Source organism: Ruegeria sp. BHSB064 (assembly GCF_059613205.1).
Genome location: NZ_JBXWSB010000027.1, coordinates 1 through 48,484 on the forward strand (window position 1 = coordinate 1; position 48,484 = coordinate 48,484).

Genomic DNA, 48,484 nt, shown 5'->3' on the forward strand with positions numbered 1-48,484 from the left:
CAAAAATTCGACAATTTAGTATATACATCACGTGCCCCAAGCGCCACGATCGAAAAAATTCCTGTTGATTTCCATGAATTCCCATGGCATCCCTTATGTATCCGATGAGGACGAGGCAGCAGGGGCACTAAACGACCCCGAACCAAAAATACAAATCAGGTTTCATACAGGCATCTCGCTTTCATCACTCAAGAGATCCGGCGCGCGGGCGAGCAGACATCCCCCCAGGTGGCGCGTGCAGCTGGACATCCCGCAAAGCGGGTCAATGCGGCGGGTTGATCAGTGGCAGCAGATCAACCCGCCGTTTTTCTTCCGGGGGGAACGTGAATTTGAGGTGGGGCGCAAGCGAAAGGGACAGTCGTCTTGGCGCGCAGGTTTAGAGGTGAAAGCCACCATAAGGTGGACACGAAGGGCAGGGTCTCGATCCCGGCCTCGTTTCGCCGTGTGCTTGAAGCCTCTGATCCCAACTGGCAGCCCGGTGACAATCCTGAGCTTGTGATTGTCTATGGCGACCACCGCCGTAAATACCTTGAGTGTTATACGATGCAGGCGATTGACGAGGTCGACGCCAAGATCGATGCGCTTCCTCGTGGCTCGATGGAGCGCAAGATGCTGCAACGCATGTTTCACGGTCAGTCTTTCCCGACCAACGTCGACGAAACTGGGCGTCTGGTCTTGCCTGCCAAGCTGCGCAACAAGATCGACCTTGAGAGTGAAGCTTTCTTTATCGCCGCTGGTGACACCTTCCAGATCTGGAAACCCGAGACCTACGAGGTCGAGGAATTGGCCAAGGCAGAAGAGTGGATGGACGATCTGCCCGACGATTTCGATCCGATGGTCTATCTCGATGGCGTCAGGGACGCGTGACGGCATGTCCGGCGCTGACTCCTCCTCCGATAAACCCCATATTCCCGTTTTGCTGCGCCCATTGCTGGACGTAGTATCTCCGGTATCCGGTATTTGGCTGGACGGCACCTTTGGAGCCGGTGGATACACGCGTGGGCTGCTGGATGCGGGGGCCGAAAAGGTCATCGGTGTGGACCGTGACCCACTGGCCTTTGAAATGGCCGCGGATTGGGCGGGCGAGTATGGCGACCGGCTGGTGATGCAGCCCGGTGTGTTCTCGCGGATGGACGAATACGCTCGGGATCTGGACGGCGTTGTTCTGGATCTTGGAGTGTCTTCGATGCAGCTGGACCAGGCCGAGCGTGGTTTTTCCTTCATGAAGGATGGTCCGCTGGACATGCGCATGAGTCAGGAAGGCGAAAGCGCGGCAGATCTGGTGAACACAGCAACCGAGGCGCAGCTGGCAGACATCCTTTTTCACTTCGGTGAAGAGCGCGCAAGCCGTCGCATCGCCAAGGCCATCGTCAAAGCGCGCGGCGAGGCGCCGATTGCCACGACCCTGCGTTTGGCCGAGATCATCGAGGCCTGCCTGCCACGCCCTAAGCCGGGGCAATCGCACTCTGCGACACGCAGCTTTCAGGGTCTGCGGATCGCGGTGAACGCCGAATATGAAGAGCTGTTTCAGGGTTTGATGGCTGCGGAACGTGCGTTGAAGCCTGGCGGGCAACTCGCCGTTGTGACCTTCCATTCCATCGAGGATCGGATGGTCAAACGGTTCTTTCAATCCCGCGCGGGCAAGACAGGGCGTGCAAACCGCTATGCGCCTGAAATCGAACAAGAGCAGCCGCAATTCACGTTAAAGACCCGCAAGGCCGTTGGGCCAGATGAGCGGGAATTGCAGGAAAACCCGCGCGCGCGGTCCGCAAAGTTGCGCGTGGCAATCCGAACCGAGGCTCCGGCAGGGGAAATTGATGCCCGTGCCATTGGGATGCCGCAACTGGGGGGAAGGGCAAAATGAAGAGTGTTTTGTATGTGTTGACCGCTCTGTCCGTTTTTGGATTGGCGCTTTGGGCCTATCAGGAAAACTACCGAACCCAGCAGGTGGTGAAAGAAACGCAGAAGCTCCAGCGCGAGATTGGCATGGCGCAGGTTCGGCTGGCCGTTCTGAATGCAGAATGGGCCTATCTGAACCGTCCGGACCGACTGCGTGAACTTGCAGATCTGAACTTTGAGCGTCTGGGCCTGTTGCCACTGCGCGCCGAACAGTTTGGGCGTGCCGATCAGATTGCCTATGCCGAAGACCCCGACCTGCCTATCGTTGACCCGATTGAGTTGCAGGCCATCACCGACATTCAGGCTTTGGGTGAGGTGCAGGTTCCATGACACGCACCCCCCTGCGACCGCTGGCCCGTATTCTGGATGCCCGTGCCCGTGGTGAAAACCCAAAGGCAATTGAGCGGGAGAACATTCGCAGACGCCATGAAGACATGAAAGACCGTGCCCGCGCCCGCGCCGAAGGGCGTCTGTTGGTGCTGGGGCTGTTCTTCTTCTGCGCCTTCTCGGTCGTTGGCGTCCGAATGGGTATGCTGGCCACATCCGAAGCGCAGGAACCTGTGGCAAACGCGCCGGGTGCCGCCATTGCCATGCAGCGGGCCAATATCGTCGACCGCGAAGGACGCATTTTGGCGACCAATCTGGACACCTATTCGGTCTATGCGCAACCGCCCCTGATGATCGACCCGATCGCTGCTGCAGATCAGTTGGTGGCAATCTTTCCCGATCTGGACAAAGAACGTCTGGTCAAGGATTTCACCGGCAAACGCAAGTTCCTGTGGATCAAGAAGCGTATTTCACCCGAACAGAAGCAGGCCGTCCACGACATCGGCGATCCTGGAATTCTGTTTGGTCCGCGCGAAATGCGTCTTTATCCCAACGGAAGGCTTGCTGCGCATATTCTGGGTGGATCCGGCTTTGGTCGTGAGGGCGTCAGTGCCGCTGAAGTGATCGGTGTGGCTGGTGTCGAGAAACAGTTCGACGACTATCTGCGAGACCCGGCCAACGGCAACAAACCGCTGCAATTGTCACTGGACCTGACCATTCAGGCGGCGGTGGAACAGGTGCTGTATGGCGGCATGAAGATCATGAACGCCAAGGGGGCCTCGGCGGTTCTGATGAACGCACACACGGGTGAGGTAGTCTCGGCCGCGTCTTTGCCTTCGTTTGATCCAAATGACCGTCCGCGCCCGCCGACTTCGGGTTTTGATCCGTCGGACAGCCCATTGTTCAACCGGTACGTACAAGGCGTGTACGAGCTGGGATCGGTCTTCAAGATTTTCACCGCCGCTCAAGCTGTGCAGCTGGGGCTGGTGAATTCCAACACCATCATCGACACGTCGGGTCCGATGAAGATCGGCCGCTTTCCCATCGGAGAGTTCAACGGCAAGAATTACGGCAAGATCAGTGTTGCGGATGTGATTGTCCACAGCTCGAACCGGGGTACAGGCCGTTTGGCGTTGCAGATCGGTGCGCAGCGCCAGCAGGATTTCCTGAACACGCTGGGCATGTTCGACCCAACGCCGTTTGAAATTGTCGAGGCCAAGGGTGGGGTGCCTCTTAAGCCCAAGAAGTGGGGCGAGTTGAGCACTGTGACCATTTCCTACGGTCATGGCTTGTCGACCAGTCCGATGCATCTGGCCGCCGGGTACGCGGCGATTGCCAACGGCGGGCACTATGTCAGCCCCACCATTCTGCGAAAAAACGGACCGCAATATGGCCCTCGGGTCATGTCGGAAAACACAGCGCGCCAGGCTCAGAAAATGTTGCGCAAAGTGGTGACGGATGGCACGGCCAGCTTTGCCGAGGTCAAAGGCTATGACGTGGCTGGTAAAACCGGTACGGCGGATAAACCCAAGCCGCGTGGCGGGTATTACGACGACAAGGTCATCGCGACTTTTGCGACGATCTTCCCGGCCTATGATCCGAAATACGTGCTGATCGTCACGTTGGACGAACCTTCGATTGTGGCATACGGCGAAAAGCGCCGCACTGCGGGCTGGACCGCCGTGCCTGTTGCCGCCGAACTCATTGGTCGCGTCGCGCCTTTGCTGGGCCTGCGTCCCCGGCTTGAGCCTGAGGCGGGCGCTGCTATAACGCTGACCTCAAACTAGGCTGTCCGGCAAGAGGTGGGTCATGGGCACAAGGACAAAGAAACTCAACCAACTGGCCCTGACCGCACGCGGGGGCGCAAACCCTAACATCACAGGTCTCGCTGTTGACAGCCGTGAAGTGAAAGACGGCTTCCTGTTTGCGGCCCTTCCCGGCACGCGGGTGCATGGCGGAGAGTTCATCCAGTTTGCCCTGCGCATGGGGGCATCCGCGATCCTGACAGACGCCGAAGGGGCCCAGATCGCCGAAGCCGAGCTTACCGACGCAGAAGCCGCGCTGATTGTGGTCGAAGACCCGCGTCAGGCGCTGGCCGGTGCCGCCGCGTTGTGGTTTGGCGCACAACCACAGACCATCGTTGCTGTCACCGGGACCAATGGAAAAACATCCGTTGCCACCTTTGTCCGCCAGATTTGGTCTGAATTGGACCACGCCGCTGTCAACCTCGGCACGACCGGGGTCGAGGGTGCCTGGACTGCACCGCTGGCCCATACCACCCCTGAACCAATCACCCTGCATCGCTGTTTGGCAGAGGCAGCTGAAAATGGTGTGACCCATGCCGCGATGGAGGCTTCCTCTCATGGCCTGGAGCAACGCCGTCTCGATGGCGTGCACCTGACGGCCGCCGGGTTTTCAAACTTCACTCAAGATCATCTGGACTATCACGAAACCTTTGAGGCGTATTTCGCCGCCAAAGCCGGTCTGTTCAACCGTGTGTTGCCAGAAGATGGCACGGCGGTCATCAACCTGAGCGACCCAAAAGGGGCTCAGGTCCAACGGACCGCCAAATCGCGCGGTCAGTCGGTTCTGACTGTAGGCTTGGGTGATGCTGATTTATGCCTGATCAATCAGCGGTTTGATGCCACAGGTCAGGACCTGCGCTTTTCGTGGCAAGGCCGAACCTACCAGACTCGTTTAAACCTGATTGGTGGATTTCAGGCCGAAAATATCCTGCTGGCCTGTGGGTTGGTCATCGCCGCTGGCGACAACCCCGAGCAGGTGTTTGAAACTCTGCCACATCTGACGACCGTACGGGGGCGGATGCAACTTGCCGCAACGCGCGACAACGGTGCAACGGTTTTTGTGGATTACGCCCACACGCCCGACGCCGTGGCGACAGCCCTCAAGGCGCTGCGCCCGCATGTCATGGGGCGTCTGATCGCTATCGTTGGGGCAGGCGGGGATCGCGACGCCACAAAACGCCCCCTGATGGGCAAGGCGGCAGTCAACCATGCTGATGTCGTGTTTGTCACCGATGACAACCCACGCAGCGAAGACCCGGCCACCATCCGCGCTGCCGTCATGGCGGGTGCGATTGAGGCCGCAGGTCAGGCCAGTGTGACCGAGGTCGGTGACCGCGCCGAGGCCATTCTGCGCGGCATTGACGCGCTGCAGCCGGGCGATGCGCTGCTGATCGCTGGAAAGGGGCACGAAACCGGCCAGATCGTCGGGGATCAGGTCCTGCCCTTTGATGACGTGGAACAGGCCAGTATTTCTGTGGCTGCGCTGGACGGGAGGGTTGCATGACGCTCTGGACTGCATCTGAGGCCGCCGAAGCGACGGGCGGTCAGGCGACGCGTGATTGGATCGCCAATGGCGTGTCCATCGATACGCGCACGCTCCAGCCCGGCGATCTTTTCGTGGCACTGAAAGCCGCGCGGGACGGTCATGGTTTTGTAGCGCAGGCACTGGAAAAAGGTGCTGGGGCCGCGCTGGTTTCTCACATTCCCGAAGATGTCCCAGATGGGGCACCGTTGCTAATCGTTGACGACGTGCAGGCGGGGCTAGAAGCTTTGGGTCAGGCGGCACGGGAGCGAACGGACGCACGTGTTGTGGGCGTAACAGGCAGTGTCGGCAAGACCTCGACCAAGGAAATGCTGGCGACGATCCTCGAAACACAAGGCAAGACCCATGCCAGCGTGGCCAGTTACAACAACCATTGGGGTGTACCGCTGACATTGGCGCGAATGCCGCGCGATACTGAATTCGCCGTGATCGAAATCGGCATGAACCACCCGGGTGAGATTGCCCCGCTGGCCATTCAGGCACGCCCGCATGTGGCACTGGTCACGACAGTTGCGGCGGTGCATCTGGAAGCCTTTGAATCTGTTGCAGGCATCGCCCATGAAAAAGCGGCCATCTTCGAGGGGTTGGAGCCCGGTGGAGCCGCAATTGTAAACGCAGACATCGAGCACGCAGACATCCTGCGCCAGACAGCTCAGAGCCGCGGGGCAGGGATCGTCGATTTCGGACGTAATTCCGCTGATTACCGTCTAGTGGACGTGCAGCAAGGTGCCAACGCGTTGAGCGCCCGAGCCATGGTTGGCGATCATCCTATCCGCTTTGACGTCAACTCTGCCGGCACCCATTTTGCCATGAACGCGCTTGGGGCTCTGGCCGCGTGCGTGGAACTGGGGGTCGATCTGGATCAGGCGATCGCGGGCTTGCGAGCGTGGTCGCCGGTCAAAGGGCGCGGCGTGCGCGAAAGCTTACCGCTGTCCGGCGGTGGCCAAATCGAACTGTTGGACGACAGCTATAACGCCAACCCAACTTCGATGGAGGCTGCGCTGGATGTACTGGCCGCCTCGCAAGCCACCCGCCGGATCGCATTTTTGGGTGATATGAAGGAACTGGGCCCGCAGGAAGAGGCAATGCACGCCGCGATGGCGGATGTTGCCGCCATGGGGAATGTGAATCAGGTGCATTGTATCGGCCCGCTGATGCAAGCCCTGCACAAGGCATTGCCCGATGACAAACGTGGGCTCTGGTTTGAAACCAGCGCTGAGATGGCCGAACACCTCCACGCTTTGATCCGCGATGGTGATACGGTTCTGGCCAAAGGGTCGCTCAGCATGGCTTTGGCGACGATTGTTGACGGTCTGCGCAAAATGGGGCAAGGGAGCGCGCTTGATGGGTGATCACGCCCAGCTGCCGCGTGTGAGAAAGGTATTGTCATGCTGTATTGGTTGACCGCCCTGTCGGACGGAGGGGACTTCTGGAACCTGTTCCGCTACATCACCTTCCGCGCTGGCGGTGCTTTCATGACGGCACTGATCTTTGGATTTCTCTTTGGGAAACCGTTGATCAACGTACTGCGCAAGAGGCAGGGAAAGGGTCAGCCGATCCGCGATGACGGCCCCGAGGGGCATTTTTCCAAGGCGGGCACACCCACAATGGGCGGTTTGCTGATTGTCGGCGCGCTCGTGACGTCGACCCTGATCTGGGCGCGGTGGGACAATCCCTATGTCTGGATGGTTCTATTTGTGACGCTGGCTTATGCCGCTATCGGTTTTGCAGATGACTATGCCAAGGTTTCGAAGCAAAACACCAAAGGTGTTCCGGGCAAGATGCGTTTGGCACTAGGCATTATCATCGCGGTCCTGGCATCGCTCTGGGCTTCATTGCATCATCCTGAAGCTTTGCAGAACCAATTGGCGGTGCCCGTGTTCAAGGATACTCTGGTCAATCTGGGCCTGTTCTACATCCCGTTTGCGGTTGTTGTGATCGTGGGCGCCGCCAATGCGGTGAACCTGACCGACGGGTTAGACGGGCTGGCCATCATGCCTGCCATGATCGCCGCAACAACCCTTGGGATCATCGCCTATGCGGTTGGACGCGTGGACTTCACCGAATATCTGGACGTGCATTACGTGCCCGGAACCGGTGAGATTTTGATATTTACGGCTGCCTTGTTTGGCGGGGGCCTGGGCTTCTTGTGGTACAACGCCCCACCCGCAGCGGTGTTCATGGGAGACACCGGTTCGCTGGCTCTGGGGGGCGCGTTGGGCGCAATTGCCGTCGCCACCAAGCACGAGCTTGTTCTGGCCGTGGTCGGCGGCCTGTTTGTGGTGGAAGCGCTGAGTGTGATCATTCAGGTCCTCTACTTCAAACGCACCGGCAAGCGGGTCTTCCTGATGGCCCCGATCCACCACCACTATGAGAAAAAAGGCTGGGCCGAGCCGACCATCGTGATCCGCTTCTGGATCATCTCGCTGATCCTGGCGATGATCGGTCTGGCGACGCTCAAAGTAAGGTAAAATAAGGAAAAAAATGTTAGTTTTTATGCGCGATCACAATGAATGGATCGCAAACAGTGGTCAGGCTTTGGTTGCGGCAATCGCGTGGACCGCGGGCTTTATGAAAGTAGCCTCTCTTCTGTCCGCAGCTGGGTTGGGCATCGGTCTAGTTGCCTTTGCTCTCATGGCACCCGTTTATGTAGTTCCGAGCTATGCATTCTCTGCACACGCAACTATTGTTGGGTTACGCGGCACAGGCATAATCGGCCAAGATGATGGATTTCGTGAAGTCGCCAAAATGGGTTGGGGAGCGCAGTTTTGCATGCTGATCGTATTTGCAATTGCTGTGTGCTTTGCAACTCCGCTGGCTTTGCCTGACGTACTTACCGGAAATTGGGTTTTGTGGTTGATCTCGTTTGGGTCATTAATGAGCATTTGTTTGACGTATACACTGTTTCTTGTATCCACAAAGCGAAGGGTTTCGCATTGATCCCGGTCAAAGGCTTTACAGGACAGAAAGTCGCCGTTCTGGGGTTGGGCCGGTCCGGTCTGGCAACCGCTCGCGCGCTGCGTGCAGGTGGGGCAGAACCGGTCTGCTGGGACGACAACCCGGCAGCTCGCGAAACCGCAGAAAGCGAAGGCTTTACTTGCATCGACCTGCGCAAGCACGGGGAATTTGATGACGTTGCCTCGCTGATCGTCTCACCAGGCATCCCCCATCTTTATCCCGAACCGAACTCCGTGGTCGCCGCTGCCTTGGACGCAGGCGTGCCGGTCGACAATGACATCGGCTTATTCTTCCGCTCCTTCGCGGGGCCGGAATGGAACAACTACGACACGCCGCCGCGCGTGATTGCGGTGACGGGCTCGAACGGGAAATCCACCACGGCGGCGTTGATCCACCACATCCTGACCGAGGCCGGGCGCGAGGCGCAGTTGGCAGGCAATATCGGACGTGGAGTTCTGGATATCGATCCTGGCGGTGACGGGTCGGTCGTGGTGTTGGAACTCAGCAGCTATCAGACAGAACTTGCCCGTGCGCTGACACCTGATGTGGCTGTATTCACCAACCTGTCGCCCGATCATCTGGACCGCCACGGCGGCATGGGCGGCTATTTTGCTGCAAAGCGGCGTCTCTTTGCCGAAGGCGGGCCAGACCGAGCGATCATCGGCATTGATGAGAACGAAGGTGCATTTCTGGCCGGGCAACTGTCCGAAGGGCCAACGGATGACCGGGTGATCCGCATTTCGGTTGCGCGAAAACTGACAGGCCCGGGGTGGCAGGTGTTTGCACGCAAAGGTTTCTTGTCGGAATACCGCAAGGGGCGGCAGGCGGGGTCTATCGACCTGCGTGCGATCAAAGGCCTGCCCGGTGCCCATAACCACCAAAACGCCTGCGCGGCCTACGCCGCCTGCCGTTCGCTGGGCCTTGCGCCGCGCGTGATCGAGGATGCGCTGCGTTCTTATCCGGGTCTGCCGCATCGCAGTCAGATCATTGCCGAAGCCGGTGGGGTTACTTACGTCAACGACTCCAAGGCGACCAATGTCGACAGCGCGTTGAAGGCGTTGAGCGCGTTCAAAAACATCCGCTGGATTTGCGGCGGGCTTGAAAAAGAGGGCGGTATCGCGGCCCTGAACGCGGCATCGGATCAGGTCATCAAAGCTTATGTGATCGGTCGCGAAGCGGCTGGCTTTGCGATGCAGCTAGAAGCGGACGCCCAGGTTTGCACCACGATGGAGGCCGCCGTGGCGCAAGCGATCGAAGACGCCGAAGTAGGTGACACGGTGTTGCTGGCACCGGCGGCAGCCAGTTTCGATCAATATGACAATTTCGAGCAACGCGGCGACGACTTTACCGAGCAAGTGCGCAAACGACTGACGTAAGGCGACGCTCTGCCGGTTGATCTGGACTTTTCCCAATCAGATTGACACTTTGTGGGAAGTAAGGTTGCGTCACCTTCAGTTCACAAAGAGGTAGCGGATATGTCTGCACGCAAAATTTTCTTCGCCCTTCCCGTGGTCGCGCTGGCCGGAGCCTGCGCCAATAGCGGGGCGAACTATGTCCCGATCATCGATGGGGCGGTAGGGCCCAACTATCAGTCTGATCTGGCCAATTGTCAGGCGCTGGCGCGGTCTCAGCCGACGCTCGACAGTAACACGGCGGGTGCCGCAGCCATCGGCGCGGCGGGTGCTGCGGCAACGACGGCGATCATCGACAACAGCGCCAGCGACCTGGGTCGCGCGGCGGCAGCCGGTGCGCTGATCGGTGCTGGTGCAAGCGCGATCAACAACACTCAGAACCAGGAAGTGATCGTGCGCAACTGTATGCGCGGACGCGGGTATAACGTCGTAGGCTAACGCCTGGCGGCAATGGCAACACCAGCAGCATGTCCTGATGACCATGCCCACTGAAAGTTGTAACCACCCAACCAGCCGGTGACATCCACTGCTTCACCAATCGCATAGAGGCCAGGGACATCCTTGGCCTCCATGGTTTTGGATGACAATCCGTCGGTATCGATGCCGCCCAGCGTGACTTCCGCCGTGCGATACCCTTCGGTTCCCGATGGCACCAACTGCCACGCGGACAAGGCTGAGGTCAGCTCAGCAAGTTTCGCATCTGACTGATCCGCAAGGTTCCCGGACATTGGAATAACTTTACTTAGGTAATCCACCAACCGGGCAGGCAGAAGATGGGCCAATTCGGTTGTCAAAGCCTTGCGGCCCGCGCTCTGACGCTGCGTACGTAGCAGATCGAAAAGCGGCAGATCAGGGATCAGATTGACCCGGATTGCTTCACCTTCCTGCCAGTAAGATGACAGTTGCAACACCGACGGCCCGCTGAGGCCGCGATGGGTGAACAGCAGCGCCTCGTCAAAGCTGGTACGGTCGTTCGATAGCCGAGCCGGAAGGGAGACACCGGACAAATCTTTGAACCGACCATCCGAGAAGGTGAACGGGACCAGCGCGGCGCGCGTGTCGGTCACGCCCAAGCCGAATTGCCCGGCGATGTCATAGGCCAATCCTGTCGCGCCCATCTTGGGGATCGACTTGCCGCCTGTGGCCAGTACCAGATTGGCGCAGGTCAGGTGTTGCCGTTGCCCGTCACGTTCGACCTCTAGTGCAAACCCGTTTTCGGTCTTGCGCAGATCGCGCAGAGACGTTTGCACCCACAGCTCTGCTTCGGCATCGCGCATCTCGTCCAGCAGCATCTGTATGATTTGTTTCGACGACCCATCACAAAACAGCTGACCCAGCGTTTTCTCGTGCCAGGCGATATTGTGACGCCCAACCAGATCGACAAAATCCCATTGGGTATAACGCGCCAATGCGGATTTGCAGAAATGCGGGTTTTGCGACAGGAAGTTGCTTGGGCTTGCGTACATATTGGTGAAATTGCAGCGCCCACCGCCCGAGATACGGATCTTTTCGCCCGGTGCTTTGGCGTGATCAATCACCAAAACGCGCCCACCGCAATGGGCCGCACACATCATGCCTGCGGCTCCCGCCCCCAATATGATCGTGTCGAACCTCATGCACCGCCATTGGCGCGGTTTCCGTGCAATGACAAGAGCGAAAGCCACGCCAGCTGTTGGGGCGTCAAAATTTCGTTGCAGTATTAACGATTCTCGGAGAACGACGGCGCATCAACGGCTGTGGTGTTGAGCAGGCAACAATGTTCCTAAGCCGTCATACAAAGCAGGAAGGGGCCATGTTGTGCGCCCTTGCCACTTCGAGCTTTGCCTTGGGTGGCAGTTTTTTCAACCGTTATAGTTGAGGCACGTGAGGGGTCCTCTGGCGCGGAACGATACTTGATGAGAACGTTGATTGTTCCTTTTGTTCACGTTGAGAAAGCCGCGTAACGCGATGAGTGTGCTGCGTTTTCAGGACGGGATGCGCAGTAGTTTGGGTTTGCGAACCAGCTGGTATGACGAACCTTCGGAGGCACCTGTTTTGCAACTATTCGCCAAGGGTCAGGTACTAACCACACGCCTTTAGCGAGAAGGACGCATGTTGCAAAGCCTTCGTCCAGTCAATCTTTGCGATCCGCTTATCCCCCTCAGATCGGTCAAACACAGCCTGGTCTGAGGGCGCGAAATAAAATTAAGTCGACGAAGGTTCATAAAACACATACAATAAGCTGCATTAGATTGAACTTAACACATTTTAGAAACCAAATCTTTCCGTCAGGCCGACTAGAGCCTTGTGAAGTCCATCAAGACCAAGGTCGGTCATGCGCAGCAAATGCAGCGTCGTCATGAGTACTGCTTTTTGATCTGCGCGATGCACACATCGGATGTAGCCTTATCATTTTAAGGGCGACGCATCCCAAATAGTTAAAGAAGTCAGAGTTACGATCATGGGATTAAATCTGAATCTATACAGGCCAACCGATTTGCCTAAGGCGCAGCTAAGAGCCATCCTGTTTCTGGATGCCTGCGACTATTCAGTTGAAGTACGCGAAGCCGAGATAGAAACACTCGCCACGATCCGCCGCGACTTGAATTGTGCCAGCGAACTTGTTCAAGGCTTTCGGGGTCGCGTAACGGGTCTGACAGGTGATGGCCTGTGCGCTGTGTTTCCAAGCGCGCGCGCTGCGGTGGAAACAGCGTTGGGGGTGCAAGAGGTGCTGACCCAAAGCGCTAAACGCTATGCCAAAGGGTATCGCATCGGTGTGCATCTGGGTGACACGTTTGAGGTCGATCAGCAGATCATTGGCGATGCTGTCAACACGGCGGCCCGGATCGAAAGCGTGGGCTCCCCCGGCGAAGTTCTGGTTTCGAGCGTTGTGCGCAACGCATTGCGCGGTCGAAACGACTTTCTTTTCAACTCTGTTGGCCGTCCCAAGCTCAAGAATATCGGCGCTTCGCTTGAGCTGTTTACTGTGTCGCGGGCGACGATAGAGGGCGCGCTTGAGCAGGCATCAGCAGCAGGCCCCATGCCTGTACCAACAAGCCAGCCTGCGCGAGTTTCACTTCCGTCGTCGATTGCCCACCCCCGTCCGAATTTTGTGGTTGGTCTTTTGTCTCCGGATGTGGGGGCAGGGTCCGAGACTGCCACTTTTGTCTCCAACATCGTCGCAGAACAATTGTCAAAATCGCTGATCGAGATCGAAGCGCTTGAAGTGCAGGATTACCGGGTGTCACAGATCCCGCTCCCGACCGATCCATTGACGACAGGACCTGATCTATTTCTGCAATGCCGGGCGGCGAGTTGCGGTGACATGCTGCAAGTGTCGGCCACTGCCATGAGGTCTGAAGACCGCAAAGTGATCTGGAGCCAGAACGTCGTGGCTGATCAGGGCGATTTTCTGGGGCAAAACTGTTCTGGCCTGACATCCTTCGTCAGCTATGCCACTGATGCATTGCTCACTGCTCTGCTCAACGGGCGTCATATGCGTGATCCGGCATCCCATCATGCTGCCAAAACGGCGGTTGCGGCGGTGCATCATCTGTTGACGATGAGCGGGCCGGGATTGGACGAATTGGAAGCCGACATCCTGGCCGCCTACGAGCTGGATCCCAAGCCGGTCTATCTGGCGTGGCTGGCCTATGTGACCACGTTCAAGGTCGGCGAGCGGTATGGCACATGGGACGCCACGCTTGAGGCGCAGGCGCGCGACCTGGCCCGCCGCGCGGTCGAGGCTGACCCAAACAATGGCACCGTTCTCGGCCTTGTTGCTCATGTGCACTCCTACGTGTTTCGCGAGTTTTCGGTTGCACAGGATCTGGTGGACCGCGCGTTGGAACTTAGCCCGTATCGCGCCATGAGCTGGGATTCGGCCGCAATGCTCTACTGCTACACGGACCGACCCGCGTTGGCGCGGGAAGCTGCACAGCAGGCTAGACTGGTTGGGCGTCACAGCCCGTATCGACACCTGTTTGACGGTGCGGCCTGCGTTGCATCGCTGGTCAGTGGCGATTTTGAGAAGTCCATCGAATTTGGTGAATCCGTGATGGAGGTGCAGCCGCAGTTCAAAACCGTCATGCGCTATCTCGCAGCGGCATACGGACATGCGGGAAACCGCCAGATGGGAGAACAGGCCCTGAAGCGTTTGATCAACTTGGAGCCGGACATGTCACTGGCCTGCATTCAGCAGGATCGTTTCCCGGTGCCGACCCGGTTCAGCGCGCATTTGATGGAAAGCGGCCTGTCACGGATCGGGTTGCCACAGCAGGTTTAAGAGTTTTGGAAGGGGGACAGTATGGACTACAAAGACACGCTAAACGCGTTTGGCATGCTTGCGCGACGTGGAGAATTGATTTCCTGCAAGGCGTTAAAACTCGCAAGCTTGGGTCAGGGCCAGGGGAATCCGCGCGCAGCGGTCGAAGCTGCGTTCTTTGCCGCCCAAAGTAAGAACGCTCTGATCTTTATTGAGGCGCTGAGCAAAGTTGAACCGGCATTGTTTACGTCAGAGACCCTCATGAAAATTCAAAGTATCTTTGACGAAAATGAAGTCGCGCGGTTGTTAGACGTCGGCGACATCAAGGATTTGGTTCAGAATGAACTCTTGAACAGATCCGCTTTTGGGGTCGCCGCACTATCGCTCAGCCAAAGCTCGGCCTTTGCGCTCAACCGAAATCGGAACAGAAATCGTAACCGGAACAGAAACCGGAACAGAAATCGCAACCGAAACCGAAATCGAAATCGGAACCGTGGTGATTTTGCCTTTGAAGGCAGCGAAGCTGCTTTCGGGTGGCGTGAAATGCGCGACCTATGCCAGATCGGCGTTCCGCTGGCAGATCAGCTTAAAGGCAAGATCTGGGAAAACATTGATCTGCTTCCACCGCCCGGGCCAGATGATAGTCTTGAGGAGACCAGCTATCTGCTCAAGCTGCAAGGCGCGTTGAAAGACCCTGACCAGGCGTTGCGCCGTGAAGAAATCGTAGCGCAGGCCAGTTTCGGGATCGATGACTACCTGTCGCCTCTGGGTATCGAAGACGACGGAGGCTTTGGTGCCACACGTGCGCTTATGGTGATCCTTCTGGAACTGACCAATGAGGTCGGGCTGACCTATAAGAACCGGTTCAGCCGACCGCGCCCGAACATTATCCAGCCTTTGATCCGGCCTTACATTGCGGTGCCGTATCACGCGGCATATCCTTCGAACCATTCCTTCCAGTCCTTTGCAATTGCCGAAATGTTCTCGCGTATCCTGCCCGAGCATCCCGGGACAATAGCCCTGTTCCATCGGGCGCAGCGTATTGCCGAAAACCGCGAATGGGCAGGGCTGCACTATCCCAGTGACACCGCAGCAGGGCGCGAACTGGCCCGCAAAACAGTCGCCTATATGGCCGAGGTTCTGGACGAGCTTATGGACGCCGCCCAGGACGAGTGGCTGGGTTGAGCTAGGGGAGGATTTGAGATGACCGACGGTCAGGAAAACTATGAACGTTTCTACTATCTTTGGCATCTGGTTGCGATAAACGCGATCACGGTACCGAACCCTCCGGCAAGCGGTGAGATTTGCCCGGAAATTGGCGATGTGGCCTGGGATTTCACCCCGCCGCCGGACAGCAAGGCACATATCGCTCTGATCGATATGGGGGTCGCGCCCTATCACCCGAATCTGGACGCACCAACAGGAGATGGACAGATTCTGTGGGACGACGCGCTTGATCTGGCCAGCCATCCTTACGGAGCGAAATACGATCTGCTGAGCTCATTCTTAGCGACGGACAAGCACCGGGAAGAAAAGGTGTCATTGCTGAGTGGTTTGCCCGCAGGCTCGACCATCGGAACGCTCACTTCGGCAGAAGAAAAGATCATCGACGAAATCCGGTCAGGGTGCGGTGTCAAACGGTATGTTCACGCCTATGATGACCGCTATGCCGCGCACGGGACCAGCTGCGCAGGTCTGACCAGTGGCACCTCATACGCGGCCGATCAGTTCGGTAACGCGGGCAACATCGCAACCTATTTCGGTGTCGACCCGCTCAGCAAAGTTCTGCCAATCACCACCTCGATCTCTCCCAGCCCGCGAGAATTGATTGCGGCATTCCTTTATGCCTTTTCAAAGAACGTCGAGGTGATCCTTTTCCCAAGGGATGTTGCGGACCCGAACCATTGGCCGGGGTATACTGAGCTGGATGAAGACGAAAAGACGCGGATTCACGAAACCAAGCCAGGTGAGCCGTCACAGGATGCACTTGGCATCAGCGCGGACTGGGCCCTTCTGAGGAAGGTCATCACATGGGTCAGCAAAAAAATCCCTGTGGTTTGCGCCGCGGGAAATGATGGCAGAAGCAAGTTGATCTACCCCGCCAGCCTGTCATCTGACTCGGATAACGGTGTCATATCTGTCGGAGCCGTGAGTTATCAGGCTTTTCGGTCTGGCTATTCAAACTATTCATCCGAAGACCACCTGACTGTTGTGGCCCCTTCGGATGATGGAGAGGTGTATAACCGGAACCAGATCCGCCTTGACCGGCAAGCCGCTTCAGCTGGCGATTTCCACGTCGATCACGAGCTGCACAAAAAACCGGGTTCTTGCACAGAAAACATTCCTTATGTTCCTTATTCACCCCAGCGGCTTGTCACGCTCGATGTGCCGGGTCCGCGTGGTTATGTCGAGGGAACCCTTGCGGGACCGGTGGCTGCCCGAGCAAAAGCAGGAGACGATCCGGCTGGGCTGTACACAGAGTTTGGTGGTACCTCGGGGGCTTGTGCTCTGGTCGCAGGCGCGATTGCATTGATGCAGCGAAAATCTGCGGTTCATTTGTCGGGAAAGGATATCAAAGATATTTTCGAAGGACTGAGCGCAAGCCCCACTCGGCACAGCGTCGCGCATTGGTATTGGTTGCCCATCGGAGTCGATGAGCTTCAGGTGGATGACGTAAACGGGAAAAAGAATGCCATGGGTGCTCCGGTTTTGCCCACCAAGGACGAGCTTTTTGGAAAAGCAGGTCTTCTCGACGTCGCGAAGCTGTTGGCGCTGGTCTGATCTTTCGCGCTGAACAACATGGGGGCTGAAAATCCGGTTTGGCCCTCATTCCACTAGCCCAAACACCAAATTGCATGTAGACTCTCAAACAGATCCCGAAAACGGGACGTTAACGAGGCAGAGAGTGGCGGTATCTCATGACTGAGATGGTGTATGGCGCGGTCCAGGACCAGCGCGGAGAACCGATTCTACCAAAGTGGTGGCGTACAATTGATCGCTGGACGATGTCCTGCGTATTGATCCTGTTCACAATCGGTTTGTTGCTGGGGTTGGCTTCATCGCCGCCCTTGGCTGGGCGCAACGGGTTCGATCCGTTTCACTATGTCGAGCGTCAGGCTCTGTTCGGCGGATTGGCGCTGATCGCGATGTTGCTGACATCGATGATGTCTCCGACGCTGGTGCGGCGTTTGGCCGTTCTTGGGTTTCTGGCGTCATTTGTGGCGCTGGTCTTTCTGCCTGTCTTCGGAACCGACTTTGGAAAAGGCGCGGTGCGCTGGTATTCGCTGGGCTTTGCCTCGCTGCAACCCTCTGAATTCTTGAAACCAGGCTTCATTGTTGTGGCGGCATGGTTGCTGGCCGCGTCGCAAGAGATTAACGGCCCTCCCGGACGGATCTGGTCCTTTGCGCTGTGCATGTCGATCGTCGGGATGTTGGTGATGCAGCCCGATTTCGGTCAGGCGTGCCTGATCCTGTTCGGCTGGGGCGTCATGTATTTCGTGGCCGGAGCCCCTATGCTTTTGCTCGTCGGCATGGCGGGCGCGGTCGTGTTGGCCGGTATGTTTGCCTATTCGAATTCCGAACACTTTGCCCGCCGCATTGATGGTTTCCTGAACCAAGAGGTCGATCCGACCACCCAGCTGGGCTATGCCACCAACGCCATCCGCGAAGGCGGGTTGTTCGGCGTCGGTGTGGGGGAAGGGCAGGTGAAATGGTCGCTGCCCGATGCCCATACCGATTTCATCATTGCTGTCGCGGCCGAGGAATACGGCCTGATCCTCGTGCTGATCATCATCGCGCTCTATGCGCTGATCGTCGTGCGTTCGTTGCTGCGGCTGATGCGCGAACGGGACATGTTCATTCGTCTGGCAGGCACCGGATTGGCCTGCATGTTCGGCGTTCAGGCGATGATCAACATGGGCGTCGCCGTGCGCCTGTTGCCCGCCAAGGGCATGACGTTGCCTTTCGTCAGCTATGGCGGGTCGTCCCTGATCGCGGGCGGTATTGCCATCGGCATGTTGCTGGCGTTTACCCGAACCCGCCCACAGGGCGAGCTTGGTGATATTCTGCGTGGACGAGGCTAATGGGGAAACCTTACCTTTTGATTGCGGCTGGCGGAACCGGGGGCCACATGTTCCCCGCTCAGGCCCTGGCCGAGGCTTTGCTTCGCAAAGGCTGGCGCGTGCGCCTGTCCACCGATGCACGCGGTGCGCGCTATACCGGCGCCTTCCCGGATGCGACCGAGATTACCGAGGTGTCCTCGGCCACCTTTGCGCGCGGCGGTTTGGCGGCCAAGGCACTGGTCGGTCCCAAGATCGTGGGCGGCGTGACCAGCATGTACTTCCAGATGATGCGGGATAAGCCCGACGTGGTTGTGGGGTTTGGTGGGTATCCGTCAATCCCTGCGCTGGGCGCGGCAACGCTGCTGAAAATCCCACGCATGATTCACGAGCAGAACGGTGTTCTGGGCCGCGTGAACAAGCTTTTCGCTACCCGTGTTGCGCAAGTGGCTTGCGGTGTCTGGCCAACCGATCTGCCCGAAGGGGCGCAAGGCATTCACACCGGCAATCCGGTACGCGCCGCCGTTCTGGACCGTGCCGCCGCGGGATACATTCCACCCGGCGATTACCCGATGTCGATATTGGTCATGGGCGGTTCACAAGGCGCGCGTATCCTGAGCGACGTGGTGCCCGAGGCCATTGCCGCCTTGCCTGAAAACATCCGTAGCCACATCCGCGTTTCGCATCAGGCCCGGGATGAGGACAGCGCGCGTGTCACGGCATTCTACAATGATCATGGTATCCGCGCAGAAGTTCAGACCTTTTTCGCTGATGTGCCCAGACGCATGTCGGATGCTCAGTTGATTATTTCGCGCTCAGGCGCATCAAGTGTCGCCGATATCTCGGTCATTGGACGACCCTCGATCCTGATCCCCTTTGCCGCCGCCGCCGGAGATCATCAAACCGCCAATGCGCGTGGATTGGTACAGGCAGGCGGTGCGATCATGATCCCTGAAAATGCGCTTGACGTTCGCGCCTTGACGCAGCAAATGACCACGGTTCTGACCAACCCCGAAGCCGCACAGAAAATGGCCCATGCCGCCCTTTCGACCGGTGCCCCCGACGCGACCGAGCGTCTTGTGCATCTTGTCGAACAGCTGGCGCAGAAGGAGACCGCATGAATCCCGCAACCAAACTGCCGCAGGACGTAGGACCGATTCACTTTGTGGGGATCGGAGGGATCGGGATGTCCGGCATCGCCGAGGTGCTTTTGAATCTGGGGTATCGTGTGCAGGGCTCGGACTTGAAGGCATCGAAGATCACTGACCGGTTGGCGGGGTTGGGGGCTGAAATCTTTGTCGGGCAGCGGGCTGATAACCTTGAAAACGCCGCTGTTGTGGTTGTTTCGACTGCGATCAAACCCGGCAACCCGGAATTGGATGAGGCACGCGCCCAAGGGCTGCCCGTTGTGCGGCGCGCTGACATGCTGGCCGAGCTGATGCGCCTGCGTTCGAATATCGCCATTGCGGGCACACACGGCAAAACGACCACGACCACGATGATGGCCGAGCTGATGGTGGCGGGTGATTTCGACCCGACCGTGATCAATGGCGGTATCATCCACGCCTATGGCTCGAATGCGCGCATGGGGCAGGGCGAATGGATGGTGGTCGAAGCGGACGAATCCGACGGCTCGTTCAACCGTCTGCCAGCGACCATCGCCATCGTCACCAATATCGACCCAGAGCATATGGAGCATTGGGGGGATTTCGACAGGTTGCGCGATGGCTTCCACGAATTCGTCTCGAACCTGCCTTTCTATGGTCTGGCCGTTTGCTGCACCGACCATGCTGAGGTGCAGGCTTTGGTCGGGCGCATCACGGACCGGCGCGTGCGCACCTATGGCTTCAACGCGCAGGCCGACGTGCGTGCCGAAAATCTGACCTATAAAGGCGGCGTTGCGCATTTCGACATTCACCTGCAATACGAAGACAAGGTGATCGAAGGTTGCACCCTGCCAATGCCCGGCGACCACAACGTCTCAAACGCATTGTCCGCTGTGGCGGTTGCCCGCCATTTGGGTATGAAAGCATCCGAAATCCGAGAAGCCCTGGCCAATTTCGGTGGTGTGAACCGCCGTTTTACGAAGGTCGGAGAAGTCGATGGTGTCACGATCATCGACGACTATGGCCATCACCCGGTTGAAATTGCCGCTGTTCTAAAGGCGGCGCGTCAAGCGACCGAAGGTCGTGTCATCGCTGTCCACCAACCTCACCGCTACTCACGCCTGTCTAATCTGTTCGACGACTTCTGCACGTGCTTCAACGACGCGGACGTGGTCGCCATCGCCGAAGTTTTTGCGGCCGGGGAAGACCCGATTGAAGGCGCCTCGCGCGATGATCTGGTGCAGGGCCTGATCCGCCACGGCCATCGGCATGCGCGGGCGCTGTTTGACGAAAACGACCTGGAGCGCCTCGTCCGAGAACAAGCCCGTCCCGGGGATATGGTTGTCTGTCTTGGGGCAGGTACCATCAGCGCATGGGCCAATGGTCTGCCAGAGAGGTTGCAGAGGAAACAAGCTGTTTGACGTGGCAAACGCTTGGGTGCACAACCCTGGGATGAAACCCTGATTCTGCCAATCGCCACCCTTCCAAAGGAGCGGAGAATGAACCTGTCGATCATATTTGCCATACTTTGGGTCATGTGTTCTACGGTCGTAGCCTTTTTGCCCATGCGATTGCAGTTTCCGCCCGGTATCGTATTGCTGGCCAGCGCGCCGCTTCTGATCCTTTGGCTCGGTTATGATTACGGCTGGTTTGTCGGGCTGCTGGCGTTTGCTGCGTTTGCCTCAATGTTCCGCAACGCCTTTCGGTATTTCTGGAACAAATGGGGCGGATCCAAGGCGGCAGAATGAGCTGGTCGATCGCACTAGCCGCGCTTTGGGGTGTCGCAGCAAATGTGCTGGCGATGATCCCCAGCAAAGATAATCATTGGACCCGCGCCTATGTCCTCATCGCGGTAGGTGTCCCTCTTTTGGGGTACGTCACCTATGAAAACGGCCCGTGGATCGGATTGCTTGTTTTGGTCATGGGCATGTCGATGCTGCGCTGGCCGGTGATTTACCTGACCCGTTGGACAAAAGCGAAAATGCAAGGCATGAAGGCGGCCAACAGGTAACGGCCATTTTCAGGAGGCCACATGGTCGACATTGCTACTTTCGCTTATTTGCCACTCATTTCTTTGATCCTTGGTGGCGTTGCCGGACTTATTGCCGGGCGCTGGATCGGTGTCAGAGGATTGCTTTGGCTCATCGGCCTGACTTCGGTTGTTGCGTTGGTGCTGATCGTGATGTTGGCGGGTGTCGGTACAGGGGAAGAGGAGCAAGCATTTGGTCCCTTTATCTGGTTGACTGGATCGGTCCTGCCGTTCCTGCTTGCGGTTATCGTGGGTGGTGTTGGCGGTCGTAGCCTGGCGAAAAAGTCAACCACATGAGCATCCTACCCGAAGTTCGGGGTCGCCTGACGCCGGCCCGCCCGCTGAACGATCTGACATGGCTCCGCGTTGGTGGCCCTGCAGATTACTTGTTCCAACCGGCCGACGTCGAAGACCTGCAAGTGTTTTTGCGGGGTCTTTCATCGGATGTTCCGGTTTTTCCAATGGGTGTCGGTTCAAACCTGATCGTGCGCGATGGCGGTTTGCGCGCTGTGGTGATCCGTTTGGGACGCGGTTTCAACGGGATCGAGATCGATGGAAACACGGTCACCGCAGGTGCGGCAGCGTTGGACGCGCATGTGGCGCGCAAAGCAGCGGATGCAGGAGTGGACCTGACCTTTTTGCGCACCATACCCGGTTCTGTTGGCGGAGCGGTGCGAATGAACGCGGGCTGCTATGGCAACTACACGGCGGATGTGCTGAAAACAGCCACCATTGTCACTCGGCAAGGTGATGTCATGGACCTGTCCCCCGATGACCTGAACTTCCGCTATCGCCAATCCGATCTGCCCGAAGGCGCGGTGCTGATTTCCGCCACGTTTGAAGGTGCGTCGGGCAATCCCGAAGATCTCCATGCCCGGATGGGCGCGCAGATCAAGAAGCGCGACGAGACGCAGCCAACCAAGGATCGCAGCGCCGGGTCGACCTTCCGCAATCCGGCGGGCTTTTCTTCGACCGGTCGGGCGGATGACGTGCACGACCTCAAGGCGTGGAAGGTGATCGACGATGCGGGAATGCGTGGTGCCACCCTGGGTGGCGCACAGATGAGTGCCAAGCACTCGAATTTCCTGATCAATACCGGCACCGCCACCGCCGCTGACCTCGAAGGGTTGGGCGAACAGGTGCGAAAAAAGGTTTACGAAACAAGCGGCATCACGCTAGAGTGGGAAATCATGCGGGTCGGTGATCCGCTGACAGAATAAAGCCCCAACCGTCAGACCATAACAGGCTAATTTAAGGCGACGGATCAAAGGCATAAACGCAGTACGGACCACCACATAAGGTCCGGGGACATTGAGGCGCACGTTGGGTATGTCGAGCAGGACAAACCCCAAAGTGGCGGTATTGATGGGTGGACCCTCGGCGGAACGCGAGGTGTCTCTCAGCTCTGGGCGCGAATGCGCAGCCGCCCTTGTGGGAGAAGGCTTTGAAGTGGTCGAACTGGACGCAGGTCCCGACCTCTATGCGCGTCTTTTGGATATCAAGCCAGATGTGGTTTTCAACGCCCTGCATGGCCGCTGGGGTGAAGACGGCTGTGTGCAGGGTCTGCTGGAATGGATGCGCATTCCCTACACCCATTCCGGTGTTTTGGCCTCGGCTCTCGCGATGGACAAGCAGCGCAGCAAAGAGGTGTACCAGGCCGAGGGCTTGCCGATTGTGCCCAGCGTGATTGTGCCGAAGGTCGAGGTCATCGAAATGCATGTGATGGAGCCCCCTTATGTGGCCAAGCCCAACAACGAGGGTTCCAGCGTTGGCATCTACATCGTGCACGAAAACGCCAATGGCCCGCCGCAGCTGGACGAAGCGATGCCCGATCAGGTCATGGTCGAAAAATACGTGGCGGGGCGCGAGCTGACCGTGACCGTGATGGGCGACCGCGCCCTGACCGTGACGGAAATCATGACCGATGATGGCTGGTATGACTACGACGCCAAGTACAAACCCGGTGGTTCTTGGCATGTTCTGCCCGCTGACATTCCGCAAGACATCTTTGATCGTTGCATGGATTACGCCGTACGCGCGCATGATGCGTTGGGGTGCAGGGGTGTCAGTCGTACCGATTACCGCTGGGACGACAGCATGGGCGCTGACGGTCTGTTTCTGCTGGAGACCAACACGCAACCCGGCATGACGCCCACGTCACTGGCCCCGGAACAGGCCGCCCATCTGGGCATGACCTTCGGCCAGCTTTGCGCCTGGATGGTGGAGGACGCCTCATGCGACCGCTGACCGCCAGCCGTTCACTGGAAATCCATCGCAGCAAGCCGCTTGCGGGGCCGGATGCCGATTTCGCCTCGGCAGACACGGAATCGCATGAGGCTGAGCCGCTTTTGCGCCTGCGCGGGGCGCGGGTGTTTTCCCGCACGGCACGTCGCAGCGATCCAGCGCCGTCGCGCCTGAGTTACCGGCTTCAACGCTGGATGCTTACGCCGGGCATTCGGATGGGTGTCAAAGTGGGCTTGCCAATCTGTGCCGTGGCGGCGGCTGTTGGGCTTTACTTCGCCTCGCAAGAACGGCGCGACGCTGTCACCGCCTTTGTCGCCGATATCCGTACTTCGATTCAGGAACGTCCCGAGTTCATGGTCAATCTGATGGCTATCGACGGGGCAGGCACCAGCTTGTCCGAGGATATCCGAGAGGTCGTGCCTCTGGATTTCCCGATCAGTTCCTGGGATCTGGATGTCGAACATATGCGCGATACGATCGCCGGGCTGGACCCGGTGAAATCAGCAACGGTGCGCATCCGCCCAGGCGGCATCCTGCAAGTGGACGTGGTTGAACGTCAGCCGGTGATTGTCTGGCGCACCCGGGACGGGCTGGAGTTGCTGGATGAAACCGGAGCCCATGTCAAAGAGACATCCTCGCGCAAGGATCATGCGAACCTGCCACTGATCGCGGGCAAGGGCGCTGATGTTCACGTGGCTGAGGCGCTTGAAATCTTTCAGACTTCGCGCAGTTTGGGCAATCGCGTGCGCGGGCTGGTACGCGTGGGCGAGCGGCGCTGGGATCTGGTTCTGGATCGCGGTCAACGCATCATGCTGCCGACTGAACGCCCGGTGCGCGCGCTGGAACGCGTTCTGGCGGTGAACGAAGTGCAGGACCTTCTGGAACGTGACGTGGCCGTGGTCGACATGCGTCTTGGCCAGCGTCCGACCATTCGAATGAGCAAAGCCGCCAGCGAAGACTGGTGGAATACAAAAGTGAACGTGAGTAACGGGCAGTAACGACCATGATGACCGATCTTTATCAGTCCCAACGCGCCATGCGGCAGATGCGGCGACAGGCTTTGCAACGCGGTGTGATTGCGATTTTGGATGTGGGTAGCTCAAAAATTGCCTGCCTTGTTTTGCGTTTTGACGGCACGGGTCGGCTGAGTGAAGACAATACCATCGGTTCGATGGCCGGTCAGACCGGGTTTCGTGTCATTGGCGCGGCGACCACACGTTCGCGCGGCGTACAGTTTGGCGAAGTCACCGCCATGCAGGAAACCGAACGCGCCATCCGCACCGCGCTGCAAGCGGCGCAGAAGATGGCCGATATGCGCGTCGATCACGTGATTGCCTGTTTCTCGGGGGCCAATCCGCGCTCTTACGGGTTGGATGCACAGGTGGATCTTGACGGTCAGCTTGTGACCGAGGCTGAAGTTGGCCGCGTTTTGAATGCTTGTGACGTGCCCGATTACGGCGAGGGGCGCGAAGTGTTGCACGCGCAGCCGGTGAACTTTGCGCTCGACAACCGTTCGGGTCTGATCGATCCCCGCGGTCAGATGGGGCAAAGCCTCGCGGTCGACATGCATATGCTAACCGTAGACGCGATGGCGATCCAGAACATTGTGCGTTGTATCAAGCGTTGTGATCTTGAGCTCGCAGGTATTGCCAACTCGGCATATGTGTCGGGTATCTCCGCTTTGGTCGAGGATGAGCAGGAACTGGGCGCGGCCTGTATCGACATGGGTGGTGGCACCACCAGCGTGTCGATCTTCATGAAAAAACACATGATCTATGCGGATTGCGTCGGCATGGGCGGCGATCACGTAACCAGCGACATCTCGATGGGTCTGGGTGTGCCTGCGGCTGTGGCCGAGCGGATCAAAACATTTAATGGGGGCGTCCACGCCACAGGGGCTGACGACCGGGATATGATTGACATTGGTGGCGACACCGGCGACTGGGAACACGACCGTCGCACCGTCAGTCGGGCCGAGTTGATCGGCATCATGCGCCCGCGCGTCGAAGAGATTCTGGAAGAGGTCCGCGTGCGTCTTGACGCCGCTGGGTTCGAACATATGCCAAGTCAACAAATCGTTCTGACAGGGGGTGGCAGTCAGATCATGGGGCTGGACGGGCTTGCCACCCGTATTCTGGGACAGCGCGTGCGTCTGGGTCGCCCGCTGCGCGTGCATGGCTTGCCGCAATCGGCAACGGGCCCTGCGTTTTCCTCTGCTGTGGGTCTCAGCCTGTTTGCGGCTCATCCGCAGGACGAATGGTGGGATTTCGAGATTCCGGTCGACACCTATGCTGCGCGCCCGTTCAAACGCGCAGTGCGGTGGTTCCGTGATAACTGGTAAGCACTTGCGCTGGGCTGCGCTGGGCGCTGCCCTGTTGCCAGGCTGGGCGTGGGCGCAGAGCATGATTACCCCGGACGCATTTCTTGATGCAGCCGTTGGCAAAACGCTTACCTTCCACGAGATTCGCAGCGGAGACCTTGTTGGGACCGAGCAATTTCTGAACCGCCGCGTCTCGGTTTGGCGGGAAGAGGGCCGGGGGTGCGTTTATGGGCAAATCACGACGCCAAACGGCCAGATCTGCTTTCTTTATGACAACGACCCGGACGGGATCCCGGTTTGCTGGTGGCCGTTCCTGCACGAAGGCCGTCTGATGGTGAGGCTGGCGTCATTTGCAGACGGAGAAATTCAGGAAGTGCGCAGTATCACGCAAAGCGACTTGAACTGTCCAAACGCCCCGACCAGTTGAAGATTTCGGTTGCGGAGCACAGTTTTATCCCTCAAGATATCCACAGGGCCCGTCAGAGGTCTCGCGGCAGGACCTGAGCAGTTTTCCGCAATGTAAAAGATGATCTGTCAGAGCGTGAAGGAAGAAAATGCCTTCGCGGCCTGCTGGGTGTCTTGTGATGGTCGCCGACGTTTCCGCTATATCTGGCAGCGCCTGCGAAATGCCGCCGGTTGCTGCCTTATTTCCTCCATATTTTGTGGCAAATCGCGATTTTTGACGTGACCTTTTCGCATCATCCGGCTAGAATCGACCAAGGATAGGTAAGAAAAACACCGCTTTGGCGGGACATAAATACAGGCGGACAGAGCATGACATTGAATCTTTCGATGCCCGGGCACGACGAACTGAAGCCTCGGATTACAGTATTTGGCGTTGGCGGCGCAGGCGGGAACGCCGTCAATAACATGATTGAGAAACAGCTTGACGGTGTCGACTTTGTTGTCGCCAACACCGACGCGCAGGCGCTGCAGCAAAGCCAATCTTCGGCACGCGTGCAATTGGGTGTGAAAGTCACCGAAGGTCTGGGTGCAGGGGCCCGTCCCACCGTGGGCGCAGCAGCCGCTGAAGAAAGCATCGAGCAGATCGTCGATCATCTGGCAGGCGCGCATATGTGCTTTATCACCGCCGGTATGGGCGGCGGCACCGGCACTGGCGCCGCACCGATCATCGCTCAAGCCGCCCGTGAACTGGGCGTGCTGACGGTGGGTGTTGTCACCAAGCCTTTCCAATTCGAAGGCGCCAAGCGGATGCGTCAGGCCGAAGACGGCGTTGAAGCACTGCAAAAGGTTGTCGACACGCTGATCATCATTCCGAACCAGAACCTGTTCCGTCTGGCCAACGAAAAGACCACCTTTACCGAAGCGTTCTCGATGGCGGATGACGTTCTGTATCAAGGCGTTAAGGGTGTAACGGACCTGATGGTTCGCCCGGGCCTGATCAACCTCGATTTTGCCGACGTTCGTGCCGTAATGGACGAGATGGGTAAGGCGATGATGGGAACCGGCGAGGCAACCGGCGAAGATCGTGCGGTTCAAGCGGCAGAAAAAGCCATTGCCAACCCGCTGCTGGACGAGATCAGCCTCAAAGGCGCGAAGGGTGTCCTGATCAACATCACCGGCAGCCACGACCTGACTCTGTTCGAACTGGACGAAGCAGCCAACCGCATTCGCGAGGAAGTGGACCCCGAAGCGAACATCATCGTCGGATCGACACTGGACACCGCAATGGAAGGCGGCATGCGTGTATCGGTGGTTGCGACCGGCATCGACGCCAGCGAAAAATCCGTGGATGTCCCGGTTGCGCGCCGCTCAATGTCCGAGCCGCTGACACGCACGGTTTCGGCGGAAGAGCACGCTCAGGAAGACGCTCCTGTTGCAGCGGAAATGGCGGAAACCGCGCCGCAGATGGAAGAACCTCGTGAGCCTTCGCTTTTTGAGGCCGCAGAAGAGACCGCGCAACCGCAGTTCCAGCCGCGTGACGAACGTGTCGAGGACGACTTGCCACCTCCTGCTTACCAGCCGCGTGTGGCGGACTTCGAGCCGCAGCCCGAACATGTCGAACCCGCGCCCGAAAGCTTTGTCGCCCCGCGCGGCCATGCCGCAGGCACCCCGTCGCCCGAGGCGCTGCAGCGCTTGCAGGCGGCTGTGCAAAAGGTTCCGTCAGCGCCGCAGCGCCCGGCAGCACCACGCCAGCCCGAAGCTGTTTCACAGCCGGAACCCGAAGAACGGTCGCGCTTCGGCTTCAATCGACTGATCGATCGGATGACCGGTCATGCAGCAGACACACCGGCGCAAACGCCGCGCCAGCAGCCCGTTCTGCGCCAGTCTGAAGCCACCGCACCGGTCCAGGACGAGGCCGATCCGGAACAGGATCGTATCGAAATTCCTGCCTTCCTGCGCCGTCAAGCCAACTGATCGCGGTAACAAAATCCACTCACAGGGCCGTTTCTTAGCGGCCCTTTATCATTTAGAAACATATAGTTAATAACATGTAAGCAGGGTTTTGCCGATCTGTTACATACATGTTTCATTCGGTTGCAAAGAGTGAGTTGAGCCTTGACGCAGGCTTCCTTAACTGAGTGACCAACACAGCCAACGCAGGCTGGACACCACTCACCGAGGCCCATTTTGCAACATACGCTCAAATCTCCGGTCACGTTTAAAGGCGTTGGGCTGCATGGCGGCCAGCCCGCGACCATGGTTCTCAAGCCTGCTGCGGCAGGTCATGGCATTTGGTTCAAACGGACGGATATTCAACTGGGCGATGCAATGATCCCTGCAATCTACCATGCGGTCGAGCGTACCCCGCTTTGCACCCGCCTGGTGAATGATTCAGGTGTATCGGTCTCGACCATCGAACATATCATGGCTGCATTGGCCGGATGTGGTGTACACAATGCGCTGATCGAGATTGATGGACCTGAAGTGCCGATCATGGACGGGTCTTCGATTGATTTCGTACGCGGTATCATGGCCAAGGGTGTGCGCCGTCAGGCAAGCCCGGTTCTGGCCTATGAGGTTCTGAAGCCCGTGACCGCGACACGCGAAGGCGCGGATGCCAGCATCGTGCCTGCCGACGGTTTGATCATCGACTTCTATATCGATTTTGAAGACAGCGCAATCGGCAGCCAGACCAAAACGCTGGACATGCGCAATGGTTCCTTTGCACGTGAACTCAGCGACTGCCGTACATTCTGTCGTCGTACTGACGTCGAAGCCATGCGGGCCAACGGGCTGGCCTTGGGCGGTACGCTTGACAATGCCGTTGTTGTTCAGGGCAGCGAAGTTCTGACGCCGGGTGGCTTCCGTCGCACCGATGAAGCTGTGCGTCACAAGATGCTGGATGCTCTGGGCGATCTCTATCTGGCGGGTGGTCCGATTCTTGGGCACTTTACAGGTAACAAGTCGGGCCATTCGCTGACCAACACCCTTCTGCGCAATCTGTTCGAAACTCCGGGTGCGGTGCGTCCGGTGCTGTGTACGCCGCAGCAGGCCGCGCGTCTGCCGGGGCAGGGGCTGATTGTAAACGAAATTCCTGAAGTCGCCTGATCTGATCAACTCTGACGACATTTGCGCCAGAAGTTGCATAAGGCGTTTTGCACCGGAATTTTCTGTGCTAGACCATGGCTCAATTCGGGGCGAACCCCATTAAGCAAGACGACAAGGATGGGCGGTATGGTTGGCAGCAAAGCGGCAGTCAGACTCGCAGGGGCGATTCTTCTGACAGCAGTTTTGGCGGCGTGTGGCAACGGTGGTCTTTTCGGCAGAAAAGGCGCGGACCGGGATCAGAACCTTGAAGGATTCACGCCGGAACAGATCTACACCCGTGGGGAATATGAACTGTCGCAGAATCGCTCGGACGATGCGGCATGGTATTTCTCGGAAGTTGAACGCCTCTATCCCTATTCAGATTGGGCCAAGCGCGCGCTGATCATGCAGGCGTTTTCGTTCCACGCGGACAAGAATTATGAAGAAAGCCGCGCAGCTGCGCAGCGATATATCGACTTCTACCCCACGGATGAAGATGCAGCCTATGCGCAATACCTGCTGGCGCTCAGCTACTATGACCAGATTGATGAGGTCGGGCGCGATCAAGGCCTGACCTTTCAGGCACTGCAATCGCTGCGCACCGTGATCGAGGTTTATCCTGACAGCGAATATGCCACTTCGGCGGTTTTGAAATTCGACCTCGCCTTTGACCATCTGGCAGGCAAAGAGATGGAAATCGGGCGTTACTACCTGCGTCAGGATCATTACATCGCGGCGATCAATCGCTTCCGCGTTGTTGTCGAAGATTTCCAGACAACTTCTCACACCGCTGAAGCGCTCTATCGTTTGGTCGAGGCTTATTTGTCTCTCGGCCTGCTGGACGAAGCGCAGACAGCCGGTGCCATCCTTGGCTATAACTATCAGTCCTCGGAATGGTATGACGATGCCTACAAGCTGCTGACATCGCGCGGCCTTGATCTTAAGAGCCGTGGTAACAACTGGCTCAGCACGATCTATCGTCAGACCATCAAGGGTGAATGGTTGTAATCGCCATGGCTTCTGGCTTGGGACGTTAAAGACCCGATGCTGCGCGCCTTAGATATCCGCGACATGCTCATCATCGACCGGTTGGAACTGACCTTCCAACCGGGCTTGAACGCTTTGACCGGGGAAACCGGGGCGGGCAAGTCAATCCTTCTGGATTCGCTTGGGTTTGTACTGGGCTGGCGCGGTCGTGCCGAATTGGTGCGGCAAGGCGCGGCACAGGGCGAAGTTGTCGCCGAGTTTGAACTTTCCGCCGACCATCCTGCTCATGCGATTCTGGCCGAAGCGGGCTTGCCGGGCGGCGAAGAACTGATCCTGCGTCGGGTCAACACTGCCGAGGGGCGTAAGACCGCCTGGGTCAATGATCGGCGGTGTTCGGGCGAAGTGCTGCGTGCATTGTCCGAAACCCTGATCGAACTGCATGGCCAGCATGACGATCGCGGGTTGCTGAACCCGCGCGGGCATCGGGCGATGCTGGACGATTTCGCGGGTGTATCGGGGCATTTGGCCAAAGTACGTGCAGCCTGGACCGAGATGTCCCGTGCGCGCAAGCTGTTAGCTGAGACCGAGATCGCACTTGAGGCTGTTCGCAGCGAGGAAGAATTCCTGCGTCATGCGGTGGCTGAATTGGATCAGCTTGATCCGCAACCGGGCGAGGATGCCGAACTGGATGCGCGCCGCCGCATGATGCAGGGGGCCGAGCGCATCCGGGATGATGTCGCCCGCGCCTTCGCGCTGTTGTCCGGGGATGGGGCCGAAGGCGCAATGTCTGACGCTATGCGCTGGTTGGAAGGCGTTTCAGACAACGCAGGCGGCCAGTTGGAAGAACCGATCGCTGCGCTTGGGCGTGCGATGATCGAACTGGGCGAGGCTCAGGATGGCGTGAATGCCTGCCTTCAAGCGCTGGATTTTAACCCGGCGGAACTGGAGCAGGTTGAAGAACGCCTGTTCGCCATCCGAGCGCAGGCGCGAAAGCATGATGTTTCGCCGGATGATCTGGGAACATTTGCCGACACCCTGCGCGACCGCCTGAACCGGCTGGAAGCGGGCGATGCCGATCTTGCAGACAAACGTGCCGCCGTGGTTGCGGCGCAGAAAGCTTATGACACCGCCGCTACAGCGCTGAGCGCAGCCCGCAAGGCAGCAGCCGGGCGACTTGATGCCGCCGTCATGACGGAACTGGCCCCGCTCAAGATGGAACGCGCCGTATTCCAAACTGAACTCGCCCTGGCTGAGCCGGGCCCTGAAGGCACTGACGCAGTGGCGTTCACCGTGGCGACCAATCCCGGCGCTCCGGCAGGTCCGCTGAACAAGATTGCTTCGGGCGGCGAACTCAGCCGCTTTTTGCTGGCGCTCAAGGTCTGTCTGACTGGCGATGACAGCGCGCGCACGATGATCTTTGACGAGATTGACCGGGGCGTTGGCGGTGCCACAGCCGATGCGGTTGGTCGCAGGCTGGCGTCATTGGCGCAGGGGGGGCAGGTGCTTGTCGTCACCCATTCGCCTCAGGTTGCGGCCCGAGCGGCGCATCACTGGCGTGTGCAGAAGCAGGTGACTCAGGGACAAACCCTGTCCACCGTGGTTCCCTTGGCAGAACCGGACCGCGTGGATGAGATCGCGCGTATGGTGGCAGGCGATACCATCACCGAAGAAGCGCGCGCTGCTGCCCGGGCCCTGCTGCAAGCCTGATGTGTAAAGGGCGTTCTGCGGTGCTCACACTGTCGCTATCCCACTTTTATATGGGCGCTCCGTGGCTTACTAAGGTGTAAGTGATGATCCCCGAGGGCCAATGACTCAGTCGACCCGCACCGTTCTGCGCAACCAGTTCAATCAGGCTCTGGCCGCGATCAAGGATGCGTGGCGGGTGATGCTGCGCCGGGGGCCAAGCCAGATCCAGTTCTGGTTCATCGCACTGGCCATCGGTATCGCGGCCGGGTTCATGGCGCTTGGCTTCCGCAAAGCGATCCGTTCCCTGCAAGCTTACCTTTATGACACAGATGACATTTTGCTGCTGCACAGCCATGCTGAGAAACTGCCTTGGTTCATGGTTCTGATCATTCCCATTGTCGGTGGTTTGCTGGTGGGCGTGATCCTGAACCGGTTTACCGATGACGGGCGTGTGCGATCTGTGGCTGATGTGATCGAAGGCGCCGCCGTGACAGACGGCCGGGTCGAGGTTAAGGCGGGGATTGCCTCATTCTTTGCTTCTCTGATCACGCTCAGTTCGGGCGGGTCAACGGGTCGGGAAGGGCCCGTGGTGCACATGGCCGGAGTAATCTCTACATGGGTCAGCAACCGTATCCACGCGGATGGGATCACAGGCCGCGACCTTCTGGGTTGCGCCGTGGCCGCTGCTGTTTCAGCCAGTTTTAACGCCCCCATTGCCGGGGCTTTGTTCGCGCTTGAGGTCGTGCTGCGCCACTTTGCCGTGCACGCCTTCGCGCCAATCGTTATCGCCTCGGTCGCGGGAACGGTGATCAACCGGCTGGAATACGGTGATGTTACCGAATTCACGCTGGATACTCCGGGATCGCTGCAATTCTATGTCGAGCTTCCGGCCTTCCTGATCCTTGGTCTGATCTGCGGCTTTGTTGCCCTGCTGCTGATGCGATCAATCTTTTTTGCCGAGGATATCGGCAGCCATATCCAAAGCCGTCTGTCCATTCCGGGGTGGCTGCGTCCGGCCGTGTCCGGGGCGATGTTGGGTCTGCTGGCAATCTGGTTCCCGCACATCATCGGCGTGGGGTACGAGACGACTATCCGTGCTTTGACCGGTGATCTGGTGTTGACAACCGCGATCCTGTTCGCCGTGGTCAAAACGGTTGCCGTTGCGATTACGATGGGTGGGCGTATGGGGGGCGGTGTCTTTTCACCGTCACTGATGATTGGCGCTCTGACCGGGTTGGCCTTTGGTTTGATTGCCACGGGATTGTTGCCGGATGTGTCCGGCACACACACGCTTTATGCCTTTGCCGGGATGGGTGCTGTGGCTGCGGCGGTGCTGGGTGCGCCTATTTCGACCACACTGATTGTCTTTGAGCTGACTGGGGATTGGCAGATCGGTCTTGCAGTGATGGTGACGGTTTCCATGTCCACCGCGTTGGCCTCGCGTCTTGTGGATCGGTCCTTCTTCCTCACGCAACTGGAACGACGGGATGTCCATCTTGCCGCCGGGCCGCAGGCATATCTGTTGGCCATGCTGCGCGCCGGGGCCGTGATGCGCCCAATCGGTGACCCGCGTTCGATCACCAAGGAAGAAGCGCAGGGACTGATCGAACAGGGCCTGTGTATTCAGGCCAGCGCCACACTGGAAGCGGCAATGCCTTATTTTGACCGTGCAGACATCCCCTGCATTCCGGTGATTGTTCTGGAAGACGATGGATCTGAAACGCCTGTTGGTGCGCTTTATCACGTTGATGCGCTCAAGGCCTATAACAGGGCGCTTGCGGCAACTGCCGCCGAGGAACACTCTTAAACCTTACCCGCCATAAACGCTGGCTGTGTCTCCAAGGTAGTTGTCCCAGGCAAACCAGTAAGAGATGTGCCCCGCCACCCGAGACAAGCGTGTGCCATCCGGTCCGATCAACGCGTCTTCGGTAACGGTCCAGCTTTGACCTTTGCCATCCTGCAAACCTGCTTGCGTTGTCTTGAATGTATAGCCTTTACGCTCATACGCGCGTACGCTGCGTTCCTTTGGATCCCCAATCAGAACCAGCGGTGTTTGGGCGATGGCGTCGTTAATCACCGGTTTGCGCTTGAATGCATCCAGCGGCCATGCGCGCGCGGCTCCGAACTGGCGCACGGCAAAGATGTAGTCTTTCTGCCGATGTCTGGACTGATCCACCACCGCCGGAAACATCAACTCGCTTGAGGCGAAATAGTCTCTATAGACAACGCCCGACCCATAGTTGCGCCGATGCCCCGTGTTCAGCGACAGGACGCGCGTTTTAGGGTGCGAGGTTTTCCAGCTGTCCCACGTTGCGATCACAACCGGGCGCTGTTTCAATGCGATCCCGCTGTTCACCAAGGGACCCACCACGGGTTTGCCGGTATACTGGTTCCAAAGCGAATGCGTCTCGCGGTCAAACATCAGCTTGTTCGACCGATAGAGGAACCCTGACGAACCGAAAACAAAAGGTTTCCGCCGTCCCGCCACTTGCGTTTCAAAAAGAATGCCCGACCCGCAGAGCGTGCAATAGGCCAGCGCCACAGGTACTCCGCCGATCACGTCATTGAACATCTCGTGCCAGCCCATGATCCGCAGAGGATAGGCGCGCTCATCCCCGTTGATTGCTACACCGAAGACCAGATCGTCGCCTTTCAGGTAACCGGCATTTGAAGGTGAAATCAGGGTCGGATTGTCCAAAGACGGAATACCATCCTTGTGCACGCCGCCCCATGCGATTTCTTCCAAACGGATCTTCATCCGGTCGCGTTGCAGGTAGTCGGGTTGCAGGAACACATCGAAATTCGGATCGATCCGCAGCAGAACCTCACGCTTGAACGGGATCAGCGAAGGATGAGGGATAATCTGGGGGTTCCGCTCCTGCCACAGCATCCACTCGAACCAGTCATTGCCATAGCGCTTCCCGGTCAGGGCTTCCATTACCTCGACAATCTCGTCCCGGCGCCGATCAGCGTAGCGCATTGCGGTCAATAGCCCTGGCACAACGTCCGGCTGCCCGCGATCCCTGAGGTAAGTCATATGCGCCTCAAACGCAGTACGGCGCCCCTCCAGCGTGCTACGCAAGGCTTCCAGCACAGGATCCTGCTGTGCCCACAGCACGCTGGGGGCAAGCGCACCCGCTCCGATCATTCCTGCAAAACCGCGACGTGAAATCGACATGGAAGCCTCCGGTGATACCCGGATGCAAGTTTGCCGTAATTGCCGCTCACATGCATTCCACAGCTGCGTGAGGCTGGGAATCGGCTAGTACCTTCGCTTCCAGAATCTACACCTCAATCAAAAAACGGGCCTTTCGGCCCGTCTGAATGCGCGAAAAAGTTTCAAAGCAAATACTAAATCTGCTCTACCTTCACGGATTCCACAGGATAAAATGCCAGGTGATCTTTGATCTCAGCCACGCTTGGGATTGGGTCCTCATAGCTCCAGACAGCATTTTCGGTCACGGATGACTTGTTGACGATGGAAAAATGCGTCGCGTTGCCCTTGCCAGGGCAATGGGTCACTTTGTCGGTGCGGTCCAGAAAAGCCATCGCAATATCGTTGCGCGGGAAGTAGATCACCGGATCCTTGTCGCCTTCGTGCAGTTCCAGCGCGTTGTTTGTCTCGCCCAGAATCGCACCGCCCGAGCGGACACTCCATTTGCCCGGCGCTTTTTGGATCGTGATCTCGGTCATTCCAGTTCCTTCCCTCGTCGTATTTGGGCCTCTCCTCTGCCCGTTCTATGTAACAGCCCGGTGTCAGACCGGCGCAGTTGCGGCATCCAACCACAGTTGCGCGTCATGTCCCAGCCTCGGGCGGATTTTTTCCGCAACGTCGCGGTGATAGGTATTCAGCCAGTCGCGTTCGTCGGGGGTCAACATATCGACCAGGATCAGCCTGCGGTCAATCGGTACAAAAGTCAGGGTACGCCAGTTCAACATCGCGCGTTCCGTGTCGCCGCCGGCAAGGGCAGGAGCCTGTTCCACCACGACAAGGTTTTCAATGCGGATGCCAAAGGCGCCTTCACGATAATATCCGGGCTCGTTCGACAGGATCATGCCGGGCTGCAGCGGCACATGGCTGACTTTTGACAAGCGCTGGGGTCCTTCGTGGACACTCAGATAAGCCCCAACCCCGTGACCGACCCCATGGTTGAAGTCCTGCCCCGCGGCCCACAGCGGCGTTCGCGCCACGCATTCGATATCGCGCCCTGCAAGACCCGCAGGCCAGCGCAACATCGACATGGCAATCATGCCTTTCAGGACACGTGTGAAACAGGTTTTCTCTTCATCGCCAACTTCGCCGATGGCAATGGTTCGCGTGATATCGGTTGTACCGTCCAGATATTGCCCACCACTGTCCAGTACCAGAATGTGACCATTTTCCAATCGGCTGTCGGTTTCTTCGGTCACCCGATAATGCATGATCGCACCGTTGGGTCCGGTTCCGGCAATGGTGTCGAACGATATGTCCTGAAGCGCATTGTCCTTGCGCCGGTTTTCTTCCAGGCGCGTGACCACCTGAGTCTCGGTCACACTGGCAGGGGCTTGCTTGTCCAGCCAGCAGAGGGTCTCGATCACGGCCACTGCATCACGCAGATGCGCTTCGGCGCTGCCCGCGATTTCGGCAGGGTTTTTGCAGGCTTTGGGCAGGGCACAAGGATCACCGCCTTCAGTCATCGCGGTCCCCAAAACATCCGCTACGATTTGCGGCAGCGTGCCAATGTCTACCTGAACCGGCCCCTCCAGTGTGCTGACCGTGTCGAGGAAAGTCTGCGGGTCATGCACCGTCACATTTGACCCCAGATGATCCCTGACTTCGATCAGCTTTTCGGCTGTCATGAACAGGTCGACCCTGCCATCTGCATGCAAGACAGCAAATCCATGCGCGACCGGGTTATAGGCGATGTCAGATCCGCGAATATTCAACAGCCACATTATGGAATCCGGCAGGGTGATTATCGCTCCACTACGCCCGTTCTGCTGCAGGTCTTTGGCGAGACGTGTAATTTTGCTGTCCGATGTTTCCCCAGCAAATTCAATCGGATGCACCTTGACCGGGTTCATCGGCGGTGCAGGTTGATCCGCCCAGATCCGGTCAACAAGGTTCTCACATCTCGCCAGCTCGATGCCACTACCGTCCAGGTCACGGACCAAATCGGAAATCTGTCCTACAGCGTGCAGCCAGGGGTCAAACCCCACCTTACCACCGTTGGGCAGTTGCTCTTTCAGCCACGCGCTCAGACTGACCTCGGGCCAGGGCACTGGCGTGAAGTCGTTGGCAACCTGCGCTTTGACCTGCGTACGATACCGTCCGTCAATGAACATCCCCGCGACATTACGCAGGGCGGTACAAAACCCGGCCGAGCCTGTAAAGCCCGTCAACCATGCCAATCTTTCGTCGCGTGGTGCTACATATTCTCCCTGATGCGCGTCCGCGCGTGGGACCAGAAACCCGTCCAAGCCCGTCTGTGTCATCTCTTCTCGCAACGCGGCCAGTCGCGGAGGTCCCTGTTCCGGGCGGGCAGTCACTTGAAAGGATTGGAACATGAAGGGCCTCATTGATTTTGGTACCGGCAAACCCTGAGGCGCAGTGGAAGAAATGTCCAGATCAGTATGATCCGAACAAAATGCCGATCCGAGACTTCATCTTTTCAAAAATACTCCCGCCGGAGGCAAGGCCAGCCTCAGCTGGCCTTTCGCATCCCCATCACACGCGCCCGGGCGCGTGGATCACTATCGAACAGGGCTGCCAATTGTTCGGTCATCGCACCCGCCAGCTGTTCCACATCGGTGATGGTCACGGCCCGATCATAATAGCGGGTCACATCGTGGCCGATCCCGATCGCCAACAGTTCGACCATCTTGCGCTTTTCGACCATGGCGATCACATCGCGCAGGTGTTTCTCCAGATAGTTTGCCGGGTTCACACTCAGCGTGGAATCGTCGACCGGAGCACCATCTGAAATGACCATCAGGATTTTGCGCGCCTCGCGCCGCGCCAGCATCCGCCGGTGCGCCCATTCCAACGCCTCACCGTCGATGTTTTCCTTCAGCAGACCCTCTTTCATCATCAGACCCAGATTGGGCCGGGACCGCCGCCACGGTGCATCCGCGCCTTTGTAGATAATGTGACGCAGATCGTTCAGGCGACCGGGTTGTTGTGGACGACCATCATTCAGCCACGCCTCGCGCGCCTGACCGCCTTTCCATGCCCGCGTGGTAAAGCCCAGAATCTCAACCTTCACATTGCAGCGTTCCAGCGTCCGTGCCAGAACATCCGCACAGATGGCCGCGATCGAGATCGGGCGGCCCCGCATCGAACCCGAGTTGTCCAGCAGCAGCGTTACCACTGTATCGCGGAACTCAGTGTCTTTCTCGACCTTGAAACTCAGCGGTGTGGTTGGGTTTGCAACAACGCGCGCCAGACGACCGGCATCCAGAATGCCTTCTTCGCGGTCGAACTCCCAGGATCGGTTTTGCTGCGCCTGCAACCGGCGTTGAAGTTTGTTGGCCAGACGCGATACCGCTCCTTTTAAAGGCTCCAGTTGCTGGTCCAGATAGGCGCGCAGCCGTTCCAACTCAGCCGGTTCTGCCAGATCCTCGGCAGCAATCTCCTCGTCATAGGCATCCAGATAAACCCGGTAATCCGGGTCAGCTTCGGATGCGGGCGGCGGTGCAGGCGGCTCCATCGGAGCCTCACCTTCAGGCATCTCCGCCTCATCCCCCAGCTCATCCTCGGCCATCTCATCCATCGAAACCTGGGCCTGAGACTGATCCTGTTGCTCTTCCTGGCTTTGCTCAGGTGTGGCGTCGGCGTCCTGCTCGTCTTGATCATCCTGACCAGTGCTGTCGGGATCGGGCTGTTCCTCGGCGTCTTCCTCGGCCTGATCTTCTTGTTCGTCGTCCAGTTCGTCAGGGTCATCCCCCAACTGATCGCCATAGCCCAGATCCTTGATAACCTGACGCGCAAATTTGGCAAACTCGGCCTGATCCGAAAGAATTTCGTCCAGATTCTCCAGCGTTCCTCCGGCCTGCTCCTCGATGAAACCGCGCCAAAGGTTCATGATGTTCTCGGCTGCAGGCGGCAGATCGCGCCCGGTGGCCAGATGCCGGATCAGATAGCCTGCTGCCACGGCCAGAGGTGCATCGGCAGGCTGTTTGCATTGGTCATAGCCACGCCGGATCGCCTCATGCCCGATCTTGACGTCAATATTGCTGGCAGTGCCGGGCATATCCCGCGCGCCCATCGCTTCACAGCGGGCGGTCTCCATCGCCTCGTAAAGATCGCGCGCCATATCTCCTGGAGGGGCATAGCGTGCATGCGTGGCATCGTCGTGATATTTACGCTGCAAGGCCAGAGCGTCGGCAGTACCGCGTGCCAGAAGCACCTCTTCGCGCGTCATTCGGCGCGAGACCTGAGGCAAACGCATCGACTCGCCGGACATGCCCGAAGGATCAACCGTGTAGGTTACGGACAACTCGGGGTCATCGGCCATGACCTTGGTGGCCTCGGCCAAAGCCTTCTTGAACGGATCAGCAGGGTTGTCGTTCTTCTGTGCCATGTCCCCAAGCCTTTCACATTGCCGCCCGAATTTCCATCAGCAGAGAAACCGGATCCGCCTTCATCTGGCTAAAAATACCTCCGCCAGAGGCATTGCGCCCGTAAACGGGCGCAATCCAGCGGATTAACCCAAGCTTACGCTTGCCGCGCTTTCTGGCAGCTCTTCGTCGAAGCAGCGCTGATAGAACTCGGCCACAGTCTGGCGCTCCAGCTCGTCACATTTGTTCAGGAAGGACAGGCGGAACGCATAGCCCACATCACGGAAAATCTCGGCGTTCTGAGCCCAGTTGATCACCGTACGGGGGCTCATGACGGTCGACAGATCGCCATTCATAAAAGCAGTCCGGGTCAGGTCGGCCACAGTGACCATCTGACTGACGGTCTTGCGGCCATCAGCTGTGTTGTAATGCGGCGCTTTCGACAGCACGATCATCGTTTCTGCATCGTGGCTCAGATAGTTCAGGGTCGAGACCAAAGACCAGCGGTCCATCTGTGCCTGGTTGATCTGCTGCGTGCCGTGGTACAGGCCCGTGGTGTCGCCCAGACCAACGGTGTTGGCGGTGGCAAACAGGCGGAAGTTCGGGTTCGGTGTGATGATCTCGTTCTGGTCCAGCAGGGTCAGTTTGCCGTCATGCTCCAGAACACGCTGGATCACGAACATCACGTCCGCGCGGCCCGCGTCATATTCGTCGAACACGATGGCGACCGGGTTACGCAGCGCCCAGGGCAGGATGCCTTCGTGGAACTCAGTGACCTGCTTGCCGTCGCGCAGCTTGATCGCGTCCTTGCCGATCAGGTCGATCCGGCTGATGTGGCTGTCCAGGTTCACCCGCACAGCAGGCCAGTTCAAACGCGCCGCGACCTGTTCAATATGAGTTGATTTGCCGGTGCCGTGATAGCCCTGGATCATCACACGACGGTTGTGGGCAAAACCCGCCAGAATGGCCAGCGTCGTTTCAGGGTCAAACTTATAGGTCGGGTCGATGGCCGGTACCCGGTCAGACGCCTCGGCAAAGCCTTTAACCTTCATTTCCGTATCAATGCCGAATACGTCGCGGACCGAGATATCTTCGGTTGGTTTTGCGTTTACGTCGATCGATCCGTCAGCCATTCGTCTTGTCCTTATCCTTTGGCCCGCCTTGCCGGGTCTGAACCCGTGTGTGGTGCAACATATTGCGGGCAAGGGCAAGGGAAAGAGGGCTACCAGAAAAGGTGACCAGGTTTTTCTTTCAAACTGGCTCTATCGAAACGAAGGGCAGGATTCTCAATCAGCGTTCTTCAAGAAACAACACGGATCCTACATCAGAGTGAAAACCAAAGCTCACCCTTCCGAAAGCCACCTTTCACAAGGCGATCTGTGTTCACCACATCCGGAAACTCATCAACCCAGTCCTTGAACCTGTCGTTTGTGACAATGCGTGCTTTGCTGTCTCGCGATGCCTGCAAAATCAAGGGATCTGCGGGCGTACCCTTGGGGGCGACCATCACCTGTTTGGTCCTCAAACCCAAAGCGCGGCTCAGCGCCCGGTCGTTCATGAATTTGCCCTCGATCTTGTAGCCGACATTCGCATCGAAAACGACGCCCGGTCTGAAACCGGCGCGCTTCAGGGCTGCAAGGACCAGACGCAAGGTGCCCAGATCCGGGTCACCTTCTTTCCAATGGATCACATTGGACCCGTCCACGATGACCCAGGTATTGGCTACGCGCCACCTGCGCCAGGCGCGCAGGCCCCAGATCAAGCTGATGACCATGCAAAGCAAGCTGAACGCTTGCACGTTTTCGTATTCTGCTGGCAGAAACGGGGCAGCAAAGAAGCCACCCAGCGAGACAAGGAACGCGATCAGTGGCAAACGCAATATTGTCGCTCCGTTGAGAATTCCGGTTTAAACCCTGTGACTATTGCGGGAATCGAAACGGGTTACCAGTGAGCCGACGCACAACCTTTTACGACTGTGTTATAAAACAGTCAGAAGGCTCGGTCTGAAATACGCAGCGGCTTTACTTGAAGTTCCGGCTGTCCTTGATCTGATCCCAGGCCCACACAACCTCTTGCAGCTGTTCTTCCTGAGATCGGTCACCGCCGTTCATGTCCGGGTGCAGAACCTTGATCAATTTTTTGTAGGCCTTACGTACCTCGGCTTTGGACCAGCTGTCATTGGCTTCCAGAATCTCGATGGCACGGCGCTCGGTGGGCGGTAGGCGACGGCCGCCGCCGCCCGACGTGCGGCCTTTGTTTTGTGTACTGTTGGCCCCCAGAACCTGATGCGGGTCCTCGATGCCCAGGCGGGCCCAGGCGCGTGCTTCAGGGTCACCCATTGGCTTGGTTTCGCGTTCCCACACTTTGTCTTTCGACCGCTGGGCATTCAGCTCAGCCTCGGTGGTGCCGTCGAAGAAGTTCCATTTCTGGTTATATTCGCGCACATGCTGCTGGCAGAACCAGTAAAAGTCGTCCAACACATCTGGAGCTTTGGGCGCGCGGAATTTGCCGGGCTCCTCGCATCCAGGGTGATCGCAAACTCGAGTCGACGTCTCGGACGCGCCCGACATGCCCCGGCGCCCGCGCGGATTCTTTTTCTTGGCGCTGGAAACGGACATATCGAATCCAAAGGGGTCTGATTTCGTCATGCTCTGATCCTCACGAACACATCTTTTCGACTCGGAGGCAGCAGTTTAGTCTAAGCAGCCGAAAGTAGAAGAGGGGAGCGGTAAAATTTTTGCCGCTGAGCGAAAAAATGAGCGTGACCGACGAGATCCGAACCTGCCTGCAAGCCGCCTTTGACCCGCGCGAGCTTGAGGTGATAGACGACAGCGAAAGCCACCGCGGCCACGCGGGGTTTCAGGAAGGCGGCGAGAGCCATTTCAACGTCCGCATTCGCGCCGCCGCCTTCGAAGGGCAATCTCGCGTCGCCCGACATCGTGCGGTTCACAAGGCTTTGGGCGATATCGTGCCCCGCATTCACGCGCTGGCGTTGGATATTGATACCTGAACGCGCCGGACGTCAGTCCGCGCTCATCTGCGCCGAAGGCGTAGAAGCCGAAATCGCGTATTCTTCTTCGGTCATGCCGTCTTCGATCCCCTCGAACAACGGGGTCGAAAGGTAACGCTCGCCGGTGTCCGGCAGCATGACCAGCATAACCGATCCTTCAGGGACGGTTTCGGCCATTTTCATCGCCACAGCAAATGTCGATCCGCCAGAAATCCCGGTGAAAATGCCTTCTTCCGAGGCAAGACGGCGTGACCATTCGATCCCTTCAGGTCCGGGCACAGGGATCAATGCGTCGTAATAAGAATTGTCGATCGCTTCCTGCAGCACCCATGGGATGAAGTCCGGCGTCCATCCCTGAATCGGATGTGGTTCAAACTTAGGGTGGCTTTCCGTGGGCTGATGATCATCGTTGCGGGTGTTGACGTAACCCGAAGATACGATAGCTGCATTGGCAGGCTCGGTCAGGATGATCTTTGTGTGAGGCCGCTCTTTCCGCAACATACGCGAGACACCTGAAACCGTTCCGCCAGTCCCGTAGCCCGTCACCCAGTAATCCAGCTGTTTGCCCTCGAAATCCGCCAGAATTTCTTGTGCTGTGGTGTTCTCGTGAATATCGGCATTGGCAGCGGTTTCGAATTGGCTGGCCAAAAACCACCCGTTTTCCTCAGCTAGCTCCTTGGCTTTGGTGTACATGCCAAACCCTTTTTGTGCCTTGGGGGTCAGAACGACCTTTGCGCCCAAAAACCGCATCAATTTGCGCCGTTCGACCGAAAAGCTCTCGGCCATTGTCACAACCAGAGGATATCCCTTGGCCGCGCAAACCATCGCAAGTCCGATGCCGGTATTGCCCGAGGTCGCTTCGACAACGGTCTGGCCGGGCCTCAACCGCCCCTCGCGTTCCGCCGCTTCTATGATATTCAGCGCCAGCCTGTCCTTGACCGAACCGGCCGGGTTGAACGCCTCGAACTTCACATAGACGGTCACATGATCTGGCGCGATCCGATTGACCCGGATGCAAGGCGTGTCGCCCACTGTGTCGAGAATGGTGTCATAAAGGCGCGCCCGCCCTTGCGTCTGCCGAATAGCCATTTTTGCTGTCCCTCCCGGTTGCCGTGTTAGCATGCCACAGATTTTCGGGGTGCGTATCCCTTTTTCAAATGGCGCGTACTGCTTGTGTTCAAGTCGTCGCCAGTTTTTTGACGCTTCTGTTCTTTTTCTGGCGAGATCACGCATTGGCAGGCGTCTGTTCCGGCCATTCGCGACCGAAGTGCGCTGGAACCCACACAGGATAAGCCAAGACGTGGGTGCTGCCGGGCAACCTGTGTTGAAGGCGTGGTAAAAGTTTAAAGATGTGGGAATTATCTCAAATTAGCGGGTGGCTTAGTGTCTTGATTCAGATACCCAAGCCTGCGACAAAGACTAGGTTTTTGACGTGTCACTGGCCTCGGATACTTCATCAGACCGTTTCAACGACAAAGGCGGTTCATCCGCTTCTGCCGCAATCGGTTTCGGCGCCTGAACCTCGTCAGGGCCTGGAACCGGCTGGGCCAAAGGGGTGCTGTCCGTATCTGGTGCTGTACCGACTTCGGATGCGTCTATTTCCTCTTCTACTGCCCGTCGGAACACAAGCACATTGCGCCAGTTCGTTGTCGATCCGGTCAGGCCCGCGCGTTCTTCGCTGGGCAAAAGCTCGGCGCGTTGGTATTCCCAACCGTCCTGACCCATCTGGTTCAGGACCTGTTCAACCGAGACCGCAAAGCGACCCTCGGGTGTTTTCACCCCTTTGGCTTTGACACCTTTTTGCGGGGCGGGGATCACCTTGTATTCGTAGCGCTGCATCAACTGTTCCTAAACACCTGTTCGCGCCAAACTAACACGCTGATCCCCGAGGGAAAGAGCCGTTGCCCAACCGGCGGATTTCAGCCCTGATGATTACCGCCTGCCTGTGCCGCCTTGGTCACAACCGACAGGCACAGTTCTGTGGCCAGCGCCATATCCTGTACTGAGATCCATTCCATCGGTCCGTGAATGCATTGCATCCCGGTGAACAGATTGGGGCAGGGGGTGCCGAACTCTGTCAGGCGCGACCCGTCGGTGCCGCCACGGATCGGAACGGACAGAGGCTCGATCCCCAACTCGCGGCAGGCATCGCGGGCGAGATCGACGGGTGTCATGTCATTTTCCAGCCAATAGCGCATATTGCGATACTGATGGCTGATCTCGCAGGTGATGGTCGCGCGCGGTTCCGTGGCCTGCACTGCGGCGCACACTTGACGCACGATGTTGCGCTGGGCTTCCAGTGCGTCCAGCTCGAAATCACGCAGTATCAGCTTGATCTCCATCTCGGACGAGCCGCCATTCATGTCGGTGACATGGATGAAGCCTTCTCGCCCATCGGTGGTTTCCGGGGTCATGGTGGCCTGAGGCAGCGTTTGAACGATCTTGGCCGCCAGATGTGCTGCGTTCACCATCTTGTCCTTCGCCAAACCGGGATGGATGGAAACACCTTCGATCCTGATCACCGCACGGTCGGCTGAAAAGCTTTCGTACTCGATCTCACCGACTTCCTGACCGTCCAGAGTATAGGCGAAATCCGCGCCAAGGTCCTTGGGAAGCTTCTCGGTCACTCCGCGCCCGATCTCTTCATCCGGGGTAAAGGCGAAGCGGATCGGTCCGTGCGGAATTTCCGGGTTTTCGATCAGGTGCCGCGCCATGGTCATCAGGATCGACACGCCCGCCTTGTCATCCGCACCCAGCAGGGTCGTGCCTGAAGCGGTGATCAGGTCATGGCCAATCTTCTTGGCCAGATAGGGGTTTTCTTCCGGCGACAGAACCAGATCAGGATCGTCGGGGAACGAGATATCGCCACCGTTGTATCCCTTGATTACACGTGGCTTGACTCCCGTGGCGTTGAACTGAGGGGCCGTATCCACATGGGCCAAAAAGCCCACTGTCGGCCCCGGAGCGTTTCCGGGAATGGTCGCGACCACCACGCTGTCGCTTGTGATCTCGATATCTTGCGCGCCGATCTGGTTCAATTCATCGCGCAACAGGTTCAGCATGTTGAACTGGATTTGCGTGCTGGGGGTTGTGGGCGAAGTCTCGTCGCTCTGACTGTCGATGGCCGTGTACCGCACCAGCCGGTCTTCGAGTTCCTGATCAAATCTGTTCTGCATGATACCTCACCTCTCTGGAGGCGAAGAAAAAGCGCGAACAGGGGGAAGTCAAGCCGATGGCTTGACCCCAAAGCTTAAGAATTCGTGAGATTACGATGTGTACAGGTCCGCGCGTTGCCGCTGGCAGACCTGTACACATAAAACGTGTTAAGACCCCAGCTTTTTGCTGACCAGTTCGTTCACAGCCTTCGGGTTCGCTTTGCCTCCGGTCGCCTTCATGACCTGACCCACGAACCAACCCGCCAGTTTCGGGTTCACCTTGGCCTTTTCGACCTGTGCCGGATTGGCGGCAATGATTTCATCCAGGGCAGCTTCGATAGCGCCGGTATCAGTCACCTGCTTCATGCCGCGGTCTTCGACGATCTGCGCCGGGTCACCGCCCTCGGTATAGACGATCTCGAACAGGTCCTTGGCTATCTTGCCCGAAATGGCATCCGACGAGATCAGATCAATGATCCCACCCAACTGCGCCGGGGACACCGGCGAGTCGGTGATATCGTGGTCTTCTTTCTTCAGACGACCGAACAGCTCGTTGATCACCCAGTTTGCAGCCAGCTTACCGTTGCGGCCCTTTGCGACGTCCTCGAAATAGGCAGCGCTTTCGACTTCGGCAGTCAGAACCGACGCGTCATAGTCGGTCAGGCCGAATTCGCTGATAAAACGTGCTTTTTTCTCGTCAGGCAGTTCCGGCAACCTGGCGGCGATGTCATCGACCCATGCTTGTTCGATTTCCAGCGGCAGCAGATCAGGGTCGGGGAAGTAACGATAGTCGTGCGCCTCTTCCTTGGACCGCATCGAGCGTGTCTCGCCTTTGTCCGGGTCGTACAGGCGGGTTTCCTGCTCGACCTCACCACCCCCTTCGACGATGGCGATCTGGCGGCGGGCTTCGACCTCAATCGCTTGTTGGATGAAGCGCATCGAGTTCATGTTCTTGATCTCACAGCGCGTGCCCAAATGTGAGAAATCCTGTGTTTCCTGATACTTCTCATACGCACCCGGCAGACAAATCGAGACGTTGACGTCCGCCCGCAGGTTTCCGTTCTGCATGTTGCCATCACAGGTGCCCAGATACCGCATGATCTGGCGCAGCTTGGCGATATAGGCAGCGGCCTCTTCGGGGCCACGAATGTCAGGGCGGCTGACGATCTCCATCAGGCAGACACCGGTGCGGTTCAGGTCGACGAAGGACATATGCGGGTCCATGTCGTGGATCGATTTACCCGCGTCCTGTTCCATGTGGATGCGTTCGATGCGAACCATGCGTGCGGTGCCGTCACCCATCTCGACCAGCACTTCGCCTTCGCCCACAATGGGGTGGTAGAGCTGCGAGATCTGATAGCCCTGCGGCAGGTCCGGGTAGAAATAGTTCTTGCGGTCGAACGCCGATTTCAGGTTGATGTCCGCCTTCAGGCCCAGCCCGGTGCGCACAGCCTGTTCAACGCAGTATTCGTTGATCACCGGCAGCATTCCCGGCATCGCCGCGTCCACAAAGGCCACGTTCGAGTTCGGCTCGGCCCCGAATTGGGTCGACGCACCGGAAAACAGCTTTGCATTGGATGAGACCTGAGCGTGCACCTCCATCCCGATCACCAGTTCCCAGTCGTGCTTGGCCCCGGCAATGGTTTTGGGTTTGGGCATTTCATATGTCAGGTCGAGCATGGCGCGCCTCTAGTTTCCGCAGAAGTCTAAGCCTGCGTATTAGGCCCGGCACGGCCTAGGGGCAAGGGGGAATCCTGTTGAGATCAGTTCTGAGAAAACTGCAGGCCCGAGGGTGTGAAGGTCACGTCCATACCGCTGCGCAATTCATCCCGGAACAAATCCGAGATCGCCCGCAAAGCATCCCGCTGACCCCGCGCGGCAAACCGCTCGGGCGAGTTGATGCGCACAGAGTTGTTGAACCCTGCGGTCGCGTGTGCCCAGATCAGGGGGTGCAACTCGGTCAGGTGATCACGGATCAGCCAGTTTGCAGTATCGCGCATTTGCGCACGGAACTGGTCGGCTTGTTCGTTCCGGCCGCGTCCGTTTTGGATAGTGATCGCGCAATAGGCCGAGAGCATGTTGATCATTTGCTGGTCCGGCCGCAGCCGCACGATATCACGCACCCCGTCCAGGAAATACTCGGCATCGACGCGTGCGCAGGCCACTTCGTCCAGCGAAATGGCATCGAACTGAACCCAAGTATAGCCAGCGGCACCCCAGACGTCCTGTGTTCGTGCAGCCGTGCGCAGCGCCTGTAGTTCCAACTCTTCATAGCTTCCGAACCATCGCGGCAACAGATGGCTGCCCATGGCGCGCATGTGCCGTTGATTGCGCGGGTCCAGCGTGATCAGGCGCTCGTATTCATCAGACACACGCGCGTTGGCGCGGCGTTGTCCGGCCAAAAGCGCACAGTTTGCCGCCGCAATCAATGGGCTGTCAGGCGCATCCGCCCGGCATTTCGGCAAGATCGCTGCGGCCCGGTCAAAATGTGCCGCGCAGCGTGATCGGTGCAAAGGCGGCAGCGCCGTGTCCGACGCTGTACCGCGCCACGCCCAGGCCAGATCGATATGGGCAAGGGCCACAACGGCGGCGATCATGGGGTCATCAGGATTGTCCGCCATTTCGCCTTCAAGCTCAGATATGCCTCCCAAAAGGTCGTAATCCGAAATGG

At 58.2% G+C, this 48,484-nt stretch carries 43 protein-coding genes; 30 read left to right on the forward strand and 13 right to left on the reverse strand.

Translation table 11 applies throughout. The features are described 5' to 3' along the window. Positions 1 to 363: 363 nt before the first annotated feature. From mraZ to AC2FNU_RS08875, 10 genes are all read left to right on the forward strand, one after another. Positions 364 to 867 carry a division/cell wall cluster transcriptional repressor MraZ gene (gene mraZ / locus AC2FNU_RS08830; protein WP_496787307.1) on the forward strand — a complete coding sequence of 168 codons (504 nt, stop codon included), beginning with the start codon at positions 364 to 366 and terminating at the stop codon, positions 865 to 867. A 4-nt stretch (positions 868 to 871) separates the two neighbouring features. After that, positions 872 to 1,864: a 16S rRNA (cytosine(1402)-N(4))-methyltransferase RsmH gene (rsmH, locus tag AC2FNU_RS08835; RefSeq protein ID WP_496787308.1), complete on the forward strand. Its 993-nt coding sequence runs from the start codon at positions 872 to 874 to the stop codon at positions 1,862 to 1,864. Further along, the gene (ftsL, locus tag AC2FNU_RS08840; protein ID WP_496787312.1) at positions 1,861 to 2,229 is read left to right on the forward strand and encodes a cell division protein FtsL; all 369 of its coding nucleotides are present in this window, start codon (positions 1,861 to 1,863) and stop codon (positions 2,227 to 2,229) included. Before rsmH ends, ftsL begins: the two co-directional genes overlap by 4 nt. Next, positions 2,226 to 4,013, forward strand: coding sequence for a peptidoglycan D,D-transpeptidase FtsI family protein (locus AC2FNU_RS08845; protein ID WP_496787314.1), 1,788 nt, complete (start codon positions 2,226 to 2,228; stop codon positions 4,011 to 4,013). The genes ftsL and AC2FNU_RS08845 overlap by 4 nt, the downstream gene beginning before the upstream one ends. Positions 4,014 to 4,035: 22 nt before the next feature. Beyond that, the gene (locus AC2FNU_RS08850; protein ID WP_496787318.1) at positions 4,036 to 5,535 is read left to right on the forward strand and encodes a UDP-N-acetylmuramoyl-L-alanyl-D-glutamate--2,6-diaminopimelate ligase; all 1,500 of its coding nucleotides are present in this window, start codon (positions 4,036 to 4,038) and stop codon (positions 5,533 to 5,535) included. Continuing rightward, a complete protein-coding gene (locus AC2FNU_RS08855; RefSeq protein WP_496787322.1) occupies positions 5,532 to 6,926 on the forward strand; it encodes a UDP-N-acetylmuramoyl-tripeptide--D-alanyl-D-alanine ligase in 1,395 nt (464 codons plus the stop codon). Before AC2FNU_RS08850 ends, AC2FNU_RS08855 begins: the two co-directional genes overlap by 4 nt. Before the next feature lie 36 nt (positions 6,927 to 6,962). Then, positions 6,963 to 8,045, forward strand: coding sequence for a phospho-N-acetylmuramoyl-pentapeptide-transferase (gene mraY / locus AC2FNU_RS08860; protein WP_496787325.1), 1,083 nt, complete (start codon positions 6,963 to 6,965; stop codon positions 8,043 to 8,045). 25 nt (positions 8,046 to 8,070) lie between these two features. After that, positions 8,071 to 8,514: a hypothetical protein gene (locus AC2FNU_RS08865; protein WP_496787329.1), complete on the forward strand. Its 444-nt coding sequence runs from the start codon at positions 8,071 to 8,073 to the stop codon at positions 8,512 to 8,514. Further along, entirely contained in the window at positions 8,511 to 9,908 is a 1,398-nt protein-coding gene (murD, locus tag AC2FNU_RS08870) for a UDP-N-acetylmuramoyl-L-alanine--D-glutamate ligase (protein WP_496787331.1), read from the forward strand. The genes AC2FNU_RS08865 and murD overlap by 4 nt, the downstream gene beginning before the upstream one ends. Before the next feature lie 99 nt (positions 9,909 to 10,007). Next, positions 10,008 to 10,382: a glycine zipper family protein gene (locus AC2FNU_RS08875; protein ID WP_171092324.1), complete on the forward strand. Its 375-nt coding sequence runs from the start codon at positions 10,008 to 10,010 to the stop codon at positions 10,380 to 10,382. Here the strand turns inward: AC2FNU_RS08875 and AC2FNU_RS08880 are convergent. Continuing rightward, positions 10,379 to 11,560 (reverse strand): BaiN/RdsA family NAD(P)/FAD-dependent oxidoreductase, encoded by a 1,182-nt coding sequence (locus AC2FNU_RS08880; RefSeq protein ID WP_496787335.1) that lies wholly within the window; start codon positions 11,558 to 11,560, stop codon positions 10,379 to 10,381. The genes AC2FNU_RS08875 and AC2FNU_RS08880 overlap by 4 nt on opposite strands. An 824-nt stretch (positions 11,561 to 12,384) precedes the next feature. On the opposite strand from AC2FNU_RS08880, the gene AC2FNU_RS08885 reads away from it, so the two are divergent. From AC2FNU_RS08885 to AC2FNU_RS08975, 19 genes are all read left to right on the forward strand, one after another. Then, on the forward strand, positions 12,385 to 14,208 hold the full coding sequence (locus AC2FNU_RS08885) for an adenylate/guanylate cyclase domain-containing protein (protein WP_496787337.1): 1,824 nt from the start codon (positions 12,385 to 12,387) through the stop codon (positions 14,206 to 14,208). Between the two features lie 21 nt (positions 14,209 to 14,229). Then, entirely contained in the window at positions 14,230 to 15,372 is a 1,143-nt protein-coding gene (locus AC2FNU_RS08890) for a phosphatase PAP2 family protein (RefSeq protein ID WP_496787339.1), read from the forward strand. 18 nt (positions 15,373 to 15,390) lie between these two features. After that, entirely contained in the window at positions 15,391 to 16,968 is a 1,578-nt protein-coding gene (locus tag AC2FNU_RS08895) for a S8 family serine peptidase (protein WP_496787341.1), read from the forward strand. Between the two features lie 137 nt (positions 16,969 to 17,105). Next, the gene (gene ftsW, locus AC2FNU_RS08900) at positions 17,106 to 18,269 is read left to right on the forward strand and encodes a putative lipid II flippase FtsW (RefSeq protein ID WP_480798514.1); all 1,164 of its coding nucleotides are present in this window, start codon (positions 17,106 to 17,108) and stop codon (positions 18,267 to 18,269) included. Beyond that, positions 18,269 to 19,366 carry a UDP-N-acetylglucosamine--N-acetylmuramyl-(pentapeptide) pyrophosphoryl-undecaprenol N-acetylglucosamine transferase gene (locus tag AC2FNU_RS08905; protein WP_496787343.1) on the forward strand — a complete coding sequence of 366 codons (1,098 nt, stop codon included), beginning with the start codon at positions 18,269 to 18,271 and terminating at the stop codon, positions 19,364 to 19,366. Before ftsW ends, AC2FNU_RS08905 begins: the two co-directional genes overlap by 1 nt. Then, entirely contained in the window at positions 19,363 to 20,772 is a 1,410-nt protein-coding gene (gene murC, locus AC2FNU_RS08910) for a UDP-N-acetylmuramate--L-alanine ligase (protein WP_496787345.1), read from the forward strand. The genes AC2FNU_RS08905 and murC overlap by 4 nt, the downstream gene beginning before the upstream one ends. A gap of 78 nt (positions 20,773 to 20,850) precedes the next feature. Further along, positions 20,851 to 21,099, forward strand: a complete 249-nt coding sequence (locus tag AC2FNU_RS08915) for a DUF2484 family protein (RefSeq protein WP_496787347.1) — start codon at positions 20,851 to 20,853, stop codon at positions 21,097 to 21,099. Next, the gene (locus tag AC2FNU_RS08920) at positions 21,096 to 21,362 is read left to right on the forward strand and encodes a DUF2484 family protein (protein WP_496787350.1); all 267 of its coding nucleotides are present in this window, start codon (positions 21,096 to 21,098) and stop codon (positions 21,360 to 21,362) included. The genes AC2FNU_RS08915 and AC2FNU_RS08920 overlap by 4 nt, the downstream gene beginning before the upstream one ends. 21 nt (positions 21,363 to 21,383) lie before the next feature. Then, a complete protein-coding gene (locus AC2FNU_RS08925; protein ID WP_496787353.1) occupies positions 21,384 to 21,677 on the forward strand; it encodes a hypothetical protein in 294 nt (97 codons plus the stop codon). Next, positions 21,674 to 22,600 (forward strand): UDP-N-acetylmuramate dehydrogenase, encoded by a 927-nt coding sequence (gene murB, locus AC2FNU_RS08930; RefSeq protein WP_496787356.1) that lies wholly within the window; start codon positions 21,674 to 21,676, stop codon positions 22,598 to 22,600. The genes AC2FNU_RS08925 and murB overlap by 4 nt, the downstream gene beginning before the upstream one ends. A gap of 109 nt (positions 22,601 to 22,709) precedes the next feature. Then, positions 22,710 to 23,627 (forward strand): D-alanine--D-alanine ligase, encoded by a 918-nt coding sequence (locus AC2FNU_RS08935; RefSeq protein WP_496787359.1) that lies wholly within the window; start codon positions 22,710 to 22,712, stop codon positions 23,625 to 23,627. Continuing rightward, positions 23,615 to 24,622, forward strand: a complete 1,008-nt coding sequence (locus tag AC2FNU_RS08940) for a cell division protein FtsQ/DivIB (RefSeq protein WP_496787360.1) — start codon at positions 23,615 to 23,617, stop codon at positions 24,620 to 24,622. Before AC2FNU_RS08935 ends, AC2FNU_RS08940 begins: the two co-directional genes overlap by 13 nt. Positions 24,623 to 24,630: 8 nt before the next feature. Further along, the gene (ftsA, locus tag AC2FNU_RS08945) at positions 24,631 to 25,965 is read left to right on the forward strand and encodes a cell division protein FtsA (RefSeq protein WP_171092297.1); all 1,335 of its coding nucleotides are present in this window, start codon (positions 24,631 to 24,633) and stop codon (positions 25,963 to 25,965) included. Then, positions 25,952 to 26,371 carry a hypothetical protein gene (locus AC2FNU_RS08950; protein WP_496787362.1) on the forward strand — a complete coding sequence of 140 codons (420 nt, stop codon included), beginning with the start codon at positions 25,952 to 25,954 and terminating at the stop codon, positions 26,369 to 26,371. Before ftsA ends, AC2FNU_RS08950 begins: the two co-directional genes overlap by 14 nt. A gap of 347 nt (positions 26,372 to 26,718) precedes the next feature. Beyond that, positions 26,719 to 28,323 (forward strand): cell division protein FtsZ, encoded by a 1,605-nt coding sequence (gene ftsZ / locus AC2FNU_RS08955; RefSeq protein WP_496787364.1) that lies wholly within the window; start codon positions 26,719 to 26,721, stop codon positions 28,321 to 28,323. Positions 28,324 to 28,536: 213 nt separating this feature from the next. Next, positions 28,537 to 29,457, forward strand: coding sequence for a UDP-3-O-acyl-N-acetylglucosamine deacetylase (gene lpxC, locus AC2FNU_RS08960; protein WP_496787366.1), 921 nt, complete (start codon positions 28,537 to 28,539; stop codon positions 29,455 to 29,457). A 126-nt stretch (positions 29,458 to 29,583) separates the two neighbouring features. Next, positions 29,584 to 30,444, forward strand: coding sequence for an outer membrane protein assembly factor BamD (locus tag AC2FNU_RS08965; RefSeq protein ID WP_496787369.1), 861 nt, complete (start codon positions 29,584 to 29,586; stop codon positions 30,442 to 30,444). Between the two features lie 36 nt (positions 30,445 to 30,480). Next, on the forward strand, positions 30,481 to 32,130 hold the full coding sequence (gene recN, locus AC2FNU_RS08970; RefSeq protein ID WP_496787371.1) for a DNA repair protein RecN: 1,650 nt from the start codon (positions 30,481 to 30,483) through the stop codon (positions 32,128 to 32,130). Positions 32,131 to 32,230: 100 nt separating this feature from the next. After that, positions 32,231 to 33,916, forward strand: a complete 1,686-nt coding sequence (locus AC2FNU_RS08975) for a chloride channel protein (RefSeq protein WP_496787373.1) — start codon at positions 32,231 to 32,233, stop codon at positions 33,914 to 33,916. 3 nt (positions 33,917 to 33,919) lie between these two features. On the opposite strand, the gene AC2FNU_RS08980 is transcribed toward AC2FNU_RS08975, so the two are convergent. From AC2FNU_RS08980 to AC2FNU_RS09010, 7 genes are all read right to left on the reverse strand, one after another. Continuing rightward, positions 33,920 to 35,287, reverse strand: a complete 1,368-nt coding sequence (locus AC2FNU_RS08980; RefSeq protein WP_496787375.1) for a DUF3179 domain-containing protein — start codon at positions 35,285 to 35,287, stop codon at positions 33,920 to 33,922. A gap of 173 nt (positions 35,288 to 35,460) precedes the next feature. After that, positions 35,461 to 35,802 (reverse strand): DUF427 domain-containing protein, encoded by a 342-nt coding sequence (locus AC2FNU_RS08985; protein WP_496787378.1) that lies wholly within the window; start codon positions 35,800 to 35,802, stop codon positions 35,461 to 35,463. A gap of 63 nt (positions 35,803 to 35,865) precedes the next feature. Beyond that, positions 35,866 to 37,656, reverse strand: a complete 1,791-nt coding sequence (locus tag AC2FNU_RS08990; RefSeq protein ID WP_496787380.1) for an aminopeptidase P family protein — start codon at positions 37,654 to 37,656, stop codon at positions 35,866 to 35,868. 137 nt (positions 37,657 to 37,793) lie between these two features. Next, positions 37,794 to 39,671 carry a cobaltochelatase subunit CobT gene (gene cobT, locus AC2FNU_RS08995; RefSeq protein WP_496787382.1) on the reverse strand — a complete coding sequence of 626 codons (1,878 nt, stop codon included), beginning with the start codon at positions 39,669 to 39,671 and terminating at the stop codon, positions 37,794 to 37,796. A 123-nt stretch (positions 39,672 to 39,794) separates the two neighbouring features. Continuing rightward, positions 39,795 to 40,781, reverse strand: a complete 987-nt coding sequence (gene cobS / locus AC2FNU_RS09000; RefSeq protein WP_496787384.1) for a cobaltochelatase subunit CobS — start codon at positions 40,779 to 40,781, stop codon at positions 39,795 to 39,797. A 191-nt stretch (positions 40,782 to 40,972) separates the two neighbouring features. Next, the gene (locus AC2FNU_RS09005; protein ID WP_496787386.1) at positions 40,973 to 41,527 is read right to left on the reverse strand and encodes an NYN domain-containing protein; all 555 of its coding nucleotides are present in this window, start codon (positions 41,525 to 41,527) and stop codon (positions 40,973 to 40,975) included. Between the two features lie 142 nt (positions 41,528 to 41,669). Beyond that, positions 41,670 to 42,296, reverse strand: a complete 627-nt coding sequence (locus AC2FNU_RS09010; RefSeq protein ID WP_496787388.1) for a J domain-containing protein — start codon at positions 42,294 to 42,296, stop codon at positions 41,670 to 41,672. Between the two features lie 107 nt (positions 42,297 to 42,403). Between AC2FNU_RS09010 and AC2FNU_RS09015 the strand changes: the two genes are divergently transcribed. Then, positions 42,404 to 42,658, forward strand: a complete 255-nt coding sequence (locus AC2FNU_RS09015) for a BolA family protein (RefSeq protein ID WP_171184953.1) — start codon at positions 42,404 to 42,406, stop codon at positions 42,656 to 42,658. A 12-nt stretch (positions 42,659 to 42,670) separates the two neighbouring features. On the opposite strand, the gene AC2FNU_RS09020 is transcribed toward AC2FNU_RS09015, so the two are convergent. The 5 genes from AC2FNU_RS09020 to AC2FNU_RS09040 form a co-directional block, all read right to left on the reverse strand. After that, positions 42,671 to 43,747 (reverse strand): PLP-dependent cysteine synthase family protein, encoded by a 1,077-nt coding sequence (locus AC2FNU_RS09020; protein ID WP_496787389.1) that lies wholly within the window; start codon positions 43,745 to 43,747, stop codon positions 42,671 to 42,673. Between the two features lie 330 nt (positions 43,748 to 44,077). After that, positions 44,078 to 44,497 (reverse strand): DUF4177 domain-containing protein, encoded by a 420-nt coding sequence (locus AC2FNU_RS09025; RefSeq protein ID WP_496787391.1) that lies wholly within the window; start codon positions 44,495 to 44,497, stop codon positions 44,078 to 44,080. Between the two features lie 80 nt (positions 44,498 to 44,577). Further along, positions 44,578 to 45,834, reverse strand: coding sequence for a peptidase T (gene pepT, locus AC2FNU_RS09030; protein WP_496787393.1), 1,257 nt, complete (start codon positions 45,832 to 45,834; stop codon positions 44,578 to 44,580). A 147-nt stretch (positions 45,835 to 45,981) separates the two neighbouring features. Further along, positions 45,982 to 47,493 (reverse strand): Asp-tRNA(Asn)/Glu-tRNA(Gln) amidotransferase subunit GatB, encoded by a 1,512-nt coding sequence (gene gatB, locus AC2FNU_RS09035; RefSeq protein WP_496787395.1) that lies wholly within the window; start codon positions 47,491 to 47,493, stop codon positions 45,982 to 45,984. An 83-nt stretch (positions 47,494 to 47,576) separates the two neighbouring features. Further along, positions 47,577 to 48,484: hypothetical protein (locus AC2FNU_RS09040; protein WP_496787397.1), on the reverse strand; the 908-nt coding region annotated here is incomplete at its 5' end.

Coding starts and splice junctions, on each gene's coding strand:
- AC2FNU_RS09010 (WP_496787388.1), bottom strand. CDS start 42,296: ATGACGAAATCAGACCCCTTTGGATTCGATATGTCCGTTTCCAGCGCC.
- AC2FNU_RS08965 (WP_496787369.1), top strand. CDS start 29,584: ATGGTTGGCAGCAAAGCGGCAGTCAGACTCGCAGGGGCGATTCTTCTG.
- murB (WP_496787356.1), top strand. CDS start 21,674: ATGAGCATCCTACCCGAAGTTCGGGGTCGCCTGACGCCGGCCCGCCCG.
- AC2FNU_RS08920 (WP_496787350.1), top strand. CDS start 21,096: ATGAGCTGGTCGATCGCACTAGCCGCGCTTTGGGGTGTCGCAGCAAAT.
- AC2FNU_RS08940 (WP_496787360.1), top strand. CDS start 23,615: ATGCGACCGCTGACCGCCAGCCGTTCACTGGAAATCCATCGCAGCAAG.
- ftsZ (WP_496787364.1), top strand. CDS start 26,719: ATGACATTGAATCTTTCGATGCCCGGGCACGACGAACTGAAGCCTCGG.
- AC2FNU_RS08875 (WP_171092324.1), top strand. CDS start 10,008: ATGTCTGCACGCAAAATTTTCTTCGCCCTTCCCGTGGTCGCGCTGGCC.
- AC2FNU_RS08990 (WP_496787380.1), bottom strand. CDS start 37,656: ATGTTCCAATCCTTTCAAGTGACTGCCCGCCCGGAACAGGGACCTCCG.
- murC (WP_496787345.1), top strand. CDS start 19,363: ATGAATCCCGCAACCAAACTGCCGCAGGACGTAGGACCGATTCACTTT.
- gatB (WP_496787395.1), bottom strand. CDS start 47,493: ATGCTCGACCTGACATATGAAATGCCCAAACCCAAAACCATTGCCGGG.
- AC2FNU_RS08980 (WP_496787375.1), bottom strand. CDS start 35,287: ATGTCGATTTCACGTCGCGGTTTTGCAGGAATGATCGGAGCGGGTGCG.
- mraY (WP_496787325.1), top strand. CDS start 6,963: ATGCTGTATTGGTTGACCGCCCTGTCGGACGGAGGGGACTTCTGGAAC.
- AC2FNU_RS08905 (WP_496787343.1), top strand. CDS start 18,269: ATGGGGAAACCTTACCTTTTGATTGCGGCTGGCGGAACCGGGGGCCAC.
- AC2FNU_RS08915 (WP_496787347.1), top strand. CDS start 20,851: ATGAACCTGTCGATCATATTTGCCATACTTTGGGTCATGTGTTCTACG.
- recN (WP_496787371.1), top strand. CDS start 30,481: ATGCTGCGCGCCTTAGATATCCGCGACATGCTCATCATCGACCGGTTG.
- rsmH (WP_496787308.1), top strand. CDS start 872: ATGTCCGGCGCTGACTCCTCCTCCGATAAACCCCATATTCCCGTTTTG.
- AC2FNU_RS08935 (WP_496787359.1), top strand. CDS start 22,710: ATGTCGAGCAGGACAAACCCCAAAGTGGCGGTATTGATGGGTGGACCC.
- AC2FNU_RS08865 (WP_496787329.1), top strand. CDS start 8,071: ATGCGCGATCACAATGAATGGATCGCAAACAGTGGTCAGGCTTTGGTT.
- AC2FNU_RS09020 (WP_496787389.1), bottom strand. CDS start 43,747: ATGGCTATTCGGCAGACGCAAGGGCGGGCGCGCCTTTATGACACCATT.
- AC2FNU_RS08880 (WP_496787335.1), bottom strand. CDS start 11,560: ATGAGGTTCGACACGATCATATTGGGGGCGGGAGCCGCAGGCATGATG.
- AC2FNU_RS08885 (WP_496787337.1), top strand. CDS start 12,385: ATGGGATTAAATCTGAATCTATACAGGCCAACCGATTTGCCTAAGGCG.
- AC2FNU_RS08925 (WP_496787353.1), top strand. CDS start 21,384: ATGGTCGACATTGCTACTTTCGCTTATTTGCCACTCATTTCTTTGATC.
- cobS (WP_496787384.1), bottom strand. CDS start 40,781: ATGGCTGACGGATCGATCGACGTAAACGCAAAACCAACCGAAGATATC.
- AC2FNU_RS08895 (WP_496787341.1), top strand. CDS start 15,391: ATGACCGACGGTCAGGAAAACTATGAACGTTTCTACTATCTTTGGCAT.
- AC2FNU_RS08850 (WP_496787318.1), top strand. CDS start 4,036: ATGGGCACAAGGACAAAGAAACTCAACCAACTGGCCCTGACCGCACGC.
- AC2FNU_RS09015 (WP_171184953.1), top strand. CDS start 42,404: ATGAGCGTGACCGACGAGATCCGAACCTGCCTGCAAGCCGCCTTTGAC.
- AC2FNU_RS08855 (WP_496787322.1), top strand. CDS start 5,532: ATGACGCTCTGGACTGCATCTGAGGCCGCCGAAGCGACGGGCGGTCAG.
- AC2FNU_RS08975 (WP_496787373.1), top strand. CDS start 32,231: ATGACTCAGTCGACCCGCACCGTTCTGCGCAACCAGTTCAATCAGGCT.
- ftsL (WP_496787312.1), top strand. CDS start 1,861: ATGAAGAGTGTTTTGTATGTGTTGACCGCTCTGTCCGTTTTTGGATTG.
- AC2FNU_RS09025 (WP_496787391.1), bottom strand. CDS start 44,497: ATGCAGCGCTACGAATACAAGGTGATCCCCGCCCCGCAAAAAGGTGTC.
- ftsA (WP_171092297.1), top strand. CDS start 24,631: ATGACCGATCTTTATCAGTCCCAACGCGCCATGCGGCAGATGCGGCGA.
- cobT (WP_496787382.1), bottom strand. CDS start 39,671: ATGGCACAGAAGAACGACAACCCTGCTGATCCGTTCAAGAAGGCTTTG.
- ftsW (WP_480798514.1), top strand. CDS start 17,106: ATGACTGAGATGGTGTATGGCGCGGTCCAGGACCAGCGCGGAGAACCG.
- AC2FNU_RS08890 (WP_496787339.1), top strand. CDS start 14,230: ATGGACTACAAAGACACGCTAAACGCGTTTGGCATGCTTGCGCGACGT.
- pepT (WP_496787393.1), bottom strand. CDS start 45,834: ATGCAGAACAGATTTGATCAGGAACTCGAAGACCGGCTGGTGCGGTAC.
- AC2FNU_RS08845 (WP_496787314.1), top strand. CDS start 2,226: ATGACACGCACCCCCCTGCGACCGCTGGCCCGTATTCTGGATGCCCGT.
- AC2FNU_RS08985 (WP_496787378.1), bottom strand. CDS start 35,802: ATGACCGAGATCACGATCCAAAAAGCGCCGGGCAAATGGAGTGTCCGC.